Annotated in this window: 56 protein-coding genes, 5 tRNA genes and 1 pseudogene (2 of these 62 cut by a window edge); 20 read left to right on the plus strand and 42 right to left on the minus strand. The window is 31.0% G+C overall.

The window, feature by feature from the left end; genetic code table 11:
• From rpoC to P8H50_RS01220, 23 genes are all read right to left on the minus strand, one after another.
• A protein-coding gene (gene rpoC / locus P8H50_RS01110; RefSeq protein ID WP_300204654.1) for a DNA-directed RNA polymerase subunit beta' crosses the window boundary here: on the minus strand, positions 1-810 show its 5' portion. The gene continues 3,492 nt to the left of window position 1, outside the view; only the first 810 of its 4,302 coding nucleotides appear in the window; its start codon is at positions 808-810; the stop codon falls past the left edge of the window.
• Between the two features lie 72 nt (positions 811-882).
• Positions 883-4,695: a DNA-directed RNA polymerase subunit beta gene (gene rpoB / locus P8H50_RS01115; RefSeq protein WP_300204658.1), complete on the minus strand. Its 3,813-nt coding sequence runs from the start codon at positions 4,693-4,695 to the stop codon at positions 883-885.
• Between the two features lie 124 nt (positions 4,696-4,819).
• Complete coding sequence (gene rplL / locus P8H50_RS01120) at positions 4,820-5,194, minus strand: 50S ribosomal protein L7/L12 (protein WP_300204661.1); 375 nt, start codon at positions 5,192-5,194, stop codon at positions 4,820-4,822.
• A gap of 56 nt (positions 5,195-5,250) precedes the next feature.
• Positions 5,251-5,772 (minus strand): 50S ribosomal protein L10, encoded by a 522-nt coding sequence (rplJ, locus tag P8H50_RS01125; RefSeq protein ID WP_300204665.1) that lies wholly within the window; start codon positions 5,770-5,772, stop codon positions 5,251-5,253.
• A gap of 19 nt (positions 5,773-5,791) precedes the next feature.
• Positions 5,792-6,481 (minus strand): 50S ribosomal protein L1, encoded by a 690-nt coding sequence (gene rplA / locus P8H50_RS01130; RefSeq protein ID WP_300204668.1) that lies wholly within the window; start codon positions 6,479-6,481, stop codon positions 5,792-5,794.
• 18 nt (positions 6,482-6,499) lie between these two features.
• Entirely contained in the window at positions 6,500-6,940 is a 441-nt protein-coding gene (gene rplK / locus P8H50_RS01135) for a 50S ribosomal protein L11 (RefSeq protein ID WP_013870447.1), read from the minus strand.
• Between the two features lie 71 nt (positions 6,941-7,011).
• Positions 7,012-7,566 carry a transcription termination/antitermination protein NusG gene (gene nusG, locus P8H50_RS01140; protein ID WP_300204674.1) on the minus strand — a complete coding sequence of 185 codons (555 nt, stop codon included), beginning with the start codon at positions 7,564-7,566 and terminating at the stop codon, positions 7,012-7,014.
• A 10-nt stretch (positions 7,567-7,576) separates the two neighbouring features.
• Positions 7,577-7,771: a preprotein translocase subunit SecE gene (gene secE / locus P8H50_RS01145; protein WP_300204678.1), complete on the minus strand. Its 195-nt coding sequence runs from the start codon at positions 7,769-7,771 to the stop codon at positions 7,577-7,579.
• An 86-nt stretch (positions 7,772-7,857) separates the two neighbouring features.
• Positions 7,858-7,930 (minus strand) — tRNA-Trp (locus tag P8H50_RS01150).
• A gap of 63 nt (positions 7,931-7,993) precedes the next feature.
• Positions 7,994-9,181: an elongation factor Tu gene (tuf, locus tag P8H50_RS01155; RefSeq protein ID WP_300204684.1), complete on the minus strand. Its 1,188-nt coding sequence runs from the start codon at positions 9,179-9,181 to the stop codon at positions 7,994-7,996.
• 66 nt (positions 9,182-9,247) lie between these two features.
• A tRNA-Thr gene (locus P8H50_RS01160) sits at positions 9,248-9,319 on the minus strand.
• 9 nt (positions 9,320-9,328) lie between these two features.
• Positions 9,329-9,401, minus strand: a tRNA-Gly gene (locus tag P8H50_RS01165).
• Between the two features lie 30 nt (positions 9,402-9,431).
• Positions 9,432-9,513 (minus strand) — tRNA-Tyr (locus tag P8H50_RS01170).
• A gap of 61 nt (positions 9,514-9,574) precedes the next feature.
• Positions 9,575-9,648: transfer RNA gene (locus P8H50_RS01175), tRNA-Thr, on the minus strand.
• A 101-nt stretch (positions 9,649-9,749) separates the two neighbouring features.
• Positions 9,750-10,052, minus strand: a complete 303-nt coding sequence (gene raiA, locus P8H50_RS01180; RefSeq protein WP_300204848.1) for a ribosome-associated translation inhibitor RaiA — start codon at positions 10,050-10,052, stop codon at positions 9,750-9,752.
• 29 nt (positions 10,053-10,081) lie between these two features.
• Positions 10,082-10,972 carry a tyrosine-type recombinase/integrase gene (locus tag P8H50_RS01185; RefSeq protein ID WP_300204689.1) on the minus strand — a complete coding sequence of 297 codons (891 nt, stop codon included), beginning with the start codon at positions 10,970-10,972 and terminating at the stop codon, positions 10,082-10,084.
• Positions 10,973-10,999: 27 nt separating this feature from the next.
• Complete coding sequence (locus P8H50_RS01190; protein ID WP_300204693.1) at positions 11,000-12,415, minus strand: carboxypeptidase-like regulatory domain-containing protein; 1,416 nt, start codon at positions 12,413-12,415, stop codon at positions 11,000-11,002.
• 168 nt (positions 12,416-12,583) lie between these two features.
• Positions 12,584-13,756 carry an acyl-CoA dehydrogenase family protein gene (locus tag P8H50_RS01195; protein WP_300204698.1) on the minus strand — a complete coding sequence of 391 codons (1,173 nt, stop codon included), beginning with the start codon at positions 13,754-13,756 and terminating at the stop codon, positions 12,584-12,586.
• A gap of 11 nt (positions 13,757-13,767) precedes the next feature.
• Positions 13,768-14,646, minus strand: coding sequence for a helix-hairpin-helix domain-containing protein (locus P8H50_RS01200; RefSeq protein ID WP_300204701.1), 879 nt, complete (start codon positions 14,644-14,646; stop codon positions 13,768-13,770).
• A gap of 11 nt (positions 14,647-14,657) precedes the next feature.
• On the minus strand, positions 14,658-16,274 hold the full coding sequence (locus tag P8H50_RS01205; RefSeq protein ID WP_300204704.1) for an alanine/glycine:cation symporter family protein: 1,617 nt from the start codon (positions 16,272-16,274) through the stop codon (positions 14,658-14,660).
• A gap of 93 nt (positions 16,275-16,367) precedes the next feature.
• Complete coding sequence (locus P8H50_RS01210) at positions 16,368-17,393, minus strand: TrkA family potassium uptake protein (RefSeq protein WP_300204708.1); 1,026 nt, start codon at positions 17,391-17,393, stop codon at positions 16,368-16,370.
• A gap of 2 nt (positions 17,394-17,395) precedes the next feature.
• Entirely contained in the window at positions 17,396-17,623 is a 228-nt protein-coding gene (locus P8H50_RS01215; protein ID WP_300204711.1) for a PspC domain-containing protein, read from the minus strand.
• Positions 17,624-17,676: 53 nt separating this feature from the next.
• Complete coding sequence (locus P8H50_RS01220; protein ID WP_300204714.1) at positions 17,677-18,945, minus strand: DUF2851 family protein; 1,269 nt, start codon at positions 18,943-18,945, stop codon at positions 17,677-17,679.
• Between the two features lie 485 nt (positions 18,946-19,430).
• Here P8H50_RS01220 and P8H50_RS01225 point away from each other — a divergent pair, with 485 nt between their 5' ends.
• The gene (locus P8H50_RS01225; protein ID WP_300204717.1) at positions 19,431-20,318 is read left to right on the plus strand and encodes a hypothetical protein; all 888 of its coding nucleotides are present in this window, start codon (positions 19,431-19,433) and stop codon (positions 20,316-20,318) included.
• 349 nt (positions 20,319-20,667) lie between these two features.
• Positions 20,668-20,988 (plus strand): hypothetical protein, encoded by a 321-nt coding sequence (locus P8H50_RS01230; RefSeq protein ID WP_300204722.1) that lies wholly within the window; start codon positions 20,668-20,670, stop codon positions 20,986-20,988.
• Positions 20,989-21,175: 187 nt separating this feature from the next.
• On the opposite strand, the gene P8H50_RS01235 is transcribed toward P8H50_RS01230, so the two are convergent.
• A complete protein-coding gene (locus P8H50_RS01235) occupies positions 21,176-22,156 on the minus strand; it encodes a cysteine synthase family protein (protein WP_300204725.1) in 981 nt (326 codons plus the stop codon).
• Between the two features lie 259 nt (positions 22,157-22,415).
• Entirely contained in the window at positions 22,416-23,654 is a 1,239-nt protein-coding gene (locus tag P8H50_RS01240; protein ID WP_300204729.1) for an FtsX-like permease family protein, read from the minus strand.
• A 5-nt stretch (positions 23,655-23,659) separates the two neighbouring features.
• Between P8H50_RS01240 and P8H50_RS01245 the strand changes: the two genes are divergently transcribed.
• A complete protein-coding gene (locus P8H50_RS01245; protein WP_300204732.1) occupies positions 23,660-24,949 on the plus strand; it encodes a DUF1343 domain-containing protein in 1,290 nt (429 codons plus the stop codon).
• Positions 24,950-24,974: 25 nt separating this feature from the next.
• Here the strand turns inward: P8H50_RS01245 and P8H50_RS01250 are convergent, their stop codons facing one another.
• Positions 24,975-25,802: a sterol desaturase family protein gene (locus P8H50_RS01250; RefSeq protein ID WP_300204735.1), complete on the minus strand. Its 828-nt coding sequence runs from the start codon at positions 25,800-25,802 to the stop codon at positions 24,975-24,977.
• A 40-nt stretch (positions 25,803-25,842) separates the two neighbouring features.
• Positions 25,843-26,334, minus strand: a complete 492-nt coding sequence (locus P8H50_RS01255) for a YkgJ family cysteine cluster protein (protein ID WP_300204738.1) — start codon at positions 26,332-26,334, stop codon at positions 25,843-25,845.
• A 76-nt stretch (positions 26,335-26,410) separates the two neighbouring features.
• Here P8H50_RS01255 and P8H50_RS01260 point away from each other — a divergent pair, with 76 nt between their 5' ends.
• The gene (locus tag P8H50_RS01260; protein ID WP_300204741.1) at positions 26,411-27,109 is read left to right on the plus strand and encodes a methyltransferase domain-containing protein; all 699 of its coding nucleotides are present in this window, start codon (positions 26,411-26,413) and stop codon (positions 27,107-27,109) included.
• 46 nt (positions 27,110-27,155) lie between these two features.
• On the opposite strand, the gene P8H50_RS01265 is transcribed toward P8H50_RS01260, so the two are convergent.
• The 4 genes from P8H50_RS01265 to P8H50_RS01280 form a co-directional block, all read right to left on the minus strand.
• Complete coding sequence (locus tag P8H50_RS01265; RefSeq protein ID WP_300204744.1) at positions 27,156-27,683, minus strand: DUF2059 domain-containing protein; 528 nt, start codon at positions 27,681-27,683, stop codon at positions 27,156-27,158.
• Between the two features lie 33 nt (positions 27,684-27,716).
• Positions 27,717-29,339 (minus strand): amidohydrolase, encoded by a 1,623-nt coding sequence (locus tag P8H50_RS01270; RefSeq protein WP_300204748.1) that lies wholly within the window; start codon positions 29,337-29,339, stop codon positions 27,717-27,719.
• Positions 29,340-29,472: 133 nt separating this feature from the next.
• Complete coding sequence (locus P8H50_RS01275) at positions 29,473-31,194, minus strand: TonB-dependent receptor (protein ID WP_300204752.1); 1,722 nt, start codon at positions 31,192-31,194, stop codon at positions 29,473-29,475.
• 79 nt (positions 31,195-31,273) lie between these two features.
• The gene (locus P8H50_RS01280; RefSeq protein WP_300204755.1) at positions 31,274-34,294 is read right to left on the minus strand and encodes a tetratricopeptide repeat protein; all 3,021 of its coding nucleotides are present in this window, start codon (positions 34,292-34,294) and stop codon (positions 31,274-31,276) included.
• A 163-nt stretch (positions 34,295-34,457) separates the two neighbouring features.
• Between P8H50_RS01280 and P8H50_RS01285 the strand changes: the two genes are divergently transcribed.
• The 3 genes from P8H50_RS01285 to P8H50_RS01295 are packed head-to-tail and all read left to right on the plus strand — an operon-like array spanning position 34,458 to position 37,218.
• Positions 34,458-35,192, plus strand: a complete 735-nt coding sequence (locus P8H50_RS01285; protein ID WP_300204759.1) for a glycosyltransferase — start codon at positions 34,458-34,460, stop codon at positions 35,190-35,192.
• Positions 35,185-36,528, plus strand: coding sequence for a hypothetical protein (locus P8H50_RS01290; protein WP_300204761.1), 1,344 nt, complete (start codon positions 35,185-35,187; stop codon positions 36,526-36,528). The genes P8H50_RS01285 and P8H50_RS01290 overlap by 8 nt, the downstream gene beginning before the upstream one ends.
• Positions 36,529-36,534: 6 nt before the next feature.
• Positions 36,535-37,218, plus strand: a complete 684-nt coding sequence (locus tag P8H50_RS01295) for an ATP-binding cassette domain-containing protein (RefSeq protein WP_300204765.1) — start codon at positions 36,535-36,537, stop codon at positions 37,216-37,218.
• On the opposite strand, the gene P8H50_RS01300 is transcribed toward P8H50_RS01295, so the two are convergent.
• Positions 37,215-38,033 (minus strand): 2OG-Fe(II) oxygenase, encoded by an 819-nt coding sequence (locus tag P8H50_RS01300; protein ID WP_300204768.1) that lies wholly within the window; start codon positions 38,031-38,033, stop codon positions 37,215-37,217. The genes P8H50_RS01295 and P8H50_RS01300 overlap by 4 nt on opposite strands.
• A gap of 77 nt (positions 38,034-38,110) precedes the next feature.
• On the opposite strand from P8H50_RS01300, the gene P8H50_RS01305 reads away from it, so the two are divergent.
• The gene (locus P8H50_RS01305) at positions 38,111-39,001 is read left to right on the plus strand and encodes a glycosyltransferase family 2 protein (protein ID WP_300204771.1); all 891 of its coding nucleotides are present in this window, start codon (positions 38,111-38,113) and stop codon (positions 38,999-39,001) included.
• Here P8H50_RS01305 and P8H50_RS01310 read toward each other — a convergent pair.
• Both P8H50_RS01310 and P8H50_RS01315 read right to left on the minus strand, forming a co-directional pair.
• Positions 38,994-39,407 carry an FdtA/QdtA family cupin domain-containing protein gene (locus tag P8H50_RS01310; RefSeq protein WP_300204774.1) on the minus strand — a complete coding sequence of 138 codons (414 nt, stop codon included), beginning with the start codon at positions 39,405-39,407 and terminating at the stop codon, positions 38,994-38,996. The two genes, P8H50_RS01305 and P8H50_RS01310, sit on opposite strands and share 8 nt — an antisense overlap.
• A gap of 2 nt (positions 39,408-39,409) precedes the next feature.
• Positions 39,410-40,249 carry a glycosyltransferase family A protein gene (locus tag P8H50_RS01315; RefSeq protein ID WP_300204777.1) on the minus strand — a complete coding sequence of 280 codons (840 nt, stop codon included), beginning with the start codon at positions 40,247-40,249 and terminating at the stop codon, positions 39,410-39,412.
• Between the two features lie 34 nt (positions 40,250-40,283).
• Here P8H50_RS01315 and P8H50_RS01320 point away from each other — a divergent pair, with 34 nt between their 5' ends.
• Complete coding sequence (locus P8H50_RS01320; protein ID WP_300204780.1) at positions 40,284-41,423, plus strand: glycosyltransferase; 1,140 nt, start codon at positions 40,284-40,286, stop codon at positions 41,421-41,423.
• Here the strand turns inward: P8H50_RS01320 and P8H50_RS01325 are convergent.
• The 5 genes from P8H50_RS01325 to typA all read right to left on the minus strand — a co-directional run bounded on the left by P8H50_RS01325 (position 41,416) and on the right by typA (position 47,077).
• Entirely contained in the window at positions 41,416-42,708 is a 1,293-nt protein-coding gene (locus P8H50_RS01325) for an O-antigen translocase (protein ID WP_300204784.1), read from the minus strand. The genes P8H50_RS01320 and P8H50_RS01325 overlap by 8 nt on opposite strands.
• Complete coding sequence (locus tag P8H50_RS01330) at positions 42,705-43,808, minus strand: DegT/DnrJ/EryC1/StrS family aminotransferase (RefSeq protein WP_300204788.1); 1,104 nt, start codon at positions 43,806-43,808, stop codon at positions 42,705-42,707. The genes P8H50_RS01325 and P8H50_RS01330 overlap by 4 nt, the downstream gene beginning before the upstream one ends.
• Positions 43,805-44,677 carry a GNAT family N-acetyltransferase gene (locus tag P8H50_RS01335; protein ID WP_300204792.1) on the minus strand — a complete coding sequence of 291 codons (873 nt, stop codon included), beginning with the start codon at positions 44,675-44,677 and terminating at the stop codon, positions 43,805-43,807. Before P8H50_RS01335 ends, P8H50_RS01330 begins: the two co-directional genes overlap by 4 nt.
• 207 nt (positions 44,678-44,884) lie before the next feature.
• On the minus strand, positions 44,885-45,136 hold the full coding sequence (locus P8H50_RS01340; RefSeq protein WP_300204795.1) for a uroporphyrinogen decarboxylase: 252 nt from the start codon (positions 45,134-45,136) through the stop codon (positions 44,885-44,887).
• Positions 45,137-45,277: 141 nt separating this feature from the next.
• A complete protein-coding gene (gene typA / locus P8H50_RS01345) occupies positions 45,278-47,077 on the minus strand; it encodes a translational GTPase TypA (protein ID WP_300204798.1) in 1,800 nt (599 codons plus the stop codon).
• A gap of 305 nt (positions 47,078-47,382) precedes the next feature.
• Between typA and kdsA the strand changes: the two genes are divergently transcribed.
• On the plus strand, positions 47,383-48,201 hold the full coding sequence (kdsA, locus tag P8H50_RS01350) for a 3-deoxy-8-phosphooctulonate synthase (protein ID WP_300204800.1): 819 nt from the start codon (positions 47,383-47,385) through the stop codon (positions 48,199-48,201).
• A 10-nt stretch (positions 48,202-48,211) separates the two neighbouring features.
• Positions 48,212-48,451: a CDGSH iron-sulfur domain-containing protein gene (locus P8H50_RS01355; protein ID WP_300204803.1), complete on the plus strand. Its 240-nt coding sequence runs from the start codon at positions 48,212-48,214 to the stop codon at positions 48,449-48,451.
• Positions 48,452-48,482: 31 nt separating this feature from the next.
• Here P8H50_RS01355 and P8H50_RS01360 read toward each other — a convergent pair whose 3' ends face one another.
• Positions 48,483-48,851, minus strand: coding sequence for a DUF1801 domain-containing protein (locus tag P8H50_RS01360; RefSeq protein ID WP_300204805.1), 369 nt, complete (start codon positions 48,849-48,851; stop codon positions 48,483-48,485).
• Positions 48,852-48,951: 100 nt separating this feature from the next.
• On the opposite strand from P8H50_RS01360, the pseudogene P8H50_RS01365 reads away from it, so the two are divergent.
• From P8H50_RS01365 to P8H50_RS01380, 4 genes and pseudogenes are all read left to right on the plus strand, one after another.
• Positions 48,952-49,556 (plus strand): annotated as a pseudogene (locus P8H50_RS01365) (hypothetical protein).
• Positions 49,553-49,882: a hypothetical protein gene (locus P8H50_RS01370; protein WP_300204807.1), complete on the plus strand. Its 330-nt coding sequence runs from the start codon at positions 49,553-49,555 to the stop codon at positions 49,880-49,882. Before P8H50_RS01365 ends, P8H50_RS01370 begins: the two are co-directional and overlap by 4 nt.
• A 32-nt stretch (positions 49,883-49,914) precedes the next feature.
• Positions 49,915-50,208, plus strand: a complete 294-nt coding sequence (locus tag P8H50_RS01375; protein WP_300204810.1) for a transcriptional regulator — start codon at positions 49,915-49,917, stop codon at positions 50,206-50,208.
• A gap of 67 nt (positions 50,209-50,275) precedes the next feature.
• A complete protein-coding gene (locus tag P8H50_RS01380) occupies positions 50,276-50,821 on the plus strand; it encodes an inner membrane CreD family protein (protein WP_300204812.1) in 546 nt (181 codons plus the stop codon).
• On the opposite strand, the gene P8H50_RS01385 is transcribed toward P8H50_RS01380, so the two are convergent.
• Together P8H50_RS01385 and P8H50_RS01390 are read right to left on the minus strand one after the other, a co-directional pair.
• Complete coding sequence (locus P8H50_RS01385) at positions 50,763-51,875, minus strand: sugar transferase (protein ID WP_300204815.1); 1,113 nt, start codon at positions 51,873-51,875, stop codon at positions 50,763-50,765. The genes P8H50_RS01380 and P8H50_RS01385 overlap by 59 nt on opposite strands.
• A gap of 71 nt (positions 51,876-51,946) precedes the next feature.
• A complete protein-coding gene (locus tag P8H50_RS01390; protein ID WP_300204817.1) occupies positions 51,947-52,153 on the minus strand; it encodes a hypothetical protein in 207 nt (68 codons plus the stop codon).
• 105 nt (positions 52,154-52,258) lie between these two features.
• Between P8H50_RS01390 and P8H50_RS01395 the strand changes: the two genes are divergently transcribed.
• The 5 genes from P8H50_RS01395 to secA all read left to right on the plus strand — a co-directional run.
• Entirely contained in the window at positions 52,259-54,124 is a 1,866-nt protein-coding gene (locus tag P8H50_RS01395; RefSeq protein ID WP_300204820.1) for an ABC-F family ATP-binding cassette domain-containing protein, read from the plus strand.
• Between the two features lie 36 nt (positions 54,125-54,160).
• Positions 54,161-54,898, plus strand: a complete 738-nt coding sequence (locus P8H50_RS01400) for a class I SAM-dependent methyltransferase (RefSeq protein ID WP_300204822.1) — start codon at positions 54,161-54,163, stop codon at positions 54,896-54,898.
• A 345-nt stretch (positions 54,899-55,243) separates the two neighbouring features.
• The gene (locus P8H50_RS01405; RefSeq protein ID WP_300204851.1) at positions 55,244-55,816 is read left to right on the plus strand and encodes a cob(I)yrinic acid a,c-diamide adenosyltransferase; all 573 of its coding nucleotides are present in this window, start codon (positions 55,244-55,246) and stop codon (positions 55,814-55,816) included.
• 175 nt (positions 55,817-55,991) lie between these two features.
• Positions 55,992-56,213: a DUF2795 domain-containing protein gene (locus P8H50_RS01410; protein WP_034057512.1), complete on the plus strand. Its 222-nt coding sequence runs from the start codon at positions 55,992-55,994 to the stop codon at positions 56,211-56,213.
• Positions 56,214-56,445: 232 nt separating this feature from the next.
• Positions 56,446-57,671: the 5' end (the start) of a preprotein translocase subunit SecA gene (secA, locus tag P8H50_RS01415; protein ID WP_300204825.1), read on the plus strand. It continues 2,131 nt past the right edge of the window; the window shows 1,226 of its 3,357 coding nt (coding positions 1-1,226); it begins with the start codon at positions 56,446-56,448; its stop codon lies off the right edge, out of view.

Here is a 57,671-nt window from a genome sequence, read left to right on the forward strand (position 1 = left end):
CACTAATGGTCTTAATTCTGGCGGAATAATTGGCACAACTTTTAAAATCATCCATTCTGGACGGTTTTCTCTATTTAAATTAGACTCACGTAAAGCTTCTACAACTTGAAGACGTTTTAAAGCTTCCGTTTTACGCTGCTTAGACGTTTCTGTGTTGGCTTTGTGACGTAATTCGAAAGATAAACTATCTAAATCAATACGAGCTAATAGGTCTATAAGACACTCAGCTCCCATTTTAGCAATAAACTTATTTGGGTCTGTATCTTCTAAATAATTGTTATCTTGAGGAAGTACTTCTAAAATATTTAGATATTCTTCTTCAGTTAAGAAATCCATTTTTTGTAATGGTTCTCCTTCAGCATTTTTAGCATTACCAGGTTGTATTACTACATAACGTTCGTAGTAAATAATCATATCTAATTTCTTAGATGGTAAACCTAATAAATAACCTATTTTATTTGGTAACGAACGGAAATACCATATGTGAGCTACAGGAACAACAAGGTTAATGTGCCCTACGCGATCACGACGTACTTTCTTTTCTGTTACTTCTACACCACAACGGTCACAAACAATACCCTTGTAACGAATTCTTTTATATTTACCACAAGCACATTCATAGTCTTTTACAGGACCAAAAATACGCTCACAGAATAAACCATCTCTTTCTGGTTTATGTGTACGATAATTAATAGTTTCTGGCTTTAAAACTTCACCTCTAGACTCTGCTAAAATAGACTCTGGTGATGCTAAACCAATTGAGATTTTATTAAATCTCTGTACTGTATTCTTATCTTGCTTTCTTGCCATTTTTCTAGTATTCAGTACTCAGTATTCAGTCGGCAGTGCTTACTGCTGACTGATCACTGATTACTAGTTTTTTTATTCTTCTAATCTAATGTCTAATCCTAATCCTTTCAATTCGTGCATAAGTACGTTGAAAGATTCTGGTAATCCTGGATCTGGCATTGGTTCACCTTTTACGATTGCTTCGTAAGTTTTGGCTCTACCAACTACATCATCAGATTTTACTGTAAGGATTTCTCTAAGGGTTGCTGAAGCACCATAGGCTTCTAATGCCCATACTTCCATCTCACCAAAACGTTGCCCACCAAATTGTGCTTTACCACCTAATGGCTGTTGTGTAATTAATGAGTATGGTCCAATAGAACGTGCGTGCATCTTATCGTCTACCATATGCCCTAATTTAAGCATGTAGATTACACCAACCGTTGCAGGTTGATCGAAACGCTCACCTGTTCCACCATCGTATAAATAGGTATGACCATATCTTGGAATTCCAGCTTCATCTGTTAATTCATTAATTTGATCTATTGTAGCTCCATCGAAAATTGGTGTTGCATATGTGCGCCCTAAGTTTTGTCCAGCCCATCCTAATACAGTTTCGTATATTTGTCCAATATTCATACGCGATGGTACACCTAATGGGTTTAATACGATATCTACAGGAGTTCCATCTTCTAAGAAAGGCATATCTTCTTGACGTACAATACGTGCTACAATACCTTTGTTTCCATGACGTCCTGCCATTTTATCACCAACTTTAAGCTTACGTTTCTTAGCGATATAAACTTTAGCTAATTTAATAATACCTGCTGGCAACTCATCTCCTACAGAAATAGTAAACTTCTCACGACGTAATGAACCTTGTAAGTCGTTTTCTTTAATCTTGTAGTTGTGAATTAAATCTGCAATTAACTTATTAGTCTTGTCATCTGTTGTCCAAGTACCAGAAGTTAAATGCGTGTATTCATCTACAGCATTTAACATTTTTAAAGTAAACTTTTTACCTTTTGGTAAAACTTCTTCTCCTAAATCGTTAAAGATACCTTGTGATGTTTTTCCGTTTACAATTGTAAAAAGTTTTTCAACTAATACTGCTTGTAAAGCATCAAACTTAGCATTGTAGACACCTTCTAATTGAGCAATATCTTCTTTATCTTGAGCTCTTTTGCGTTTGTCTTTAATGGCACGAGCAAATAACTTTTTGTTAATTACTACACCATGTAATGATGGAGATGCTTTTAAAGATGCATCTTTTACATCACCAGCTTTGTCTCCAAAAATAGCACGTAATAATTTTTCTTCTGGTGTAGGATCGCTTTCACCTTTTGGAGTTATTTTTCCTATAAGAATGTCTCCTGGCTTTACTTCTGCACCAATACGAATCATTCCATGTTCGTCAAGGTCTTTTGTTGCCTCTTCTGAAACGTTAGGAATATCATTAGTTAGTTCTTCGTTACCTAATTTTGTATCTCTTACATCTAAAGAATATTCATCTATATGTATAGATGTGAATATATCTTCACGAACTACTTTTTCTGAAATTACAATTGCATCCTCAAAGTTATACCCTTTCCAAGGCATAAAGGCTACTTTCATGTTTCTTCCTAAAGCTAATTCTCCTTTTTGAGTTGCGTAACCTTCTGATAAAACTTGACCTTTTTTAACTTTATCACCTTTTTTAACGATAGGTTTTAAATTAATAGAAGTACCTTGGTTTGTTTTTCTGTATTTAACTAAAGGATAAGATTTAGTATCACTATCGAAACTCACCTTAGCTTCATCTTCAGTACGCTTGTATTTAATAATAATTTCGTTTGCATCTACATACTCAACAACACCTTCACCTTCAGCATTAATTAAAACACGAGAATCTGAAGCTACTTGTCTTTCTAGACCTGTTCCAACAATTGGTGATTGTGGCAGTAATAATGGTACAGCTTGACGCATCATGTTAGAACCCATTAATGCACGGTTGGCATCATCATGTTCTAAGAAAGGGATTAATGAAGCCGAAATAGATGAGATTTGGTTTGGAGCAACATCTGTGTAATGAATTTCTTTTGGATCCATTACAGGGAAATCGCCTTCCATACGAGCAATTACTTTGTCGTGTAGAATTTTACCATTATCATCAACTTTTACAGTTGCTTGAGCAATTAATTTCTCTTCTTCTTCTTCGGCACTTAAATAAATAGGTTCTCCTTTAATATCTACAACACCATTTGTTACTTTACGATATGGTGTTTCAATGAATCCCATAGAATTCACTTTTGCATATACAGATAAAGACGAAATTAATCCAATGTTCGGACCTTCAGGTGTTTCGATAGGACATAGTCTTCCGTAGTGGGTGTAATGAACATCACGAACCTCGAATCCTGCTCTTTCTCTAGATAAACCTCCAGGTCCTAAAGCTGATAATCGACGCTTATGCGTAATCTCTGCAAGAGGATTGGTTTGATCCATAAATTGAGATAATTGGTTTGTTCCAAAGAAAGAATTAATAACAGAAGATAAGGTCTTTGCATTAATTAAATCGATAGGTGTAAAGACTTCGTTATCACGAACGTTCATACGTTCACGAATAGTACGAGCCATACGTGCTAAACCTACACCAAATTGAGAAGATAATTGCTCACCAACTGTACGTACACGACGATTAGAAAGGTGATCGATATCATCAATCTCTGCTTTTGAGTTTATTAACTCAATTAAATATTTTATAATAGTTATAATATCTTCTTTGGTAAGCACTTGCTTATCCATACCAATATCTAACTGTAATTTCTTGTTCATTCTATAACGACCTACTTCTCCAAGAGAATAACGTTGGTCACTAAAGAATAATTTATCTATAATACCACGTGCTGTTTCCTCATCTGGTGGCTCAGCATTACGAAGTTGTCTGTAAATATGTTCTACTGCTTCTTTTTCTGAGTTAGTTGGATCTTTTTGAAGCGTATTATGTATAATAGCGTAATCTCCTTGTTGCGCACTTTCTTTGTGTAAAAGAATAGTTTTTACTCCTACTTCAAGGATTTCTTCAATATTATCTTTATCTAATTCTGTATCTCTGTCTAGAACAATTTCGTTACGCTCTATAGATACCACTTCTCCTGTATCTTCATCTACGAAATCTTCATGCCAGGTATTTAGTACACGAGCAGCAAGTTTACGTCCTAAAATTTTCTTTAAACCAGATTTTGAAACTTTTACCTCTTCGGCTAAGTCGAAAATCTCAAGAATATCTTTATCTCTTTCAAAACCAATAGCTCTGAATAAAGTTGTAACAGGTAATTTTTTCTTTCTATCAATGTAGGCATACATCACTTGGTTGATGTCCGTAGCGAACTCAATCCAAGACCCTTTGAAAGGAATAACTCTTGCTGAATATAATTTTGTTCCATTTGCATGGAAAGATTGTCCAAAAAACACACCTGGAGATCTATGTAATTGAGAAACGACTACACGTTCTGCACCATTGATACAAAAGGTACCAGAAGGTGTCATGTAAGGTATTGTTCCTAGATACACATCTTGAACAATGGTCTCGAAATCCTCATGTTCAGGGTCTGTACAGTAAAGTTTTAACCTTGCTTTTAATGGAACGCTATATGTAAGTCCTCTTTCTATACACTCTTCAATAGCATATCTTGGTGGATCGATAAAGTAATCTAAGAATTCTAATACGAATTGATTACGAGTATCTGTAATTGGAAAGTTTTCCATGAAGGTATTATATAAACCTTCATTACCTCTTTCTTCAGATTTTGTTTCAAGTTGGAAAAAATCCTGAAAGGATTTTATCTGTATATCCATAAAATCTGGATATTCAGTTCTATTAATAATAGACGAGAAATTTAATCTTTCAGCTTGTGTTACTAACATCAATGGACGAAATTTTGATTAAAAAAATATACTTGCATATAGGTGTTACCTATATACGACAAATGGTCTAGGTCTTAGAGCGCATGCTCTAGACCTAAACCTTTGTAAAAACTATTGGTATTGCTTACTTAAGCTCAACCTCTGCTCCTGCCTCTTCTAACTGAGTTTTAAGAGCTTCAGCTTCATCTTTAGAAACACCTTCTTTGATTGCACTTGGTGCATCATCAACTAAACCTTTTGCTTCTTTTAATCCTAAACCAGTTAATTCTTTAACTAATTTTACAACAGCTAGCTTAGCGCTTCCTGCTGCTTTTAAGATTACATCAAATTCTGTTTGAGCTTCAGCTTCGTCTCCGCCACCTGCAGCTGGTCCAGCCATTGCAACTGCAGCTGCAGCAGGCTCGATACCATATTCATCTTTTAATATAGTTGCTAACTCATTTACTTCTTTAACTGTAAGGTTAACTAATTGTTCTGCGAAATCTTTTAAATCTGCCATTTTTGATAATTTTTTTTAATTTTTAATATTTAAGTGTAAAGTGCGTACTTTTTATATTATCCCTCTTTTTGAGATAATGTTTTAAGAATTCCAGAAAGTTTTCCTCCACTTGATTTAAGTGCAGAAATAACATTCTTAGCAGGAGATTGTAATAATCCTACAATATCTCCAATTAATTCTTCTTTTGATTTAATATCAACTAGCATATCTAGCTGATTATCTCCTATGTAAACAGTTTCTTCAATAAAAGCACCTTTTAACAAAGGTTTTTCTGATTTCTTACGGAATGCTTTTATTACTTTTGCTGGAGCGTTACCAGTTTCAGAATACATTACAGATGTATTACCTTTAAGCGTTGATGGTAAGTTCCCAAAATCTCTTTCAGAGGCTTCCATTGCTTTTTCAAGTAATGTGTTTTTTACAACTGCTAATTTTATGTTTGCTTTAAAACAAGCACGACGTAAATCTGAAGTTGTACCTGCATTTAAGCCAGATATATCTGCTAAGTAAATGTTAGCATTATCGGCTAATTGAGCAGTTAATTCTACTATAACTTTTGATTTTTCTTCTCTTGTCATGATATAAGTTATTTAACTACTAACCGATTTTTGTATCAACTGCAATACTAGGACTCATAGTAGAAGACATAAAAATGCTCTTTACATAAACTCCTTTTGAAGCAGTTGGCTTCAGTTTCATTAAAGTTGTTAATAATTCGTTTGCGTTACCTTCAATTTTATCAGCACTAAAAGATGCTTTACCAATTGCAGCATGAACAATACCAGTTTTATCTACTTTAAAATCAATTTTACCAGCTTTTACTTCTGTTACTGCTTTAGCAACATCCATAGTTACTGTACCTGTTTTAGGGTTTGGCATTAATCCGCGAGGACCTAATACACGTCCTAAAGGACCTAATTTACCCATTACACTAGGCATAGTGATAATTACGTCAACGTCTGTCCAACCACCTTTAATTTTATCAAGGTATTCGTCTAAACCAACATAATCTGCACCAGCTTCTTTAGCTTCTGCTTCTTTATCTGGAGTTACTAATGCTAAGACTTTTACGTCTTTTCCTGTACCATGAGGAAGAGATACAACACCTCTTACCATTTGATTCGCTTTTCTAGGATCTACACCTAAACGTACTGCAATATCTACAGAAGCATCGAACTTTGCGTTAGATATTTCTTTGATTAAGGCAGAAGCTTCTTGTAGAGAATATACTTTATCTTTCTCAATTTTTGCGATTACCTCTTTACGTTTCTTTGTTAATTTTGCCATTTTAAAATCTTTTTTAGGTTAATTGGGTGCATCACCACCTTTAACAGTTATACCCATAGATCTTGCAGTTCCTGCGATCATTTTCATTGCTGAATCAATAGTAAATGCATTTAAATCTACCATTTTATCTTCTGCAATAGTTTTTATCTGATCCCAAGATACCTTAGCTACTTTACGTACATGAGGTTCACCTGATCCTTTTTTAACTTTGGCCGCTTCTAACAATTGTACAGCAGCTGGAGGAGTTTTGATTACAAAATCAAACGATTTGTCTTTGTAAACAGAAATCACAACTGGTAAAACTTTACCAGCTTTATCTTGAGTTCTAGCATTAAATTGCTTACAGAACTCCATGATATTAACACCAGCAGCACCTAAAGCGGGTCCAACCGGTGGCGACGGATTCGCTGCACCTCCCCTTACTTGTAATTTGACTACTTTGCCTAATTCTTTTGCCATTTTGAATAATTTAGTTTCGTATTGTATCTATTTTTGAAGCTGATACAACACTTTCTTTATTGTAACAATTATTAAATTTTTTCTACTTGCATGTAACTTAATTCTAACGGTGTTTTTCTTCCAAAAATCTTGACCATTACTTCTAACTTACGTTTTTCTTCGTTGATATTTTCAATAGTACCATCAAACCCATTAAAAGGCCCATCTATAACTTTTACAGTTTCTCCTTTTGTAAATGGTATTGCAACGCTAGCATCCATATCAACAGATAATTCATCAACTTTACCTAACATCCTATTAACTTCAGACTGTCTTAAAGGTAAAGGATCTCCTCCTTTTGTAGCTCCTAAGAAACCAATTACATTTGTTATTGATTTAATAATGTGAGGAACTTCTCCAGTAAGATTAGCTTTTATCATTATGTATCCACTAAAATAAACTTTTTCTTTGTTTATTTTTTTTCCGTTTCTAATTTGCACTACATTTTCTGTAGGCACTAAAACCTGCTCAACATAATCCTGTAAACCTAAGCGAGCAATTTCATTCTCGATGTAAGTTTTTATCTTATTTTCTTGACCACTTACTGCTCTAACTACGTACCACTTTTTTTCTCCAACTTCAGCCATAAACTTTATATTAACTAATTAATTTAAAGTATTCGCTAATTACTTTACTGAAAACAGTATCAACTCCCCAAATTGCTAGGGAAAATATGATTGAAAACACAGCAACTAAAATAGTCAACCTTTGCACTTCAGGCCAAGGTGTCCATGTCACGTTATTTTTCAGTTCACCAAATGATTCTTTTATATAATTTACTATTCCAGCCATTTTAATGTATAATTTAACGAAAAACATATTACTACATTTTCCTAATTTTATTAGGAACTAGGTTACAAAACCTTAATACCTATATGCACGGGTTGAGAGACTCGAACTCCCGACACCTGGTTTTGGAGACCAGTGCTCTACCAACTGAGCTAAACCCGTAAATATAAGTCAAGGTGTCACGAAAAACGAGACACCTTAACTCTATATTTGAAAGACTAAAAATTAGTCTAAAATCTCAGTTACCTGACCAGCACCAACTGTTCTTCCTCCTTCACGAATTGCGAAACGAAGACCAACATTCATTGCAATTGGTTGAATTAATTCAACATGAATTGTTAAGTTATCTCCTGGCATAACCATTTCAACTCCATCAGGAAGCGCAATATTTCCAGTTACATCAGTTGTACGCACATAAAACTGTGGACGGTAGTTATTGTGAAATGGTGTATGACGACCACCTTCTTCTTTTTTAAGAATATAAACCTCTGCTTTAAACTTAGCATGTGGTGTTACAGAACCTGGCTTACAAATAACCATACCTCTTGAAATTTGAGATTTCTCAATTCCTCTTAACAAGATACCAGCGTTATCACCAGCCTCACCTCTATCTAAAATTTGACGAAACATCTCAATACCTGTAATCGTAGATGTTAACTTCTCAGCACCCATACCAATGATTTCTACAGGATCTCCAGTGTTTGCAATACCAGTCTCAATACGACCAGTTGCTACTGTACCACGTCCAGTAATTGAAAATACATCTTCAATGGGCATTAAAAAAGGCTTGTCAACTTCTCTTAATGGCTCTTCAATCCAGTTGTCTACAGCTTCCATTAATTCTAAAACTGTATCCACCCACTTTTGCTCGCCATTAAGCGCACCTAAAGCAGATCCAGAAACTACAGGTCCATTATCACCATCATATTCATAAAATGATAATAATTCACGTACTTCCATGTCAACTAATTCTAATAACTCCTCATCATCAACCATATCCACTTTATTTAAGAATACTACAATTCTTGGGATTCCTACCTGACGACCTAATAAGATATGTTCACGTGTTTGTGGCATAGGACCATCTGTTGCAGCTACAACTAATATAGCACCATCCATTTGCGCAGCACCAGTAACCATGTTCTTTACATAATCGGCGTGACCAGGACAATCTACGTGTGCATAGTGACGATTTAAAGTTGCATATTCTACGTGTGAAGTATTAATTGTAATACCTCTTTCTTTCTCTTCTGGAGCGTTATCAATCTGATCGAATGATTTCGCTTCTGAATATCCTGCGTCAGCTAATACTTTAGTAATAGCAGCAGTTAAAGTTGTTTTACCGTGATCTACGTGTCCAATTGTACCAATGTTTAAGTGTGGTTTTGAACGATCGAAAGTTGCCTTTGCCATGTTTTAATAATTTAATCTTAGTTATATAATAATATTAGTGTTCTATTTTTTTATTTAAAAAATTTGAGCCAATGACGGGAATTGAACCCGTGACCTCTTCCTTACCAAGGAAACGCTCTACCTCTGAGCTACACCGGCTAAATATAGAGCGAGAGACCGGGTTCGAACCGGCGACATTCAGCTTGGAAGGATGACGCTCTACCAACTGAGCTACTCTCGCAATTATTTAAATCCTTAAACTTAAAATAAGTGGGGAGAGCAGGATTCGAACCTGCGAAGACGTAGTCAGCAGATTTACAGTCTGCCCTCGTTGGCCGCTTGAGTATCTCCCCAATTTTAAATTTATCAATCTTTTAAAGAACTTATAAAAAAGCTTTAACTTTTTTATTTAAGAGCCGATGGAGGGACTCGAACCCACGACCTGCTGATTACAAATCAGCTGCTCTAGCCAGCTGAGCTACATCGGCTTTTATCGCTTTTTTTACATGTAAAAAAAGCCCGCTATTTCTAACGGACTGCAAATGTATATATTTATTTAGTTATTCAAAAATATTTTAAGTAAATATTTTTATAAATGTGCTCTTAATTTTGCTTTTCTCTTTTTTAGTTGCCTTTCTAGTGATGCAACTGCGATATCTACACCTTCTTCAAACGTTTTACATTGCTTCTTGACAACGAAACTATCTCCTGGAACACTAATTCTTGCCTCAAAAATTTTATTTTCTTTGTCACTAGTATTTTCTACTTTCAAAAAAACATCTGATTTTATAATCTTATCGTAAAATGTATCTAATTTATTCATTTTCTGTTGAATAAAATCTAAAAGTTCTTGGTTCACATTGAAATTAACGGCTTGAGTATTTACTTTCATATGCATTACAATTAAATTAGGTTATACAATTACTTTTTACTTCTTGGATGTGCTTTTAAATACACTTTTTTTAACTCTGCAATACTATTGTGAGTATAAACTTGTGTTGCAGCCAAACTTGAATGCCCTAGGAGTTCTTTAACCGCATTTAAATCTGCTCCTTGATTTAATAAATGTGTTGCAAAAGAATGCCTTAGTATGTGTGGACTTTTTTTTACCTTATTAGATGCTAAACTAAAATACTCATTTATTATTCTGTAAACAAGTGTTTCGTAGATTTTAACGCCTTTATTAGTTAAAAATAGTGCTTGCTTATTTTTAATTTCTTTAAGCTGTTTCCTTTTTTCTATATACAATTCTAATGTTTGGATTACTGAATATAACAAAGGCACATAACGTTCTTTATTTCTTTTACCTAAAACTTTTAAAGTCTTATTTCCAAAATCTACATCTAATAACTTTAAATTAACTAATTCTATTCTTCTAATACCTGTAGAGTAAAATAGTTCTATGATTAATCTATCTCTAATACCTTTGTAACTATCTTCATAAGATAATTCATCTAAAGCTACAATTATTTCTGCCTCAGAAAAAGGTACTTGTATTTTTTTACTTGTTTTTAGAGCCTTATGCTTTACTAAAGGATTAACTTCTATGTCACCTATTTTTAATAGAAATTTATAATAGGAGTTTAATGCAGATACTTTACGGTTAATACTTCTATTAGAAATTTTAGCTTCTACTAGTTGTACTATCCAATTTCTGATTTGAGCGTAATTTACTTCGCTTAATTTAGTGTCGGCAAATTCTTTAGCTAAAAAAGATTGAAAAGAGTTAATGTCGTTTGTGTAAGCTTTTACTGTTAGTTGAGAATAATTCCTCTCCAACTCAAGATAATCTGTAAACGCTTTTAAAGACATAGTATTATTTTTATGTCAAGATAATTACTATTCTTTAAATAATGAAGCACGTTGAGATAAGTCGTCTATTAATTTCTCGTCATCTTCACTTTCTAATAACACATTATAGGTTTTCCAAAACTCTTTGTTATAAGGTTTAGGTGAAAAAATATCCATGTCCCAATTGTTTTGCAGTGCACTACTAATCTTAGCAGGATCTAAAACTATATCTGAAAACAATATTTCTTGTATAGTGTAATAATAGCGTTCTTCTTTATATTGTTCTGCAAGTTCTTCTTCTTGTTTGTTTTTGGGTTTAAAACCTACATTTACAAGTTTAGGCGTTTCGTAATAAATATAATTAGGGTACATTTTATCATTAAACTCTTTATAATTTATTACCAATTTATGATTAACTTGAGTATCGAACAAACGCTTGCTTCTACTTTTCTGCTCGTTTGATGCTGCAATTAATTCGTACTCTACTTTTTTAATAGCAAAATTATCATAATATATATACAGCCAACCATTGGCATGGTAACCTTCGTTATAAATGCCTTTAGTATCTAAACCAACATATTCTGCTCCTTTATTTATTTTAATTTTATATAACTTACGTTCATTATCAACTAAAATTGTATCTAATTCAAATTGATGTTTTTTTAAAATATCATCACCAAATAATGCTTTTTTACTATTTACATTTCTAAACATATTTAGTTTGCCTTGAAATATATTTTGCAAACCATTTACTCTATTGTCATTCCACTTAATCGCTTTGTTAAGTTCTGCTGTTTTAATTTGAACTCTTCTAAGGTTTTTAGGATTTGTTCTTGTTTTGTTATTTTGGTTTAAATAAGAAGCATAAGTAAATAAGCTATCTATATCTCTAAGATCGTAGCTCTTACGCATTTGGTCTACATTGATTTTTAAATGCGTATTTGCAGAGACATTATAACTAGAGTCGTAAACAGAAATCGCACTTTCTATAAGCCATTTAAATTCTTTTTTATTTCGCTCTTTATGTCTTAAAAACCCTTTTTGTATATAAGAAGAATCTGGCATTGTAAGTGGTAGTTTTTCAATGGCCTTTAATACAATCTCATTCCCTGTTTTGGGTCTTTCTTCTGCTTCTAACACCACTTCGTCTAATGATGCAACCTCTTCAACCAAATAAATGGGTTCTGAAGCGTCGAATTGATCTAATGGAATTTTTTCTGTTGAATACCCTATTGATGAAACTACTAAAGTATCTGTTGCATTCTCTCTTGGAATTCGAAGTGCAAACTTTCCATCTGCATTTGTAATGGTTCCTATTGCAGTAGTTTTAATATAAACACTTGCACTCTCAATAGGCTCATCTTTAAAAAAATCTAAAACTTTATTACTTATTTCTTGTTGTGCAAAAGTTATTGTACTGCACAAAAAAAATAGGATATATAGGATTTGATTTTGAAGTTTCATGGAAAAAAAGTTAATTAAGTTATAGTTTAAACGACGACCTTTCACCTTTTATTATGAAATCCCTTCTTTTGTAGGAATTCAGTGATTTACTTCAGGCATATGTTCTTTCTTATCAATTACCATTTTAGCAAAATTGAAAACAATTTTCGCTAAAACAATAATTTAATATTAATGATTAACTGCTGGTTTATATTCTTTCTTATCAATTACCATTTTAGCGATAATCTCTCTTAAGATTTCACTTGTACCTCCACCAATAGGTCCTAATCTACTATCTCGCAATAAACGTGCCATTGGATATTCTTCCATATAACCATAGCCTCCTAACATTTGTAAACATTGGTAAATAACATCATCTGCCATTTTTGTAGAGCGTAGTTTAGATATGGTTGCTTCTTTTACAACGTACTCATCTTTATTCAATCTTGCTGTTACAGAATAATTAAATTCTTTACACACTTCCATATCTGCGAAACAATCTGCCATTGTATGGCGTAATGCTTGAAATTTATCTATTGTTTTGCCAAAAGCTTGACGTTCTCCCATATACTTAACCGCATACTCTAAAGCAAACTCGGCTCTAGCATGTGCATTAACTCCCATTATTAAACGCTCTAAAGCAAAATGCTGCATAATGTATGGAAAACCTTTACCTTCTTCACCCATTAAATGACTTGAAGGTATAATTACATTATCGAAAGCTATTTCTCCTGTATCTGATGCTCTCCATCCTAGCTTATCTAATTTTGTTGCAGAAACACCTTTTGTATCTCTATCTACAATAAATATACTTATGCCTTTATTACCTAATTCAGGACTTGTTTTTGCAGCTACTACAATATAATCACTGTAAACTCCATTTGTAATAAAAGTCTTAGAACCATTTATAACATATGTATCTCCTTTTTTAACAGCAGTTGTTCTCATTCCTGCAACGTCGCTACCACCAAAAGGCTCTGTTACTGCCATTGCTCCAATACATTCTCCTATAATACTTTTTGTTAAATATTTTTGTTTAATTTCTTCACTGCCTTCAGCATTAACATGAGTCATTGCTAAGTAAGCATGTGCCCACATTGCTGCAGCAAAGCCACCTGAATTTATTTTTTGAAGTTCTTCAAGAAAAATAACAGTATAGAATAAATCTAAATCCATACCACCATATGCTTCAGGATAAGCAATCCCAAAAAAGCCCATTTCACCAAACTTTTCCCAGATAAAACGCTCTATATGTCCAGTTTCCTCCCACTTTTCTATATGTGGCACGACTTCTTTTTGTAAAAAATCTGCTAAACTTTGTCTAAATAAATTATGCTCTTCTGTAAAGTATCTGCTATCCATTTTATTATATTCTAATTTAGATGCAAATATAACTTAATTATCTCTATTTTTTTAACGGGAAAGTCTTTAACTTTTGTTAATTCGTCAAGTGATTTAAAGCCTTCATGAAGTGTTCTGTATTCAATAATATTATGAGCAATTTCATAATCTATAAATCTAATGGTTACTAACTCTGCCTTTGTAGCAAGATTTATATCAAGTCGATTTATCTTTTTTGGTGTTTTTAGACTAAATGACTTTTTTAACTCGGTAATTGTTTCTGGTTTTAAGCCATAAATTTCATCGAGTTCTACTATAGAAACAAATCCATTTTGCTTGGTACGATATTTTATAATGCGCTCTGCGAATGCTTCGCCTATACCATATACTTTTTGAAGTTGAATTGAAGTTGCAGTGTTTAAGTCTATTTTCTCTGCTTCAGATTTAGGGCTAGTTGTTTTATAAGATTTTGTGTATTGTTGTTTGGGCTTTGGGTTTGTAACCCAATCTGGAAATTTAAAATAAGGTGAAATCTTATTAAATACGGAATCTGAAACATTTGTGACTTGTTGAAACTGTTTAGCAGAATTTATCCATTGATCTTGGGCTCTAAATTTTAAAAGCCTATTAATTTCTTCAGAGGTCATTCCTAAAGTGTAACCTTTATAATCTGTTATAAAGTTAGGATTGAAAGGATAGATTTTTGGTTTGCGTTTTTCAATTTCTACCAATTTTAAAGAATCTATCTCATTTTGAAATAATTGTATTTCTTTTGAATCTACAGATATATCTTCAGAAGAAAAACTAACGAATACATAAAAGCATTGAAAAACTAAAATAAGTATTACCAATAAAAAAATCCCATTTCGTTGTTTCTGAGTGAACACAAAATGGGATTTTAAATTTTTCATTATTAAAACGTTTACATTTTATCTACTAAATCTGTAGCTCCATCTTCTAAAGCATCTTCTTTTTTGTTAATAGCATTCATGTATTTGGTTAATTCTTTCTTGATTACAGGAGATAAAATAATAACACCAATAATATTTGGTACTACCATTGCAAATATCATTGCATCAGAAAAATCGATAACTGCACCTAAACTAATAGATGCTCCAACAACTACAAATAATAAGAATAAAATTTTATATACTAAATCTGTAATTTTTCCTTTTCCGAATAAAAACACCCAACCTTGCATACCATAGTAAGACCAAGAAATCATGGTACTAAAAGCGAATAAAATAACAGCAATTGTTAAAACAATAGAGAAATGAGGGATTACAGTATCGAAAGCCGTTGCTGTAATTTCTACACCTTCTTTAATTTCTACTCCATACTCCATAAATCCACCATCAAAGTTTGTTATAACTATTACCAGAGCAGTCATTGTACAAATAATAACTGTATCGACAAATGGCTCTAGTAAGGCAACAATACCTTCACTTGCAGGATATTTTGTACGTACTGCAGAGTGTGCAATAGCTGCAGATCCAACACCAGCTTCGTTAGAAAAAGCACCACGTCTTATACCCTGAATCATCACACCAATAACACCACCTAAACCAGCTAATGGTGTAAAAGCACCATTAAATATAGCAGCAAAGGCATCATCAATTAGAGTAAAGTTTGCGAATAATATTATTAAAGCTGCTAGCACGTAAATACCAGCCATGAAAGGCACCACTTTTTCTGTTACAGAGGCAATACGCTTAATACCACCAATTATTACAACAGCTACTAAAACAGCCATTACAATACCAAAATACATTCCTGCATTTTCTCCTGTTAAATTGAATAGTTTTGTGAATTGTGCAGCAGCTTGGTTTGCTTGAAACATGTTTCCACCACCAAATGAACCACCAACAACGAAAATAGCGAAAAGAACTGCTAGGACTTTTCCGAAGCCTCCTGCTCCTTTTTCTTTTAGACCTTTAGTAAGGTAATACATTGGTCCACCATAAACGGTTCCGTCTTCTCCAACATCTCTATATTTAACTCCTAAAGTACATTCTGCAAATTTAGATGCCATACCTAATAGTCCTGCAACTATCATCCAGAATGTAGCTCCAGGACCTCCAATAGAAAGTGCTACTGCAACACCTGCAATATTACCGAGTCCTACCGTTGCAGATAAAGCAGCTGTTAACGCTTGAAAATGTGATACTTCTCCATCTGCACCTTCATTTTTAATAGTTTCAAACACATCTCCTCCTGGCGTTTGGTCGCCATATAGCGAATCTACTCCGTGTTTTTCAATATCTTCATATTTACCTTGTACAACTTTTATTGCTGTTCTAAAACCGGTAAAGTTGATAAACTTAAAATAAATTGTAAAGAACAATGCTCCTCCAATAAGCACTATTAAAACCCAAGGTATTCTTATTGTTTCGGTAAATGGTATTTCAGAAAAAATACCTTCTACAAACCAACCTGTATACTTTTTAAATACAGCGTCAATAGTATCTGCAGTACTGTCTTGAGCAAAACTTAGTAATGGCAATATTACTGTTAAAATTGAAAGAAGGTATTTCTTCATAATATATTTTTGTTAGTTAGTTATTTAATTAAGAATAGCAAGATGCAAAAAATTGCTGAATTTATAAAATGGTAGTTGTTAAAAAGCTTAAATTTAGTCTAAATCGTAAATAGAGTTTAGCTGTTGTATTTGTTCTGGTCGTCCTAAAACAATAACTTTGGAGTGTGGCACTAATTTAATTTCGGCTTCTGGATTCACAATGTATTCTCCATCGTTTCCTTTAAACCCTATTACTGTACATCCTGTTTTATTTCTTAAATCTAAATCTTTAATGGTTTGCACTTTATGCGATGTATTGTAAAGCTTATCTACGTCTATCTCTTCTATATTTACATTATGGTTTCCACCAATAGAAAGGTTGTCTATAAATTCTATTAAATCTGGAACAACTACTAAAGATGCCATGTGATCTCCTCCTATTCTATCTGGTAGAATTACATTATTAGCACCTGCTAGTTTTAATTTTTGATATGAGGTTTCTTGAGAAGCACGACTTATAATACAAGTGTCCTTGTTTATTTGTCTCGCAGAAAGCACTACAAATAAATTATCGGCATCGCTTGGTAATGCAGAAATAAGTGTACTTGCTCTTTCTATTCCTGCTTGAATTAGCACTTCGTCTTCATTAGCATTACCCAAAACCATAGGTATTAAATCGCTTTCATTTTTTTCTATAACCTCTTTATCTCTTTCTATAATTACAAACAACTTATTATAAGACATTAGTTTTTTTGCTGCTTGTTTTCCATTGCGTCCATAGCCACAAATAATGGTATGGTTTGTATATTTATCAATTTTCTTTTGCATGGTTTTCTTTTTAAGGTCTTCTAGATTGTTTCTACTTAAAATATATTCTGTTATAATGGAAAGCGCATAACCTACTATTACAACACTTGATAAAATTAAAAAAATGGTAAATATCTTCGAACTATCATCTAATGGAGTTACTTCTCCAAAACCAACTGTTGTTATTGTAATAACAGTCATGTAAACAGCATCTACCCAGGAATAACCAGATATAATTCTAAAGCCTAAAACACCTATTAATAATACAATTACTAGAAGCGTAATAGCCAAATATATTTTAGTTCTTAGAAATTTAAGCAGTGAATCTCTCATCTTTACAAATCGAAAACCGAAGATCTTTTAGTGTAAATTATATCTTTAATACGCATCCAGAAGGCTAAAAATAAATATAATGCGAAACCAAAACCAACCGTTACAAAAGTTAAATACATGAAAGAAGTGCGCACAATTTTTGCACGAATACCCATTCTATCTGCTATGCGCTGACAAACATGGTAGCCATGCTTTTGAAAAAACAATAATAAACTGTGAGCTGATTGCATAACTGCAATATAATAAAACCTTTGCTATTTAATTCTAAAAAAACAAACCATTATTACTTTAATAACGAATTTCCAACGACACATTTTAAACATTTGTTTTTATCGCAATATTCGTTTTTTAATTGAAGAAGAGCCTGAGATTCTAATGCAGAATGTGACACTTTTTTTAAGCCATTAAATTTATCTACAATACTATTTTTTTCTGAAGTAATTTGCTGAAGCATTCGTATAATTTCCTCGTCTATAGTCTTACCAAGCTGCTTAGCATAACTAAACTTTATTGGAATAATTGTATTAATTAGTAAAAGATCTACAAATGCTTTTGTTACTTTCTTTTTTGAAGCCTTAGACGCTTTATTAAAAGTGTAATGCGTTTCCCAAAAAGTAGAAGTCTCTACTGTAAAGAAAGTGTAAAACTCATTTAAAGTATTTGCTGCTATAATTTTAGAAAATAGATTTTGATGCAAATAATACATATTTGCTAGTTGAGACATCCTAATGGTTGGAAAATTAGGAGGACGTAATCTAAAAAATTGTAATGACGTAACATTTGTATTTGTTAAAGTAAACTTTTGTTTTAAAAACTGATATTCTTTAGCGAGCTCTAAAAAGTAAGCCTCTTGGCAATCGTCTTCTAGCAAACCTGCTTGACCAAATAACAAGGCTTCTAAACTTAATAGATTTGATTGTTGCTTTCTTATGATGGAGAAATCGAATGAATTTGCAATACTAGCAAAAGCATCTCCATTTACTTTTAGTCCAAAATTTTTAAATAGCATTTTAAACAGCACAGACTCCCAATTATTTATGTTTTCATGAAGCAAAGCTGTAATATCATTTGCTTTTCTTTCTAATCGTTCAAAATACAAACGTTCTAACCAATTAGACATTATAAACTCTGGAGTGCTAGCAAAATCGTTTTCGCAGTTTATCCATTTTCTATTATTATTAAATAACTTTTGATAGCCATTTAAAGCATCTTGTGGTACATAATGTTTTAATTCTAAGGTTGGAATTTTTGTATTGTCTTTTCTAAAAATTTCTGTATCGTGTTCCCAGACCACGTGCAAAATTACATTGTCGTAATTAACATCTGTTTCATGGTTATGTAAGTACCAATCGCTAGATTTTATATGTATTTCTAGATTTCCTGCCCACAATTGCTCTCCAATTTTTAATTGTGCGTTAAAAAAATCTGGTCCAGTATTGTGGTTATGTTCTCCAACGTTTATAATACTAACCAACTCTCCTTTAGTTGTTTTAAGGCTGTTGGCTATTATTTTTTTATGTTTCCATAAATAATGAAGGAAGTCTTCTTGCATGCTTTAAATGTACTAAATTGCTTAAATAAAAATTGTTAAGTAGATTTTATAAATGTAGCATTTTTAAAAAATAAACACTAATAAAATATGGGAACCTAAGAAAGATTTAATGCTTATAGTGTTAGAGCAAAGCAACTTAAACATGAAAAGTCCAAACGCTTTAAGAATATTCGTTTGGCTATAAAAGCGAGTAGCTTTCAATAAACAGTTTTAAAAAAGTAGATAATGAAAGCTTACAAATAATAAAGAAAGACATTAGAACAAAAGCGAATAAAAAGAAACGTATAAATAACCTAATTAAAAAGTTGTAGTGGTTTTCACACTTTGTTTTATTGTTTTTTTCATAATATATGTTAGTTATATTTAATATTGCCTTAGTTATTTTTTTCTATTAACTTCGTTGAAAGACCTATATAAAATATTGAAACGGTTTTTGATCAATCATAAAGTTACAGTTAATTAAAAAAAACACCATGGGTAAGTTAATGAAGATATTTAAAATATTAGAAAATATATTTCTTTCTGAACACACAAAAAAGCGTATTGAAAAAGTAATACTTTACGTTGCTCTTATTAGTTTTTTTATTCATCTAATCATAATAGGACTCTCAAAGTTTGATATTATTAGTTTATTCCCTAACTCTGAATTGCTTTTAAATCCAATATCAGCCATTTACACACCCTTTTCTTTTATTCTTATTTACGAGGTGTATCTTCTGATTTATTACCTCCCTAAATCTTTCACAATCTATATAACGAAACAATATGAAATTATTACTCTTATAATTATTAGAAAATTATTTAAGGATTTATCAATGCTAGAACTAACTTCAGATTGGTTTGATATTAAGGGAGATTTACAATTTACATATGACATTTTTGCTTCTCTTGTTTTGTTCTTTTTAATATTTCATTTTCAAAAACAAGGTAATCGAAAAACCGAAAAGAAAAATAAAATTGGACCTATGGTTGAACGATTCGTAAAAAGAAAAAAAATAATAGCAATTGTATTAGTTCCATTCTTTTTTGTTTTGGCTTTAAGCACTTTAATACAATGGAGCTCAGAAATTTCATTCTCGACAGAAGTAATGCCATCATTTGAAACTATTAACAATCTTTTTTTTGATGATTTTTTTACTGTATTAATTTTAGTCGATGTTATACTCTTACTAATTTCTTTCTTTTATACCGATAAATTTCATAAAATAATTAGAAACTCAGGGTTTATAGTATCGACTATTCTAATTCGACTATCTTTCGGTGTTAGCGGAATTGTAAGCACTATATTAATCATTGTAGCCGTTCTTTTTGGGTTATTAATTATTTTAATTCACAATGAATATGAAAAAAACAATACACTAAACAATACATAGATTTAACTTTACTAATTATTAGAAAAATGAAAACATGTGATATAAATAGTTATTCGTGTTTTCAACATCTATTTATTTTAAATTTAAATAAAATTTAATTTGGTATCTGTAATCTTAGAAGACATTTAAATATTATATAACGTTACTAAATGATGATTTCGTAAAGCTTAGCATTAGATTTAATACAAAAGTAAACCAACCCAAGAATGAATACATTAAACACTACAAGAATATTCGTTTGGCTATAGTAACCATTAGTTCTCAAAATAGTAGCTTTAACAAAGGAAATAATAAAACTTTAGATTGAAATTAGAAAAAGTAAGTTGATTAAAAAAAGTAAAATACAAATATGAAATTATCTATAAGTTTTAGAAGCGCATTACGCTTTTTTACCTACTACTATTTTAATAACACTCTTGGTTTTGTATCAGGAATTTCAAAATTAACTAGCAGAGATTATATTGAAGAAATGAATGAAATGCCTTCAAATGTAGAAATGATGTATACTATTTTTTCAAATAATATAGAGATGAATACTGAAGGTGAAGTTATTAATTTTAAACACGCTACTAAAAGAGCTGCAAAGTTTGTAGCTTCATGTTTATTTTATGAAGAAAACCAATACACTGTAGAACCTCCTTTTGAGGAATGGGAAACTGAATTGCATTGACTAATAAGAAATACGTTTTTAAATAGCTGATTTCTATACAGAATAATCGAACTTATGATTCCTTCAACGAAATCATGGTCAAGACCATTAATCAAACCTTTAAAATATTTTAACACAATAAAAAAAGCACAGTCTTTAAACTGTGCTTTTTGCTTTTCTATTAAGTGATTCCTGCTTTCGTAGCAATTTAATCTATATAGCCCATTTCACGCATCCAGTCGTCGTTATACATTTTCCCAACATAACGCGATCCATGATCATGGAATAATACTACAACAACATCGTCTTTTGTAAAATGCTCTTTTAATTGTAAAACACCTTTTATAGCTGCTCCTGCACTATTACCAAGAAACATACCTTCTTCTTTACTTAAACGCTGTGTGTAAACAGCTGCATCCTTGTCTGTTACTTTTGTAAAACCATCAATAACACTAAAGTTTACGTTTAATGGCAAAATATCTTCGCCAATACCTTCGGTTACATAAGGATAGATTTCGTTTTCATCAAAAATGCCTGTTTCGTGGTATTTTTTAAATACAGAACCGTAAGTATCGATTCCCCAAATTTTAATGTTTGGGTTTTTCATTTTTAAATAACTACCAACACCTGAGATTGTACCTCCTGTTCCTACTCCAACGACAAAATGTGTTATTTTACCATCGGTTTGTTCCCAAATTTCTGGTCCTGTACTTTTAAAATGAGCTTTACAATTGCTTGGGTTATCGTATTGGTTTACATACCAAGAGTTTGGTGTTTCTTCTGCTAAACGCTTAGACACAGAATAATACGATCTTGGATCTGTTGGTTCTACTGCTGTTGGGCAAACTTCAACCTCTGCTCCTACTGCTTTTAAAATGTCTACTTTTTCTTTAGACTGCTTATCTGCCATTACAAAAATACATTTGTAGCCTTTAATTATAGCTGCTAATGCTAATCCCATTCCTGTATTACCAGAGGTACCTTCTATAATGGTTCCTCCTGGTTTTAGTCTGCCATCTGCTTCGGCATCTTCAATCATTTGTAATGCCATACGGTCTTTTACCGAGTTTCCAGGATTAAAAGTTTCGTATTTAGAAAGCACCAAACATGGAAGCTCTGCTGTGAGTTTATTTATTTTTACTAATGGTGTGTTACCTATAGTTTCGAGAATGTTTTCTGCGTATTTCATGTTGCAAAAATAAGTTAAAAGTTAAAAGTTGAAAGTTAAAAGTTAAATTATTTAATGCATGAGACCATAGCTTTAAAAAAAACGCTTGTTTTTGAAGATAAAGAGAATTTAGTAAACATGCTTGTGTTAGCGATTACTCATCTATTTTAATTTGGAAAAAACCGTAACTACTTTGTACTTGATTCGGCATCCTTTTTTGCCACTAATTGCAAAAAGATATAGCGAAAAGCGTGACCTTTAAGGCAATGCTCTAATTATTCTACTCGAAACGCATAGCTTTTACTGGAGAAATTTTGGTGATGATGTAGGATGGCACTAATAGCATGATAAAACAGAGTATAAATGTACCTATATTTAGTAGTATAATATAATCGAGACTTATGTATACTGGAATAGTTTTCATGTAATACTGCTCTGGATTTGGGAAACTTAAAAAACCAAATATTTTTTGGCTAAATAATAAACCTAAACCTATTACATTTCCCCAAAACAAACCGATTATAATAAGATAGGTTGCGTTGAAAATAAATATTTTTCTAATGCCTGTGTTACTACTTCCTAAAGCCTTTAAAATACCAATCATTCGAGTACGTTCGAGTATTAAAACTAGTAATGCAGTAATCATATTTATACCTGCAACAAGAATCATTATAGCTATAATACCTACAATATTTTTATCGAAAATACCAATCCACTCGAAAATGGTTCCGAATTTTTTGGTCACAGAAATAGTGTTTAATTTAGATGGTGTGTTTTTATAAATCTCTATTGCTTTTTCATCTATTTCATTAAAATTATCAATAAAAACCTCAAAATTTCCAATTTGGTCTGGTTCCCATTTGTTTAGCCTCTGTATGTGTTTTATATCTCCAATTACAAATTGCTGATCGAATTCTTTAAAACCTGAGTTGTAAATTCCAACCACTTTATAAGGTATAATTCTTGGTGGTTTATTTAAATCTTCTCTTAAAAAATTGGCATTTACTCGATCTCCAACATTTAGGTTTAGTCTTTTTGCAAAGTATTCTGAAATTAAAAGGTCCTCGTTTATTTTTTGTGAGTAATCTGGTAAAACACCTGCTATTAAGTAATCTTTTAAATATTGCCAATCGTAATCTTTACCAACACCTTTTATTACTACAAACTCAAAATTATCTGGTTGTCTAAAAACAGCATATCTAGTAGCTACACCTTGCACATGTGTTACACCTTGTACACCTTCAAAATCTGGATAAAACTCTTGATTTATAGAAATTGGGTTTTCGCTTTCTTGTGAGTTGTTAGTATCATAATTACTAATGGTAACATGACCATTAAATGCCACTACTTTATCTCTTATTTTTTGTTGTAGACCAATTCCTGTTGCAATAGCAATCATCATAACAATAATGCCAAGCGCAATTGCAGTAATTCCAATTTTTATTATTGGTGCTGATATGCTACTTTTATACGCTTTACTATCGATAATGCGTTTAGCTATAAAGTATTCGAAATTCAAAAGTTATGAGTGTACAATTAATGTGGTGTAAAAATACAGTTTTATTATTTCTTTTTTTAGGTATTTCTTGTGGAAGTACTAATAAGTTAGAAGTGAAAAGTGAAAAGGCAAAAGTTGATTCTCTCGTTGATAATTCAAACAAGATTTTAAAACAAGTTCCAAATAACCACAGCATTATTGTTGGCGCAAACCAAACAGAAGCCTATTTACCCTTATTACAAGGAAAACGTGTTGGTGTTGTGGCTAACCAAACCAGTGTTATTTTTAAGGTGAATAGTGAAAAGTTAGAAGTTAAAAGTTTTACTCACATAGTAGATTCGTTATTTAGTTTAGAAATTGACCTAAAGAAAGTGTTTTCACCAGAACATGGTTTTAGAGGAACCGAAGATGCTGGAGCATTGGTTAAAGATGGTGTAGATAGTAAAACTGGCTTACCTATTTTTTCGTTACACGGAAAGCATAAAAAACCTTCAAAAGAACAGTTAAAAGATTTAGATGTTGTGGTTTTTGATATTCAAGATGTTGGTGTACGATTTTACACTTACATTTCTACATTACATTATGTTATGGAAGCTTGTGCAGAAAATAATATTTCTGTTATTGTTTTAGATAGACCAAATCCAAACGGAAATTATATAGATGGCCCAACTATGGAACCAGAACATACTAGCTTTTTAGGCATGCACACTATTCCTTTAGTTCATGGTTTAACTATTGGTGAATATGCAACTATGATTAATGGTGAAGGTTGGCTAAAAAACAAAGTAAAAAGTGATTTAACCATTATTAAAATGAAGCATTATACACATAACAAACCTTATAGTTTACCACAGCGTCCATCTCCTAATTTACCTAATGATCAATCTATAAAGCTTTATCCAAGTTTAGGTTTATTTGAAGGTACTACCATTAATGCTGGTCGTGGCACAGCGTTTCAGTTTCAACGTTATGGCGCACCTTTTTTAAATAGTAACACTTTTAATTTTACCTATACTCCAAAAGAAAACTTTGGTGCTAAATACCCAAAGCATAAAGATATATTGTGTTATGGTGAAGACCTCTCTCAAGTAGAAACCGAAGACAGTGTAACTCTACAATATATTATTAAAGCATATAATAACTGTAATAAAAAAGAAGCTTTTTTTAAAACCGAAGTTTTTACAAAACATGCAGGAACAAAAAGATTACAAGAACAAATTATTGCAGGATGGGATGAGAAAAAAATAAAAGCAACTTGGAAAACAGACTTAGATGCTTTTAGATTAATTAGAAGTAAATATTTGCTTTATAATTAAATAATAATTCAAAAAAAACTAATTATTATTCTGTTGTTGGCTTTCTGTATTCATGAAAAGGTTGTTTTAAAAGATGTTTTAAACTGGCATTTTCTTCAGCATTTGGAAAAGTATCCACACCATAGACCACTTGTGCTCTATCTAGATACATGTAAGTTCCCAAAACACGATCCCAAATAGAGAAAATATTACCATAATTAGAATCTGTATATGGTAATTTATAGTGATGGTGTATTTTATGCATATCTGGTGATATTATAACATAACTTAATAACTTATCTATTTGCTTTGGTATTTTAATATTGGCATGAGTAAATTGTGTGAAGACCAAAGACATCGATTGGTATAACATAACAATACCAATTGGTGCACCAATAATAAAAACACCAGCAAGCGTAAATACAAAACGAATGACACTCTCTAAAGGATGATGCCTATTTGCAGAGGTAGTATCGACCTCATGATCGCTATGGTGAACTAAATGCACCATCCACAATACACCAACTTTATGTTCTGTAAAATGGGCCAAATAAGCACCAATAAAATCTAAAAGCAAAACACCTAAAACAACATATAGCCACATTGGCATTTCTGGCAACCAATTAATAATCCCAAAGTTATTTGCTGTAACCCAATCTGCAGTACCTAACAATAGAAAGGCCAGAGCAAAATTAATAATGATAGTGGTTAGCGTAAAAAACAAATTAGGCACTGCATGTTTCCATTTATTATATTTAAAATTAAACAATGGCAGCATACCTTCTAGTAGCCAAAAAAATGTTATTCCACCTACTAAAAGTAGACTTCTATGTAATGTAGGAATGGTTTCGAAATAGTTAATTAGAGCCTCCAAATCTTTTTTTTTAGTTAAAGATACAAAAATGAATAAAATGTTATTTAATGCGTGCTTTCATTTGTTCTACAATATTAAAAGCCGCTGGGCAAATAGCCACATTTTTAATGGTAAGGTTAGAAATTTGTTGAAATTTCTTTCTATTAGTATGTGGGAATTCACTACACGCTTTAGGTCTTACATCGTAAATAGAACAGTAATTATCTGGACCTAAAAAAGTACAAGGTACACTTTGCAAAACATAATCGTTATCTTCGTCTATCTTTAAAAACTGCTCTACAAATTTTTGCGTTTTCATTTTAAAATACTTGGCAATTCTATCGACATCCTTATCTGTAAATAATGGTCCTGTGGTTTTACAACAATTTGCGCACTCTAGACAATTGGTTTTCTTAAATTCTTCTTCATGCAATTCCTGCATAATATAATCTAGCTGTTTTGGTGGCTTTTTTTTAAGCTTAGCAAAAAAGGTTTTATTTTCCTTATGCTTATCTTTGGCGAGCTTTGGGAGATTATTAATAATGTCTTGCATGTGGCAAAAATAAGCAAAGTTTTCAATACAATTTCGACAACTCGAAATCACTCAAACTGACAAAAATAAATATTCAATGAAAGACCTATTCGGAAAAGCTTTATTAGATTTTTACAACGGAAATGCTCCTGAAAATATTATTACATCTACTAATATTTCTGGCGAAGACATTTTACCTCTAGAGTATTTATTTAGAAGTTATGCAGAAATGCCTAAAATTGAACAACAGGCACTAGAGCTTGCTAAAGGAAGGATATTAGATGTTGGTTGTGGTGCTGGAAGTCATAGTCTATATCTTCAAGAAAAAAACTTAAAGATAAAAGCAATAGATGTTTCTAAAGGCGCTATTAAAGTTTGTAAAAAAAGAGGTCTTTTAAATGCTAAATTGCTTTCGCTTTTAGACGAAAAAGAAACCTATGATACTATATTTTTATTAATGAATGGTACTGGTATTTTTCAAACTTTACAAGACGTCCCAAAATATTTGAAGCATTTAAAAAGCTTATTAAATGAAAATGGACAAATTCTAATAGACTCTAGTGACATTAAATATATGTACGAAGATGAAGATGGTGGTTTTTGGCAAGATCTTAACTCTGGCTACTATGGTGAACTCGATTATTTTTTAAGCTATAAAGATGAAGAAGAAAAACCAATGAAGTGGTTATACCTCGATTTTAAAACTTTAGTTATTGCTTGCGCTACAGTGGGATTGCAGTGTGAGAAAATTATAGAAGGTGAACACTTTGATTATTTAGCGAAGTTGCATGTTTAAAATACAATGCTGTAATTATAAACCAATAAAACCTATATTATTAACTCTATAAATTATAACCTTTATCGGACAATTGAGCAATTACACCACGATACACATCACTACTCCACATTTCGGCTATTTTACTCATAGAAGCGTTCATAGAATCTTGAGAGCCTAAAATTTTCTGACCTGTTTCTGTTTCATAAAACTGGTTTAAAATAATTTTGTCTCCTTCAGACAATGCTTCATTTTTAAACATCGCTTTTCCTGCTTTAGAAGCATATAAGGTATTCATGTTTTTAACATCTTGATGCGTAAAATGACCTCTGTAAGCAGATACAATCATTTGTGCTAACTCTTTCATTGCTGTGGTTTTACCTTTTTTAACCTCTGTCCAAACGGTGTCTGGCACGTTTTCATCTGTAAACTGTACTTTAAGCATATCGTACATATCATCCATAACATTTTCATAATATGCCATTGTACCATTACTCTGTATACATTTTTTAACAGCTTCGCTATAATCATCTGTTTGCGCAATACTTGTAGATGCAAATGTTAAAAATAATAGTAGTGTAAAAATAGTTCTCATTGGTTATTGTTTTGTTTCGTTTTCTAAAATCAATTATTGTGCCACTCCATTAATATAGGTTTCTTGTACTTTTGTTAAAGGTATTTTTTCTTCTTCAACGTCCATAATATCTTGATTTAGGATTATAAAATCGGCATACTTCCCTATTTCAATACTTCCTTTTTCTTGGTCTTCGAAGTTAGAGTATGCTGCCCAAATAGTCATTCCTTTTAATGCTTCTACTCGAGACAAACCATTCTCTTTTTGAAACCCTTGTTCCGGAAATCCTTTTAAATCTTTCCTTGCCACTGCAGCGTAAAATGTTAAAAACGGATTGACTTGCTCTACTGGAAAATCTGTACCTAATGCAACACGTCCACTTTTATCTAGTAACGTTTTGTAGGCATAAGCGCCTTTTATTCTGTCTGTGCCTACTCTATCTTCTGCCCAATACATATCGCTAGTAGCATGTGTTGGTTGTATAGAAGGTATTATATTTTCGCTTTTAAAATAGTCGAAATCATTATCTGTAATTACTTGAGCATGTTCTACTCTCCAACGTCTGTTTGTTTGGTTTGCTAATGTTTTTTCATATGTTTTTAAAACAAAGCGATTTGCAGAATCTCCAATAGCATGCGTATTCATTTGGTAACCTGCTTTATCTATTCTAAGTGCTAAATTCTTATAATCTTCTGCGCCAATTACCATCGCTCCAAAATGGTTGTGCTCATCGCTGTATGGCTGCTTTAAAGCTGCACCGCGAGAACCTAAAGCTCCATCTGCATAAACTTTTACAGATTGTACATTTAGTTTTTCGGTTTTAATTTTTCCTTTATTTAAGTAATAATCAAGGTTTTCTTTTTTATTACTTATCATGGCATACACTCGCATTTGTAGTGTATTCGCTTTTTGTAAACTGTCTATTAATTCTATGACTTGCCTGTCTAATCCTGCATCACTAACGGTTGTTAAACCTAAGTTTGTACAAAATTTTTGTGCATCTAGTAGCGCTTCTATTTGTTGCTTTTTTGTTGGTTCTGGAAAAATGGCTTCTACTAATTCCATAGGATTATCTATTAGAATTCCGGTAAGTTTACCTTTTTCGGTTTTAATTTCTCCACCAAAAACGTTTGTGTCTATAGTTATGTTTGCCAAATCTAAAGCGGCTTGATTACATAGCATCGCATGACCATCTATTCTTGTTAATACGACTGGAAGGTCTGGATATAATTCACCTAAAAGTGCTTTATTTGGATAGGTTTTATCTTGCCAATCGTTTTGGTCCCAACCTCTACCAATAATAAATTTTGGCTGTTTTTCATTTTGAAAAGCAATAATGCGTTTCATAACCTCATCAAAACTAGACGTTCCAACCAAATCTACTGTTTGAAAGTTTAAACCCAAGTTATAAAAATGACAATGCGCATCTATTAATCCTGGAACAATAGTTTGGCCTTTAGCATCAATAACCTCTGTAGCAGAGTAATGTTGTTGTATGTCTTTAGTGCTTCCTGTTGCAACAAATTTACCATCCTTAATGGCAAAAGCTTCTGTTCTATTAAAATTCGCATCAACTGTATACACATTTGCATTTATAATTATAGCGTCTACTTCATTTTTATCGTTTTTACAACTAAAAACAAAAAGTACAATTAGGCTTAAAAAAAGGTTTTTCATGTTACTATTATTTTTGGTGGATAAATATAGTAATAAAAAAAACGTCCTCTATTAGAAAGGACGTTTTTGGTTTTGTAATTTATTTTAAGAATATTTAAAAGATTTCTTTTTTTATAAAATGATAAAAATGCATTTAAAAATCAAACTTATAAGTTGCACCTCCTAGAAACTGAATGCCTTGCACAGGTGTGTTTTGCCATTTATTATAACTTCCTGCAACTAGATTATTTCCTTTTAAAAATACTGAAATACGATCGTTTACATGGTAACCTACGTGAGCATTAACATCTACATAACCATCAAGATTAACTGTTGTTGTTGCAGGAATGATTGTAGTTAAATCTAAAAAAACATCTTTTCGTTCTCCAATAAAAAATAAGTTTCCTCCTGTAAACCAATGTTCGTTAATTTGATAATCCATAAAAACGGTTCCTTTTATGTTTGGTAGATTCCATGCCTCAGCTTCATTTTTTGTATTGTAAACAAAATACTCGCCTTTAATTCCCATGGTGAAATTTCTATTAATATCTACACTTAGCTCACCTGCAATTCCTAGAGTTGTAACATCGTCGTAAATAATACCAAAAGAATTACCATAAGTATAATCTTGTGTAGTTGCTGTAATAGGATTGTTAACAAATAAGGCTTTGCTTTTTTCTGAGGTATAACTTCCGCTAACCGAATAACCAATGGTATTAGACAGTTTCCCTTTTAAACCTGCGTAAGCATTATATTGTTGGTCTGTAGGCGTAATAAATAATGTTGGTGAAACAAACGGATTTTCTGTGGCAAAATCGTAATAAGAATTCTGTATTAATCCACCATTTACACCTCCAAAGGCAATAACAATCTCGTTAACTAAACGATAACTTGCACTAATATTTGGATAAATAAAGAAACTGCTTTTACTCGCTTCGGTATCATTTAAATAAGTTAATGTAACACCAAGATTCACGGTTAAATCGTCTTGTTTTAATTGGTATGTTGGTGCTAAACCTAATTGGAAGTTTCCGTAATTAATTTTGGTTGTATTAAAATAATCGTTTTCAAAACTTCCGCCTAAGTAGTCTATACTTACAACTGTTTCAACAATTTCTTCTTTAATAGGAATAGCTGCTGTACCACTTAATTTAAGTCTATTTTCTCCAGACCCTAAATTATCACCAAAACGTCTAAACAAAACATCTGCTCCTTTAAAAACACCTTCATTAAGGTTTAATTCTCCTAAAATATTAGCATTTGTAAAATTATGACTTACATCTAAAGCATCTGCATCTATTTGTGTGAATATTGGCTGCTTTAAACCATACCAATTAAAAGTTTGCATGCCAAAACCTCCAGAGATTGCGCAATCTAAATCTTGAGTTAATTGACTGTAGGTTAGATTGATTTTAGAATCTAAAAAGTTATCGTCTGTTAACACACCATCTATGCCTCCTCCAGAAGAGTGATGTCCAATATGTGCACTTATATTTTCGCCACTATTTAATTCGTGATTTAAATACACTTCACCCAAAATAGTTGTGTACGTTCCAACACCTAGAGTCGCATAATTATCGAACAGCTTAACTTTTTTAGCCTTATCTACAACTGCTGCTTTTCCTTTTGCTGGAGTAAATGTTGAAGCTACTGGAAATGAAAAAATATTATACTTAACTTCCTTTTTTATGCCAGTTTCTGCATCGTCCAAAGATGGTATTTCTTTTACTTTAAAGGCATCAGAAATTGATGGTGTATATGGTTTTATTACATTAATCACTTCTGGTTTTAATGTATCTTGGTCACGTTCTTGAGCAAATAGTACTGTTGAAGTTACTATTGTTATGAGTAATAAGAATTGCTTTTTTTGAAACATATATTCTTTTTGTTTTTATTTTTTCTGTCATTCCTCCTTTTTTAGGAATGATAACATCGTTTATTTATATTCAGAAAGACTAATCCTCAGTTTCTATAGAAGCATTAGTTTTTGCTTGTTCTGTTTTAATGGTATTTAATTCGGTTTGTGCTTCTGCAACTATATCTGGAAAATCTTTAAAATTCTTAATCACACTTTCTAAAATATAAGTTGCTTGAAAGGCATCCTTTAAAGCATATTGATTTTTAGCCATAACAATTAAACTTTTTGCTGCATATAATTTATAACCAGAATACTCTTTTACTATACGCTGAACGACAGTATTGGAAGCTACAAAACTACCTTCTTTGTTTTTAAAATAAGCGTTATAATACAACGCTTCTGCTGCTGTTTCTCCTGTTGCAGTTTGTTCTACATTTGCATAAGCAGATTTAGCCTTGGCCTCGTCGTTAGTTTGCATTGCAGATCGCGCTATAATTACATAAGCATCACTTTTTACTTTATTATCTAAATTTGGATTACCAAGCACTTTTTCGGCATAAATAACAGCATCTACAAAGTCTTTTAATTGGTATTTGGCTTGCATAATATTAGATTGTGCAAACAAACTATTTTGAGGAAAGTTAGCTTCGGCTTCTAAACGTTTTAAAGTTGGAATGGCTTCTGCCCAATTTTTCTGTTCTAAGGTAATTTGGGAGAGACGTAATAAAGCCTCTTCTGTATACTCGCTTTGAGAAGCTTCTACAACTGCCTTATAATGTGGCTTAGCGTTTTCTTTCAAATCTTTTTTGAAATACAACTGTGCCAAATAAAAATGAGATTGATTAGCGTGTAATCCGCTTTTAAAATCGTTTAAATAACGATTAAAAAGTTTTATTGCTTGGTTTGTATTACCATCTAAATATTGCTTTTCTGCAGATTGGTAAGTAGCATTATCTAAATCTCCATCTGTAACTTCTACATAATCTAAGGTTTGTATCCACGTTGCGTAATCCTCTACACGACCCAAATCTATGTATATTAATCGAGCAGTAGCAACAGCTTGATTGGCTTCTTGACTTGCTGGATATTCTCCTGCGATTTTTTTAAACTTGGTTAAAGCCTTTTCATTTTCGTTTTTATTATAAAACACTAAACCTTGACTTAGTAATGCCTTTGAAATAAAAGGACTTTCACTATACTCTGTAATTAAACTATTGTATAAAGCTAGACCTTTATCTGTATTTCCAGACTTTACATAAGCATTACCTAAAGTGTACATGGCATCGTCTCTTAATTTAGAATTTAGATAGTTAGAAATAAAGGTTTCTAACTCAGATATTTTTTGATCTGTATTTCCCATATAACCAGAGCTCATCGCTTTTTGAAAAAACGCATAATCCATTTCTATTTTATTAACATTAAGCGCTTCGTTGTACATGGCAATTGCATTTTCATAATTACTAGTTACAAAATAACTGTCTGCCAAACGCAAGTACGCATCGTTTAACCTAATTTTATTGTCTTTATTATTACTTACAAAACTTTTAAAATATAGAATAGCTTGTACATAGTCTTTCTTCTTAAAATAGGTGTAGGCTAGATTATAATCTAAATTTTTATACTCTGGTGTTTGGCTTGCATTTGTTTGCTGTTGAAACTGTTTAAAACCTATTAAAGCATCATCATAATTTGTTAGGTTATAATCTGTTTCTGCTTTCCAAAATGTTGCTCTAGCAGTGTACTTTATATCTTGAGATTCGCCTAACGAAGCATCGAATAGTTTTTCTGCTTCTACATAATTACTCTCGTTAAAAAGCTCTATACCTCTGTAGTAGGTTACTTTCTGATAAGCGACTTTGTTTTCGAAACTTTTTTTCCCTTTTAATAATACTAAAGCTTCTTTGTAGTTTTTTGATGTGATATAAGAATCGATAAGTAACGTTTCTAATTCTTCTTTGTAATTAGTATCTGGATACTTGTCTAGATAACTCGCTAAAACTTGTGGTACAGATTGGTAAGGATTACCAATCTCGTAACTAATTTTTGCATAGTTAAGCCAAGCATCTTCTTGAATTTTTAAATCAAAATCCATTTGCGAAGCATTTCTAAACGCATTTAAAGCCTCTTGTTTCTTATTTAAATTAATATAACTTTCTCCCAAATGGTAGTATGCATTTTGCGCAACACTATTGTTTCCATCAATAATTTTATTAAACTCTGAAGTGGCCTTTTCAAAATCTTTTTGCTTGTAATACGCGTAACCTAATTGGTAATAATCTGTGTTATTCCATTTTCCTTTTTTACCTTCATAATTATTCAAATACGAAATGGCATCTGCATATTTTTCTAGGTTAAAATAACTTTCACCTACAATCTTATTTAATTCTGAAACTTCGCTTTTATCGTTGCTTTTTTCTAATTGTTCTTTAGCAAGTGTAATAGCTTTATCAAATTTTCCTAGTTTAAAATTTAAATCTGCCTGATAGTAACTTAACTTTTCTTTGTATTTCTCATTATCTCCAACTTGTTCAAAGTAAGCATTCGCTTTAGTGTAATCATCACCTTCGTAGGCCATAAAACCAATATAGTACTTTGCTTGAGAGCCATATTCTTGAGAATTTTCAACACGAGATAAGTGCTTTTTCGCTTCATTGTAATTTTTAGAAACAAAGGCAGTATAGCCTCTATTAAAATTAAATTTCTCTTGCTCTTTTTTTGAAAGCGAATTTTCGTTTACTTTATCATACCATTTATCTGCGTATGCAAACTTTCTGTTTTCAAAGTAGTAATCTGCCACATCTACAAATGCAGAATTCTTTTTTGTACTTGTAGGATAATCTTCTACAAACGCTTCTATTAAAGTATCTGCATTTTTTTGGTTTAAACGTACTGCACAATTTGCAATATAATAGGTGCAATCAGACTCTAAAGCAACAGAATTTGCTGTTTCTCTAACAGTCTTAAAAGCTGCTTGAGCTGCTAAATATTGTTGGTTATTGTAAAGAGATAATGCTTTTTGGTAAGCTACAAAATCGTTAGTATACGTTGCAGATTGTTGCCCATAAGTAACAAATGCTAAACTGAAAACGACGAAGAATAAAAGATGCTTTTTAGTCATTAACTATGTGTTTTAAATTCGAAAAATCAAATATAAATTAATCCTAATATGTTAACGTTAGAATTTTGTTATAATTATAAACCAACTTATTAAAAATTGAAGCTATACCTTTTGTGCTTATACTTTTAAATGATACTTTTACAAAGCAAATTATTATTAATTTATGACAGATTCGTGTATTATTATCCCTTGTTATAATGAAGCGAATAGGCTTAATATTGAAGCCTATAAAACGTTTCAAAAACAAAACAAGTCATTCGATTTATTGTTTGTAAACGATGGAAGCACTGATAACACTCTATCTGTAATTAATAATTTAAAAGCTGAATTGCCAAACACATCCATTTTAAATTTTAAAAAAAACAGTGGTAAAGCCGAAGCTATAAGGCAATCTGTTTTATCTTTAGAGTACAATTATAAGTACATTGGCTACCTTGATGCAGACTTATCTACTCCGCTTTCTGAAATCTTAAGACTTTTAAATATTGCTAAAACCGAAAATAAGCGTTTTGTTTTAGGCTCAAGAATTAAGGTGTTAGACGCTTCTATAAAACGTAAAGTATATAGGCACTTTTTTGGTAGATTAGTGGCAACATTTATTGACAGTTTAGTTTTAAAATTAGAAATTTACGACACGCAATGTGGTGCAAAAATTATAAACAGAGAATTAGCAGCTTCAATTTTTAAAGAAGAATTTAAAACCAAATGGCTTTTTGATGTAGAATTATTAGCTCGAACTAAAAAAGGGTTTGGTATAGCTTATTGCAAAAACAATATTTTAGAAGTACCGCTAAACCAATGGCACGATACAGAAGATACAAGAATTTTATTTATAGATTTTTTAAAAACACCTTTTGTTTTGATTAAACTTTATTATTACTACAAACAGAATGATTAAAATAATTTACAATTTTATTACTCAAAATAGTATTAAGGCCTTAATTTTTTATGCCATTTTAATACGTTTTTTCATTTTTATATTTTACCAAGATGTAACCATTTATCCAGATAGTGAAAACTATATAGATTTAGCAACATATATATCTCATTTTAGTCTTGAAAATTATCCAGGAAATAGAACGCCAGGTTATCCATTATTAATCGCTTTAGCCAATAATAGTTTAATATTAACTGTAGTGTATCAAGTTATTTTAGGCTTATTAACAACTGTTTTGTTATTTAATTTTTCTAAACGAAGAACTAAAAGTATTACAACAGCATTTTGGGTTACATTTCTTACAAGCACATTTATCCATTTTTTGTTTTACGAGTTTGTAATTTTAACAGAAACACTTTCTTTATTTTTAGTTGTATTAAGTTTTTGGATTATTGAAAAATACCAACTTTTAAATCATCAAGCTCATAAAAAATATTATTTCTTACTTTCCTTAGTTTTAGCATGGCTTTATCTTACAAAACCTTTATTTATATATTTTAGTTTAGGTTTTTCTATTTTCTATTTTGTTAAACATTTAAAGACAAATTTTTATAATACTTTTACAAAAAGTATTATAGTTTTACTTATTCCATTTTTAGCTTATTATTCATGGAATTCGCTTAATAAAAACAATATTGGTTACTTTACAAATACTTACTACTTTGGTATAAATTTAGCACAGACTGCTACTTCTTTTTTTGAAAAAGCACCAGAAGAAGATGCTCTAATTCGAGACATATTCGTTAGAAAAAGAGATTCTATTACAAAATTTGCACCAACAAGGTATCCAATGAGTGTTTGGTTTGCATATGATGAACTTATTGAAAAAACTGGTCTTTCGCCCCAAGATCTTTCGGCAGAACTTGGGCGCATTTCAAAAAATTTATTTAAAGAACATCCAGAATTATATGCTAAACAAGTATTTAATTCTTTTTATCTTTTTTTTGGAAATGATGATAGTATAAAATGGAGTAAAAAATTTAAAAACAAGTATTTTCAATATGGATTAACACTTATTTGGAAACACTTTCAACAGTATTTTCTTGTTCTTATTAATATTTTGTTTTTAATATTTTCTTTTAAAGAAATACTATTCTTTTTTAAATCTAAATGTAAAATTTTCAACACGAACTTATTTATTGTTTGTATTGTCCTTTCTGGTGCTTTAGCACAAGCTCTTGTTGCATTTGGTTCTAATAGTCGTTTTGCATTTCCGTTTTTACCTTTAATTGTTTATTTTGTTGTTATTAATGTTTTAAATTTGAAGTGTAAATATTTCAGTGTAAAAAAACTATAAAATTATATGTCTCAAACTGTTTTAGAATTTAAAGAAGCTTCCATTTTTCAAGGCGATAGCTTAGTATTATCTAATGTTAATGTTGAAATAAACAAAGGTGATTTTGTATATTTAATAGGGAAAACAGGTTCTGGAAAAAGTAGTTTCATGAAAACTTTATATGCAGATATTCCATTAAAAAAAGGTGAAGGAAGCATAGTAGATTTTAATTTAAAAACACTTAAAGAAAAAGACATTCCTTTTTTAAGACGCAAACTTGGTGTTGTTTTTCAAGATTTTAAATTATTAACAGATAGAACAGTAAATGCTAATTTAGAGTTTGTTTTAAAAGCAACTGGTTGGAAAGACAAAGCAGAAATGGCTACAAGAATGGAAGAAGTTCTAAATAAAGTAGGCATGAAAACTACAGGTTTTAAATTCCCTTACGAACTTTCTGGTGGCGAACAACAGCGCGTTGCAATTGCTCGTGCTTTACTTAATAATCCTGAACTTATTCTAGCAGATGAACCAACAGGAAACCTTGATCCGCAAACTAGTATCGAGATTATGGAAGTTTTACAAGAAATAAACAAAAATGGTAACACTATTTTAATGGCTACTCACGATTATGCTCTGCTTTTAAAATACCCAAGTAAAACTTTAAAGTGTGATGAGAATCAAGTGTTTGAAGTTGTTCAACGTCGTGTTTAATTATCTCTTTTATAAATATGTGGATTTTTACGCACACCTTTTTTAAATAGTTTTCTAACCAACATTCTTAAATTAGAATCAAAGTCTAAAAAGATATTAGTGAGCGTTTGGTTTGGTCTACCCCTAAATTTTGTAACATGAAATTTATCGGTTTCTCGCAACGCATTATCACTAAAATAATAATTAGAAATACAACAACGATAACCGTTTACTGTAACTTTGTTTACTGCGTGCCATGAGCTAGAATGTGTAGCCATTACAATTAATCTATTAAATTTACTTTGTATTTCTAAAGGATTGTTTTTTGGTCCATTTGGCCATAATTCTAAGTGTCCACCATTTTCTTTTTTCCAATTTGGTGTAACATAATACAAAACATTTAAAACACGCCAACGCTCGCGTTCTGCATCGTGAGAATTATCTAAATGCGGATTTAAAAAATTATCTTTTGCCATTAAAGATAAACCACCAGCATACAAAGAATCGTCTGGATATAAAAGCGGAATATTACAAATTTCACCTATTAGTTTGACTACTTTTATATTTTGAAAAGCATAAATAACTGCTTCTAAAAGCTGGTGATGTTTATTCATTTGTGCAGAAACATGCTTATATTCTTTAATAGATTTAAGCAGTCTCATATCTTCTGGCTTAGGAAAAACCTGAGAGCATTCTATTGCGAGTTGTTCTGGTAAAACATTATCGATATAGAAATAACCAATTTTGCTTTCGGTAGAAGAAAACTGCTCTATTAAAGACTGTTTGTGGTCTAAAATATGATTATAAATCAGCTCTGAAATAGCGTGCTTATCCAAAAGGAAATATTAAATTATTTTAATGCAATTTACTATTTTTTATAGAATTAAGCCGTATTTTTAAGCACAATAAAAACATGCTTTCAGTCTTAATCCCAACATACAACTATGACATCTCCAAGTTAGTTGCAGCAATACATGCGCAATTAACAAATTGCGCTATTGCTTTCGAAATTATTATTCTTGAAGATGGAAGTACACTTAAATTAAATTCAAGTCATAACCTTGATTATACTAAGGTTATTAAAAACACACAAAACATAGGACGCGTTAAAGCAAGACAAGATTTAGCTCTAAAAGCGAAATACGATTGGCTTTTATTTTTAGATGCAGATGTTTTTCCAAAATCTAAACAATTTATTTACAATTATATTAAGGCAATGAGTCATGATTACGAAGCTTTTTTTGGAGGTTTTGCTTACCATGATGACAAACCAGAACAAAGCTTTATTTTACGTTGGAAGTATGGACAAACTAAGGAACAAATTCCAGCCTCAACAAGAAATAAATCGCCATATAAAGTTATTATCTCAGCAAATTATTTAATAAAAAAAGAAGTTTTTAGTGCTGTCAATACAAAAATTGAAGACACTAAAGGTTACGGTTTTGATAATTATTTTGGTGCTTTACTTCAAGATAATAATGCTAAAGTTTGGCATATAGATAATGAAGTTTATCATCTTGGAATAGAAAAAAGCGAAAGCTATTTACAAAAAAAAGAACAAGCTGCGTTAACCTTAATTCATTTTTATAAAACCGAAGGTTTTAATAACCATAGTAACGATTTACTTAGGTTATTTAGAAAGTTAAATAACTTTAAATTGGCTTGGCTTTTTAGTTTGTTTTACAAATTTTTTAATAGTAATATGAAGAAAAACTTGCTAAGCAATTCGCCTTCAGTTAAAATATTACAGTTGTATAGAATTAGTTTTATGTGTTATGCATATAAAAATAAAATGATTACTTAGATTCTAAAAAACTAGCATATTCTCGAATATAATCTTCTTCATTATATTTTTCTGAAGCTAAAACCAAACACACAGCACCAGACGAAAAATTATCGAGTTCTCGCCAGATTCCATCTACAATTAACAAACCTTTATCTGGTTTATTAAGCGTTACGGTTTTAGTGTTTTTTCCATCTTTAACAATAACATCAAAACTACCACTAATTGCAACTAAAAACTCGTGACATGCAATATGAGAATGTCCACCTCTACTAGCATCGCTTGGCACATCAAACAAATAATATACACGTTCTACTTTATAAGGTAAAACCTTGTTTTCTATCACACATAAATTTCCTCTTCTTTGGCTATCTATAATTTTTGGAATATCTAATATGCTTACGTTTTTTATTGTAGTTGTTTTCATTTCTATTGTTTTTCTTGTCCAGATTTTACAAGTTTTTTGTAAGTTGAAATACCTTGAAATCCAATTTTAAACTTCTTAAAAAAATGTTTATTGGTAATAAATCCTTTTTGTTTAATTAAAAAAAGGTAATGTATTAATTTTAAATAACCTTTAAAACCATGATACTTGTAGAAAACTGCACTTCTAGCAAATATTATTTTGTCGTCTCCTTCCTTTCTTCCAGAACTATTAAAATTGTGAGATAATAAATATTTTGATTCGAACCAAAGTTTTAAATCAGTTTTTAAACAATCTCTTAAAAATATATACTCATCGGCAGTTTCAAAAGTAGAACCCAAACCAAAATTAGGATTAAATTGTACATTTGATGCTTTAATTTTTTCTAATTTAAAAGCTACAGTTACAGAGTTTACTTGCTTTAAAGACTTTAAATCGTGCCATTTACTATTCTCATAGGTCTTAAAATCCTTACCTTCAAGGTCTTTCATTTTAAACGTAATAACATCTGCTTCAGTATGCGTATCAAAGCTTTTAATTATAATATCATCAAAATTTGGATGATAAATCACATCATCATCAGCTATCAAACAAATTGAGCCTTTTGCATTTTCTAAAGCTAAGTTTCTGCTGTTTGTTAGTCCTTTGGCAAATGAATTTATAACGCGAACATTAGCATATTTAGAGACTAACACACATGTTTTTGTTGTTTGGTTTATAATGAGTAAATTAAAATTTTTAAAGCTGCTATTTGGAAATAGCTTTTCCAAAAAATCTAAAGAATTCCTATTGATTGTCGAAATCAGAATTTCTAATCTTAAATTAGTTTTGGTAGCAATACTCATTAAATTATCTTTGAAACAAATGTATAAAATATAAATGAAGATTTTATTACTTGGAGAATACAGTAGGCTACACAGTTCTTTAAAAGAAGGCTTGGTGAAACTTGGTCATGAAGTAACTATTGTAAGTTCTGGTGATGGTATGAAACAATTTAAAACAGATATTAATTTCAATTCTAAAATTAAAGCTAATTTTATACTAAATAAACTTAATAGCCTGTGTATTAGGTTTTTTAACATAGACTGTATTAAATTAGAAAATGCCCATAGATTTAAAAAACTTTTACCTAATTTAAAAGGCTTTGATGTAGTGCAACTTATAAATGAAGACGCTTTATTTATTAAACCAAACAAACAAATTAACCTATTAAAACAGCTTATTTCTCAAAATAAAAAACTTTATGTTTTATGCTGTGGAGACGATTTTACAACGGTGAATTATTATTTAAATGAAAAGGTTAAATATTCTATATTAACACCATATTTAAAAGACAAATCTTTAAAAGATCGGTTTGTGTTTTCTTTAAAATACACGACAGAGCCTTATAAAAAACTACATGAATTCGTTAAATCTAAGAGTTATGGAACCATAGCTTCAGACCTAGATTACCATCTTCCAATGCTAGAAGAACCTGAATATTTAGGTTTAATACCAAATCCTATTAATATTGATAAAATTAATTTTGTTGAACTAAAAACAGGCACTAAAATAAACATCTTTTTAGGTATAAATACACACTCAAAAATAAAGAAAGGCGTGATTTTTTTTGAAAAAGCTTTAAGTATTATTCAAGATAAATATCCTGAGAAAGTAACCATAAAAATTACCGAGAACTTACCATATAGTGATTATATAAAAATATACAACGAAGCACATATTCTGTTAGATCAAGTGTACGCTTACGATCAAGGTTATAATGCTTTAGAAGCTATGGCAAAAGGAAAAGTAGTATTTACTGGAGCCGAACAAGAATGGTTAGATTACTATAATTTAAAAGAAGATACCATTGCTATTAATGCATTACCAGATGTAGATTATTTGGTAAAAAAGTTAGAATGGCTCATTTTAAATCCTGAAGAAATTAATAATATTTCTAAAAATGCTAGAGTATTTATTGAACGTGAGCATGATTATAAAACATCTGCAAAAAAATATCTTGACGTTTGGACTAATTAATTTTCTTCATTTTAAAAGAATACCATATAATAATTAACACCATGAAAAAGTAAGCTATATATCTAAAAAAATGAGCCATAACGACACCTTCTGTGCCATATATGTTTACCAAAAACATAGATAAACCATAGAATAATGCTAACGAAATTAATTCGGTAGCGACAAAACTAATCAACATTTTTTTTGCTAAAAACTGATGTGCAATCACTAAAGAAACAAGTTTAATAAAATCGCCTAATAATTGCCATTTAAAGAGTAGTTCCATAGAATCAAAACCTGGATAAATAACATTTATTATTATATTTCTAAACAAGTAAATAATTATCATACCTATACCAAAAAGAGGTATTAATGTTTTATAAATATGTAAAACTTCACTTTTAAATTCTCTTCCGTTATGTATTCTAGCAAACTTTGGTATAACATAAAGTGTAAATAAACCAGAAGAGAACACCATATAATTTTTAGAAAGAAAAAGCATTGCTGTCCAATTTCCAGCTTCATTTTCATTAATTCTGTTAGAAATCTGTGTTCTAATATCTATTTCTACAAAATTTAATAATACTGTTGACACTAAAGACATTATCATAAAAACTAATAACCCTCTTGAATAAGGATTATTTAATTTAATATCTTTAATTTTTATGTATTTCTTTAGAGTTTTCCCAAAAACAAATACAATAACTAATAATTGTAAAACTGGTATTATTGCTATCGCAATTAATACGCCTTCTAGATTAAATTTTATTAAAAAAGAAACCAATAAAACACTAGATAACAAATAAGAAAAAAGTTCTATTTTTGCATACTTTTTATATGCTGAAAGTCCATTTAAAACACCGCTAAAAACTCTATTTATAGCAATTGCAGGAACAATAATTGCTAATAATTTTATAATAAAAACATAATCATTATTACCAAATAAATAGTTTCCAATTGTATTAGAAAAAAAAAGTAAAATTAAACAACTAAGGCATGAACCAATAATAATGAAAAGGAAAGTGGTTGAAAACATTTTATTCAATAATGCTTTATCTTCTTTTAATTCGGAAGTGTATTTTACAACACCATTAAAAACACCTAATGAGGCTGTACTTGTTAAAATCCCTAATAAATTTCTAATCTGTCCAACTTTTGCCAAACCTGAAGCTCCAATTGTTTCTGCTAATAGGTTCTGAATAAATACCGAAACTATTAATCGAATTCCAATAACAATAGAATTAAGAGTTGTTATCTTTAATAAAGTATGTTGTTTAAAAGAAGATAGTAGCTTATTAAAATTCATAAATAAGCATTTACAATTTTAATAATTTTATCGCGTTCTTCATGCGTTAAAACAGGATTTATAGGCAAACTCACACAGTTTTTATGAATATATTCTGTAATTGGCAATTGTAATGTTGAAAACTCCTGCAATGCTTTTTGCTTGTGTGGAGGTTTAGGATAATGTATTGAAGCTTGTATACCATTTTTATGCAAATAGTCTATAAATACTTTTCGGTTTTCAACTATAACCACAAACAAATGAAAATTATGATTATTTGTCCCATCATAAAACGGAAGCGTTATTTTATCATTTTTAATATTAGAAAGATACTGTTTAGCTATAGCTCGACGACTATCATTATCTGCATCTAAATGTTGTAATTTAATATTTAAAAAACGTGCTTGAATTTCATCAATTCTATTATTAACACCAATTCTTACATTCTCATATTTTTTTTCAGAACCATAGTTTCTTAATGCTGTAACAACTTTTGCTAACGCGCCATCATTTGTAGTCACTGCTCCTGCTTCACCTAAAGCACCTAAATTTTTAGTGGGATAAAAACTAAAAGCAGCTGCATGGCTTAAATTTCCTGCACGTTTACCAAAACTATTTTCTGAACCATGTGCTTGAGCTGCATCTTCAATTAATAGTAAATTATGGTCTTGTGCTAAATTTAAAATCGCTTCGCTATCTGCTAACTGTCCATATAAATGTACCGTTAATATGGCTTTAGTTTTATTTGAAATATGTTTTTTAATTGTTGCTGCTTCCCAATTAAAAGTAGCTTTGTTTGGCTCTACAAAAACTGGTTTTAAACCAGCTTCCATAATAGACAAAACTGACGCGATATATGTGTTTGCTGGCACTAAAACTTCGTCTCCTTTATTAAGTTTTCCCAATTGAATGTATGCTTTAAATATTAAAATTAAAGCGTCCAAACCAGTACTAACACCAATACAATGGGTTGTGCCACAATATTTCGCATAATTAGTTTCGAAAGTTGTTGTGCCTTCTCCTAAAACGTAATAACCAGAATCTAAAAACTGTTGGAACTCTACTTTAAATTGAGCATCAAAACGCATATTCATTTTATGTAAATCTAGAAACTTAATCATAACATTACTTTGTTTAGTTTTGTATAACTATTTGTTTCAAAAGTGTAAAAATCTTGTACAATTGTTCTAGCTCCAAAGCCTTCTTTCCAATATTGCAAACCTTGGTTTACATTTCTTCCTTTATTTTCGTTAGAAATTCCAAAATCAAAATAATTTTTATTTACAAAAATTTCATCTAACAAATTCGTATGCAAAAAATCTAAACTTCCTAGAGAATTCTTATTTTCGTTCCCTGAAATATATTGAGAATGTGCAACATTTTTAGTTTCAAAAATTGTTGTTCCAGCTACAATCTCTTTATTTTTATAAACATTAAATTGTCTTATGTTTTTAGGAAACTTACTTTTAAGCATTGTTATTTCGGCTAGGCTATGCACAGGATTTGTGTTGTGCTTATTAGATAAATTAGGGATTAAAATAGTGTTCCAAAACTCTACAAAATCTTCAACTTCTTTTATAACTAAATTATTTTTAATTCCACGTTTTGAACCTTCAATTCTATCTTTAGAATATTTTATACCTGCATTCATATTAACAACTGCAAGTGCATCTCTTCTACTTAATTTAGCATCTAATAAAAAAGCAAGATATTGTAACTCGTCATTAGGTATTACTCCATAAATAGATGGCAATAGTTTTATTCGAATTTCTTTAATTTTAGAATCATTTAAATGTTTTAAAACCGATTGAAAAACTAACAAAACCTCTTTAAATTTTAGTTTTTCCTGAAACACTAAACCGCCGTAACTTAAACCTTGATGCGAAAATAACTTATTGCCTTTTCTATTTGCAGGCAATACTGCAACAAGCTTTTCATTTTTAAAAACCATAAGTGAAAAATCTTCAAAGCGATCACTATGGTACTCCATAAACTCTCGCTGAAACAAAAATGTTGCGTTTTTTGCTTTAGAAACAAAATCGTTCCAAAGCTGAAGTTTTTTAGACGTGTATTTTTCTACAGTATAAATTGTAAAAGGGACTGTTTAGGTTAATAACAGCAAAATACAATAATTTTAAATTTCTAAACAAAAAGAGCGACTAAATAGTCGCTCTTTTAAATAGTATTGAAATTTAAGTTAGGCTTCAATTTGTGCTTTCTTTATAAAAGAGTAGTAAAAATTAACACAAAAAATAGCCACATTAGTAACAATTATTGGTAATCCTATTCGAAGTGTTGGCATTAAAAAACCATAAAGTACAAACAGTAAACAACCTATCATGTTCACTGTTCTTAATTTTTTTACATCTTTCATTGTAAATGAAATGAGCACCATAATTGAAGCTGAATAACCTACGTATTCTGTTAGCGTAATTCCGAATAATTCCATAGTATTATCTTAATTTTATTAGTCTCGACATTAGTTAAGATTGAATGCAATCAAAAAAAACACAACCCAACAAGTCCTTTCACAAAAAAGAGAAATACTTCTCAGTATTTCTCTTTTTAAAATTATAAATCAAAATTGTTATTAAGCAATTTTATTTCTCTTTCTATCTACTTCTTTTAACCAGATTTTACGCAAACGTAAGTGGCTAGGCGTAACCTCTACATATTCATCTTTTTGTATGTATTCTAAAGCTTCTTCTAAACTAAATTTAATTGCAGGTACAATTTTAGCTTTATCATCTGCTCCAGAAGAACGAACATTACTTTGCTTTTTAGCTTTTGTTATGTTAATATTCATATCGTCCTGACGAGAGTTTTCACCAATAACTTGACCTTCGTAAATATTTTCACCTGGCTCAACAAAGAATTTACCACGATCTTGTAATTTATCTATAGAATATGGAATTGCTGTTCCATTTTCCATAGACACTAAAGATCCAGAAATACGTCCAGGAATATCACCTTTTAAAGGTTGGTATTCTTTAAAACGGTGTGCCATGATTGCTTCACCAGCAGTTGCTGTTAATAATTGATTACGTAAACCAATAATACCACGAGAAGGTATAAGGAATTCACAAATCATACGATCGCCTTTAGCTTCCATACTTAGCATTTCTCCTTTACGCATTGTTACAAACTCTACTGCTCTACCAGAAACAGTTTCAGGAAGATCGATAGTTAACTCTTCTATTGGCTCACATTTAACACCATCAATTTCTTTAATGATTACTTGTGGTTGTCCAATTTGAAGTTCGTAACCTTCACGACGCATCGTTTCTATTAAAACCGATAAGTGTAATACACCACGACCAAAAACCATAAATTTATCTGCACTTCCAGTTTCACCTAAACGTAGTGCTAAGTTTTTCTCTAATTCTTTTTCTAAACGGTCTTTTATATGACGAGAAGTTACATATTTTCCGTCTTTTCCAAAGAAAGGAGAATCGTTAATTGTAAATAACATACTCATTGTTGGCTCATCTATAGCAATAGATTTTAAACCTTCAGGATTTTCTAGATCAGAAACTGTATCTCCAATTTCAAAACCTTCTACACCAACTAGAGCACAAATATCTCCAGTTTGAACGCTCTCTACATTCTTACGTCCTAAGCCTTCAAAAATAAATACTTCTTTAATTCTACTTTTTATAACAGAACCATTTCTTTTTACCAAAGCGATTTGTTGTCCTTCTACAATGTTTCCTCTTTGCACTCTACCAATGGCAATACGACCAGTAAAAGAAGAAAAATCTAAAGATGTAATTAACATTTGTGTTGTTCCTACTTCAAAAACTGGTGTTGAAACATGTTCTACAATCATGTCTAATAATGGTTCAATATTATCCGTTTCATTTTGCCAATCGTCACTCATCCAGTTGTTCTTGGCAGAACCATAAACTGTTGGGAAATCTAATTGCCATTCTTCTGCACCCAATTCAAACATTAAATCAAACACTTTTTCGTGAACGATATCTGGAGTACAGTTTTCTTTATCTACTTTATTAATAACAACACAAGGTTTTAAACCTAAATCAATCGCTTTTTGTAATACAAAACGCGTTTGTGGCATTGGTCCTTCAAAAGCATCAACTAATAATACTACACCATCAGCCATGTTTAACACACGCTCTACTTCTCCTCCAAAATCGGCGTGACCTGGTGTATCTATAATGTTAATTTTTGTATCTTTATAGACTACCGAAACGTTTTTAGACGTAATAGTAATACCACGCTCACGCTCTAAATCGTTATTATCTAGAATTAAATCTCCAGTGTTTTCATTCTCACGAAACAATTGACAGTGGTACATAATTTTATCTACCAATGTTGTTTTCCCGTGATCTACGTGCGCAATAATTGCGACATTTTTAATATTAGCCATAATGTGCCTTGTTTTAAGCGTGCAAAAGTACTTAATTTTTATTGATTTACACGTTTTTTATTTTTATTTGGGCATTACGCTTTGTTGTAAGTATATTTTTTGCAAATATTTAATGTAAGTAACTGAGCAACAAACCGTCGCGATTGACTCTTCGTTTTTATTTTAGTAAGAAATCGTGACTAAAATTTTTTCACTACTCGCTCTCTAAGAGGAGCTCAAACATGCCGTTCAATCCCTAATGCATACATAACTTTAAAATCAGTTTTTAATACTATATTTGTGACTTGATTTAATACTACAATTTTATGCAACTGCAAGACATACCAAAACTAAAACACATCAACTCTAATAATTTCTTTCTTTTATGTGGACCATGTGCCATTGAAGGAGAAGATATGGCATACAGAATTGCAGAAAAAGTAATTTCTATAACAGATAAGTTAGAAATTCCTTATATTTTTAAAGGCAGTTTTAAAAAGGCAAATAGAAGTAGAATAGATAGTTTTACAGGTATTGGAGATGAAAAGGCACTAGAGATCCTTGCTAAAGTTTCAGAAAAATTTAATATCCCAACAGTAACAGATATTCACGAAGTTAGTGATGCTGCAAAAGCCGCACAATATGTTGATGTTTTACAAATTCCTGCTTTTTTAGTACGCCAAACAGATTTAGTGGTTGCAGCCGCAAAAACAGGAAAAGTAGTGAACTTAAAGAAAGGACAATTTATGAGTCCTGAAGCTATGAAACACGCTGTACAAAAAGTAAAAGATGCAGGAAGTGATAAAGCATGGATTACAGATCGTGGAACCATGTTTGGTTACCAAGACATGATTGTAGATTTTAGAGGCATTCCTACCATGCGACAATACGCACCTACTGTTCTAGATGTGACGCATTCTTTACAACAACCCAACCAAAGCGTTGGAGTAACTGGAGGACGACCAGATATGATAGAAACCATTGCACGAGCAGGCATTGTTAATAATGTTGATGGTTTATTTATTGAAACTCATTTTGATCCTGCCAATGCAAAAAGTGATGGTGCAAATATGTTACATTTAGATAATTTAGAAGGCTTAATGACTAATTTAGTAGCTATCAGAAAATTGGTGAATACTTTTTAAAAAAATAATTATGAAAGAAAATAATATAAGAGGTGGAGATGCTCCAATTAAATGCGAATTAGAAGCTGGTAAAAATTATTCTTGGTGTACTTGTGGTCATGGAGATACACAACCATTTTGTAATGGATCACACAGAAAAATAGGCGCTACACCTTCTTTAAAGTTTTCTGTAGAACAGGATAAAACAGCTTATTTATGTACTTGCAAATTAACTAACAATCCACCGTATTGCGATGGATCTCATAATTAATAGTTATTATTATTTGGTAGTATTCGCTAAACTAATTCTTATAAAAACCTTCTTCTTTATTACTATTTACTTGATTTAAAACAGCTATTAAAACTGTATCGTTAACATCTTCTAAAGTTTTATAACGCAAAGATTTAACTACTTTCCTATTTTCATCAACCAAATGCTCTGTATATTTAGTGATGTAGCTAGAATGCCAAAATGCAACATCTACAAAATGGTTTTTATGGCTTGCATTTAAATAACAAATAGGTCGTTTACCAACATAAAAATACGGTATTTTCCATTTGTATTTTAATTCTGCTTCTGGAATAGTATGTTCTATAATTACTTGCACATGAATTAATATAGAACGATAGGGCTCTGGCTGATTGAGAATATAAGCTTCTGCTGGATTCATTTTAAACAAGATTTCGATTTAAATTTAATAAAATTAGGAAACTTTTAACTTGCGCAATTCAATTAATTTAATTTACTTTGTTTTTCAAAGTACTTTTATTATGAGCAACGAAGATTATTTAAAAGATATAAGCGAGATTAAAAATCTCATGAACAAAAGTTCACGCTTTATATCGCTTAGTGGTTTATCTGGAATTTTAGCTGGTATCTATGCACTAATTGGTGCAGCAGTAGCATACTACATTGTTACAAATTCTACAAGAGGCTACTTAATTTTAGATGGTATTATTTTTAAAATATGCGCAGCCATTTTATTAAGCGTTGCTGCCTTAAGCATTATAACTGGCATATATTTAACAACTCGAAAAGCGAAAAAAAATGGTGAGAAAATATGGGATAGTTCTTCTAAACGATTAATTATTAATTTTTTAATTCCATTAGTGGTTGGCGGATTGTATATTTTGACTATTTTAAACCAAGAACGTTATGGTCATACTGCTGCTTTAATGTTAATTTTTTATGGTCTTGCTTTAGTAAATGCCTCTAAATATAGTATTGGTGACATTAGATACTTAGGGATAACCCAAATCTAGGATTGATGTGTGCTTTTATGCCAAGTTATGGCTTTTGGTTTTGGGTCCTTGGTTTCGGAGTAATGCATATTATTTATGGCTCCATAATGCATTTTAAATACGATATAAAATGAATAGAACACTAAAAATTGGATTGATTGCAACATTAATAGTTTACGGTTGTGGTATGCTATACACCTACTATTCTAATATTAAATTTGAAGAACGTGTTACTTTTTTTGACAAAAACCAAAATGGATTAATTGATAACAATGAAATAACAAAGGATTCTAGAGAGATAGTTACCCAAATGTCTAAGCGTAAAACAACAAATCAAGCGTTAATTATGCTAATACCTGTATCCATAATATTAGGATTGTTTTGTGGAGGAATGGCTTATCTTTTTAGAAAAATAAAAAGCATTAATGATAATGAGATAAATTATCAAAACAGAAGGTAATTAATCACGACTCCTGTATTATCAGGATAATTATGAGCATAATAACTAACATAAATAAACTATTCGACCACAGAATTAGATTAGGCATCATGTTTATTTTAATGGTAAATGAGTATGCAGATTTTAATATGCTAAAGGAACTATTAGGCGCAACAGATGGCAACTTAGCAAGCCATACAAAAGCTTTAGAAAAAGCAGAATATATTGCTGTAGAAAAACAATTTATTGGCAAAAAACCCAATACGCGTTACAGCACTACCAAGCTTGGTAAAGCCGAATTTAAAAAACATATTATTGCACTCGAAAAACTAATACATAAACAATAACAACTATTTTTTTATAAATTCACTTTGAAAAACAAAGTACTTTTAAATACTCTTAAATTATTTTACTATGGAACAGACACACGAACAAAACAACATCTCACCGCAAAACACTAACAACAACAAGTTTGGGAACTGGCTTAAAACCTCAATTACTGCACGATTAGCTATGGTTGGTTTTTTAACTTTAATTCTTCTTATTCCGTTATTTTTTATTCAAAGTTTAATAGATGAGCGCTCTAGACGTCAAGAAGATGTTGTGCAAGAAATTAATGATAAATGGGGAAACGAAGTACTACTTTACGGACCAATGCTAAAAATTCCTTACAAAATATTTACTGAGAAAACCTTAACAAATCAAGACACTAAAAAAACATTTACTGAAACGATAGAAAGTATAGGCTACGCCTATTTCTTTCCTTCAGATTTAAATATTTTGGCTACAGTAGATCCTGAAACAAAAGAGCGTGGTATTTTTAAAACTGCTGTTTACGATAGCCAAATGACTTTAAGTGGTTCTTATAATCTACCAGACTTTAATATGGGCGAAATAAATCCTAAATATATTCTCTGGAAAAAAGCCTTGTTGTTCTTAAAAAGCGACCAAAGGTTGTAACTCTAGAGTCATTTTTTTTAGCCCAAACTGCGCCATTTGATTCAGCATTTGTGACCATACTTCTAAATTTATAAATCTTAAAAGATTTTCCATTTTTTCCAATACGATCTTGAGAATATAACAATGGACCTTTATTGCCTATAGCGTTTCCAATAGCTATAAATGGTAAAACGAGTAATGCACATAAAATTCCTAAAACAGAAAGCAAAATGTCAAAAATACGTATGTAGGCTAAATAGAGTTTATTTTTATTGTTTCTACTAAATGGAAAATATTTGTAAAAGTCTTTGCCTACAAATTGAACAGGTATTTTATAAGACATCTCTTCATAAACTTGAGTGTATTCTCTTATTGGATAACCTCTTTCTAAAAGCGTTATTAAATCTACATAAATAGAAGGTGAAATAGTTTCTGAATTATAACTTGCAACTACAATTTCTGAAATATTTTCCTTTGCAATAATTTCGTGAATTTGATTGGCTTTAAACTCTATTAATCCATTATACTTAATAGCATCTTCTTGTTCTGCTTCACAATTAATAAACCCAATAATTTGATAATTTGGATCTGCAACTTTAAAAGCTTCCACAATAGATTCTACGCTTGAAGTTTCACCTACCAAGAGCGCTCTTTTATAAAACCTTGGTGAAGCAATAAAAGTAATATAAGCTATTCTCCATAATAATAATGGTATTAAAATCGCTAGAAAGAAGTATAAAATTTGAATACGGTTTTCTTGTAGTTCTGGAGTAAAAAATGGTGTTAGTAAATAAACTAACACAGTTACAGAGGCTGTTAAAATTATAGAACTTGAAACAGTTTCAATTTTACTAGATTTTTTTAAATCGTAAAGCTCAAAAATGGTTCCAAAACCGTAGATATATATTGTTAAAACAACTAACCAAGTCCAGTTATTAACATCTATTTTAAAATAATCAAATCCTGTAAAATAGCTTAATCCATATAAGGCAAAACCAACAACCAAAATATCGAAAAGGCTAAGCAAAATCTTTCGCTCTGATATTTCAAAATGAATATTGGACTGTTTAGACATGGGTTATAAGGCTAGTAAATTGTAAAGATAAAAAGTAATAGATGGTATGCAGGTTGAAAAATAGCTAGTAACTATGTAATTTCTTTGTTTGTAGATTTAATATTAATACTAAGAATATCATTAATTTGAACACGATAAGGTTTTCCCATTTCTTTAAGCAATAAAGAATCGTTAACAACCGTACCTTTGTCTTGTAGATAAACTACATCTTTATTAGTGATACATGAAGAGCATAATACACTGAATAGTATAGCAATGGCTACTATAAGTTTATTCATTTTTGGGCGCTTTGGTTTATCACAAATATAGCCTTTCGTCGTGAATAACAAAACTCTTATCGGATTTTTTGGTTTTTTATCCGTTATTTGTAAAAAAATCCCACTTTGAATTATTTAACAGTTGAAAATATATCGAAATCTTATGGAGAGCTCACACTTTTCGAAAATATTTCGTTCAGTATCCATAAAGATCAAAAAGTAGCGTTTGTTGCTAAAAATGGTACTGGCAAAACCTCCATTCTAAATATTCTTGAAAAAAACGACGAACCAGATACTGGTAATGTTATTTTTAGAAAAGATATTAAAGTCTCTTTTTTACCTCAGGAGCCTTATTTAAATAGCGAACTTACTGTTGAAGACACTATATTTAATAGCGACAATCCTATTCTTGATATTATTAAAAATTATGAAAAAGCCCTTTTAAATCCTGAAGATGAAGATGCTTATCAAGCTGCGTTCGAGCAAATGGATATTCAAAATGCTTGGGATTTTGAAACACAATACAAACAAATACTCTTTAAACTAAAGCTTGACAACTTACAACAAAAGGTAAGCAGTATGTCTGGAGGACAAAAAAAACGCCTCTCTTTAGCCAATGCTTTAATTAACAAACCAGACCTTTTAGTACTAGATGAGCCAACCAATCATTTAGACTTAGAAATGATTGAATGGCTGGAAGATTTTTTTGCCAAAGAAAACATCACTTTATTTATGGTCACGCACGATCGTTATTTTCTAGAACGTGTGTGTAATGAAATTATAGAACTCGATCATGGCGAACTATTTTCGTACAAAGGCAATTACTCTTATTACCTAGAAAAGAAAGAAGCCAGAATAGAACAACAAAATGTTGAATCAGGAAAGGCTAAACAGCTGTATAAAAAAGAGTTAACCTGGATGCGTCGTCAACCTAAAGCACGTACAACCAAGTCTAAGTCTAGAATAGACGATTTTACCGAAATTAAACATAAAGCTAGCCAACGTAGAAAAGACCATGAAATTCAATTAGAATTAAACATGGAACGCTTAGGCAGTAAGATTGTGGAATTAAAAAAAGTTTCAAAATCTTACAAAGACAAAGTTATTTTACAAGACTTTAATTATATGTTTCAAAAAGGTGAGCGTGTTGGTATTATTGGTAAAAACGGAACCGGTAAATCTACCTTTTTAAATATTTTAACACAAACTGCACAACCAGACACCGGAAAAATAATTATTGGTGAGACTGTTAAATTTGGATATTATACACAAAGCGGAATTACACCAAAACCCAACCAAAAAGTAATAGACATTGTACGCGAATTTGGTGATTATATTCCTTTAAAAAAAGGAAAACAAATTAGCGCACAGCAATTATTAGAACGTTTTTTATTCGATAGAAAAAAACAATACGATTTTGTAGAAAAACTTAGTGGTGGAGAACGAAAACGCTTGTATTTGTGTACCGTTTTAATACAAAATCCTAATTTTTTAATTCTTGATGAACCTACTAATGATTTAGATATTGTTACCTTAAATGTATTAGAAAGTTTTTTGTTAGATTTTCCTGGTTGCCTGTTAGTAGTGTCTCACGATCGCTATTTTATGGATAAAATAGTCGATCATTTATTTATTTTTAGAGGCGAAGGTGTTGTTGAAGATTTTCCTGGTAATTATAGCGATTTTAGAGCTTACGACGATAGCAAACTTGTAATTACAGAAACACTTGAAGACGATAAAAAAGAAAAGAAAAACTGGAAAAAAGATAGTAACGTAAAACTATCTTATAACGAGCAAAAAGAGTATAAAAACCTAGAAAGCAAGATAAAATCTTTAGAATTTGATAAATTGGAGATGGAGAAAAAATTCTTAAATCCAGACCTATCTCCAGATGAAATAAATAAACTTTCTAGCACACTACAAGTTATAATTAATAGTATTGAAGAAAAAGAAATGCGTTGGTTAGAGCTTACAGAAAAAATGGAAGGCTAAATGCTTCACAGTATAGTATCATATCTAAAATTTTTAATGCGTTCCACAAACCAACATGGAGTGCATTCTCCATTTGTATATAATTTAATTACTGCATGCTTTTACGATAAAACAAACTATAATTCTTATCGATTAATAAGCACATTTCGAAAACATTTAAAAACAAATAAGCAAGCATTAGAAGTTAAAGATTTAGGCTCTGGTAGTCGTGTTTTTAATTCTAATAAACGTTCTGTTTCTAAAATGGCTAAAAATGTTGGTTCAACTCAAAAAGAAACTAAACTCTTATATCGCTTAGTTAACTATTTTCAATCTCAAACTATCCTCGAGTTAGGCACTTCTTTAGGTATTGCTACACATGCCTTGCATCTTGGAAATCTAGAAGCTAAAATTACAACCATAGAAGGCTGTACTAATATTTCTAATTTTACAAAAGGAACGTTTAAGCAATTTAACTTAAAAAATATTGAAATATTAACTGGTGATTTTAAAGATATTATTAAACCACTAACCTCAAATAATTACGATTTAATTTACTTTGATGGCAATCACCAAAAACAAGCTACAATTGACTATTTTAAAACCTTACTTCCAACTGCAACAAACGATTCGGTTTTTATATTTGATGACATTTACTGGTCTAAAGACATGACCGAAGCTTGGAACATTATTAAAAACCATCCACAAGTTACAGTAACCATAGACACTTTTTTTTGGGGCATCATTTTTTTTCGAAAAGAACAAGCAAAAGAGCATTTTACAATAAGAATCTAATATGATTTCAATTTTAATAGTTTTACTGTATTCATAATTGTTTTTGCAAGTATTCCAAGAAAAAAGGAAATCTTCCTTTTAAAGAGAGTTATAAAAAAGGAAAAAAGACAATAAACATTAATATTACCTTGGCTTATTATTGCAATTATTATTGGTTTTAATTAATAATAAAAGTTTAAACGATAATTTGTAAATTATAATTCATCTAATATTAAGTTAAAACTTTTAACTTTCAACAGATAACTTTTAACTTCGTTTCGCGAAACTTCCATAAAGCAAGCTTTAAATTAAAAAAATGAATAAATGGAAGCAGCTGCTTACCAACAAAAAAAACAAAAAAGGCGCATGAAAATATATACAAAAACAGGAGACAATGGTACAACAGCTTTATTTGGTGGCACACGTGTACCAAAACACCATATTCGTATAGATAGCTATGGTACTGTAGATGAATTAAACTCGCATATTGGACTTATTCGCGACCAAAATATAAATCAGCAATACAAAAACATTTTAATAAGTATACAAAACAAACTTTTTACTGTTGGTGCTATTTTAGCAACAGACCCAGAAAAAATGATTTTGAAAAATGGAAAAGAGCGTTTAAACATTAATAAAATTTCTAACGAAGATATTAAGATTCTAGAACGAGAGATGGATACCATGAACGAAGCCTTACCACCAATGACTCATTTTGTATTACCAGGAGGACATCAAACGGTGTCATTCTGTCACATAGCACGTTGTGTGTGCAGAAGAGCAGAGCGTTTAGCGAGTGCATTAAACGAATTAGAGCCTTTTTTACCAGAAGCTCTAATCTATTTAAACCGTCTATCTGACTACCTTTTTGTATTGGCACGAAAGTTGTCTCATGACTTACAAGCAGACGAAGTAAAATGGATACCTGAAAAGCATTAAAGCTATACAGGAAAACATTTTTGAGTCTAGCGATTTAATAACACTGCAAAAGATTTAGGCTCAAATAGTTTCAGTGAAAAACGACGTTCTTTTTTATTACTGAAAAATAATTCACTTTTTTCTTGACTATTAAAACTAAAAAATTATTTTTGCAAAAAAATAAACACATTAAGAAATGTATTGGACATTAGAATTAGCATCTCATTTAAGTGATGCACCTTGGCCAGCGACTAAAGACGAACTAATAGATTATGCTATTAGAACAGGAGCGCCTTTAGAAGTTACTGAAAATTTACAAGCAATTGAAGACGAAGGAGATTCTTACGATTCTATCGAAGAAATCTGGCCAGATTACCCAACAGACGAAGACTACCTTTGGAACGAGGATGAGTATTAACACAAACGTTGTTTTAACGTTTGAATAAAAAACAAAGAAAAAAGTCTCTATTCGAGGCTTTTTTTGTGCTTCAAAATTTAGAAAAGCACAACAACAAAACGTATATTTAAGCCCTTTTTAAAAAGGCTAAAAATAGGTTGTTCTGAGCACAGCGAAGAATTTCAATAAAAAATAAAATAAAGTCGCATTTAGCTGTATCTAAATGTAACAACCAAAATATAAACATAAAATTATGAGTTTTTTAGATTCCATACTAAAAGTATTTGTTGGAGACAAATCCAAACAAGATGTACAAGCCATCTCACCTTTAGTAGATAAAATTAAAACTTTTGAAGCTGCACTTGAGTCTTTATCTCATGATGAGTTAAGAGCCAAAACAGCAGAATTCAAAGCCATTATTGCAGAAACACGTAAACCTTTTAACGAGCGAAAAGACAAATTAAAAGAAGAAGCAGAGGCTACCGAAGATATAGACAGACGTGAAGATATTTACCAAGAAATTGATAAAATTGAAGACGAATCTTACGAAGCTGTCGAGCAAACACTAAACGACATTTTACCAGAAGCCTTTGCTGTAGTAAAAGAAACAGCAAAACGTTTTACAAATAATACAGAAATTACAGTAACTGCAAGTCCTTTTGATAGAGAAGTTTCTGGAATGGGAGATTATGTAACATTAGATGGAGATCAAGCCACATGGTCCAATTCTTGGGATGCCGTAGGTAAACCAATTACTTGGGACATGATCCATTACGATGTGCAACTTATTGGTGGTATTGCAATGCACCAAGGTAAAATTGCCGAAATGCAAACTGGTGAAGGTAAAACCTTAGTAGCTACCTTACCTGTTTACTTAAATGCTTTAGCTGAAAAAGGTGTGCATTTAGTAACCGTAAACGATTACCTAGCAAAACGAGATATGGCATGGATGGCTCCAATTTTCCAATTCCATGGTATGACTATAGATTGTATTGACTACCATAAACCAAACAGTGATGGCAGAAGAAAAGCTTACAACTCTGATATTACCTATGGTACAAATAACGAATTTGGTTTTGACTACCTACGTGATAATATGGCAAATTCGCCAGACGATTTAGTACAACGTCGCCACCACTTTGCCATTGTAGATGAAGTAGATTCTGTTCTTGTTGATGATGCTAGAACACCATTAATAATTTCTGGTCCAATACCAAAAGGAAACGAGCATGAATTTGATGCTTTAAAACCTAAAGTAGAAGATATTGTTTCTGTACAACGTAAGCAGTTAACACAAACTTTAGTAGAAGCTAAAAAACTAATAGCAGCAGGAGACACTAAAGAAGGTGGTTTTCAGCTATTAAGAGTGTATAGAGGTATTCCTAAAAACAAAGCTTTAATAAAGTTTTTAAGTGAAGAAGGCGTAAAACAAATCCTTCAAAAAACCGAAAACCAATACATGGCAGACAACAATCGTGA

The organism is Lacinutrix sp. (genome assembly GCF_029238095.1).
GTDB lineage: Bacteria > Bacteroidota > Bacteroidia > Flavobacteriales > Flavobacteriaceae > Lacinutrix.

Coding starts and splice junctions, on each gene's coding strand:
- P8H50_RS01295 (WP_300204765.1), top strand. CDS start 36,535: ATGTCTCAAACTGTTTTAGAATTTAAAGAAGCTTCCATTTTTCAAGGC.
- P8H50_RS01245 (WP_300204732.1), top strand. CDS start 23,660: ATGAGTGTACAATTAATGTGGTGTAAAAATACAGTTTTATTATTTCTT.
- P8H50_RS01285 (WP_300204759.1), top strand. CDS start 34,458: ATGACAGATTCGTGTATTATTATCCCTTGTTATAATGAAGCGAATAGG.
- P8H50_RS01355 (WP_300204803.1), top strand. CDS start 48,212: ATGAAAGAAAATAATATAAGAGGTGGAGATGCTCCAATTAAATGCGAA.
- P8H50_RS01400 (WP_300204822.1), top strand. CDS start 54,161: ATGCGTTCCACAAACCAACATGGAGTGCATTCTCCATTTGTATATAAT.
- P8H50_RS01305 (WP_300204771.1), top strand. CDS start 38,111: ATGCTTTCAGTCTTAATCCCAACATACAACTATGACATCTCCAAGTTA.
- P8H50_RS01215 (WP_300204711.1), bottom strand. CDS start 17,623: ATGCAATCAGCTCACAGTTTATTATTGTTTTTTCAAAAGCATGGCTAC.
- P8H50_RS01205 (WP_300204704.1), bottom strand. CDS start 16,274: ATGAAGAAATACCTTCTTTCAATTTTAACAGTAATATTGCCATTACTA.
- raiA (WP_300204848.1), bottom strand. CDS start 10,052: ATGAAAGTAAATACTCAAGCCGTTAATTTCAATGTGAACCAAGAACTT.
- nusG (WP_300204674.1), bottom strand. CDS start 7,566: ATGGCTGAAGTTGGAGAAAAAAAGTGGTACGTAGTTAGAGCAGTAAGT.
- P8H50_RS01405 (WP_300204851.1), top strand. CDS start 55,244: ATGAAAATATATACAAAAACAGGAGACAATGGTACAACAGCTTTATTT.
- P8H50_RS01385 (WP_300204815.1), bottom strand. CDS start 51,875: ATGTCTAAACAGTCCAATATTCATTTTGAAATATCAGAGCGAAAGATT.
- P8H50_RS01265 (WP_300204744.1), bottom strand. CDS start 27,683: ATGAGAACTATTTTTACACTACTATTATTTTTAACATTTGCATCTACA.
- rplJ (WP_300204665.1), bottom strand. CDS start 5,772: ATGACAAGAGAAGAAAAATCAAAAGTTATAGTAGAATTAACTGCTCAA.
- P8H50_RS01380 (WP_300204812.1), top strand. CDS start 50,276: ATGGAACAGACACACGAACAAAACAACATCTCACCGCAAAACACTAAC.
- P8H50_RS01230 (WP_300204722.1), top strand. CDS start 20,668: ATGAAATTATCTATAAGTTTTAGAAGCGCATTACGCTTTTTTACCTAC.
- P8H50_RS01410 (WP_034057512.1), top strand. CDS start 55,992: ATGTATTGGACATTAGAATTAGCATCTCATTTAAGTGATGCACCTTGG.
- rplL (WP_300204661.1), bottom strand. CDS start 5,194: ATGGCAGATTTAAAAGATTTCGCAGAACAATTAGTTAACCTTACAGTT.
- P8H50_RS01185 (WP_300204689.1), bottom strand. CDS start 10,972: ATGTCTTTAAAAGCGTTTACAGATTATCTTGAGTTGGAGAGGAATTAT.
- P8H50_RS01275 (WP_300204752.1), bottom strand. CDS start 31,194: ATGTTTCAAAAAAAGCAATTCTTATTACTCATAACAATAGTAACTTCA.
- P8H50_RS01255 (WP_300204738.1), bottom strand. CDS start 26,334: ATGCAAGACATTATTAATAATCTCCCAAAGCTCGCCAAAGATAAGCAT.
- P8H50_RS01280 (WP_300204755.1), bottom strand. CDS start 34,294: ATGACTAAAAAGCATCTTTTATTCTTCGTCGTTTTCAGTTTAGCATTT.
- P8H50_RS01225 (WP_300204717.1), top strand. CDS start 19,431: ATGAAGATATTTAAAATATTAGAAAATATATTTCTTTCTGAACACACA.
- tuf (WP_300204684.1), bottom strand. CDS start 9,181: ATGGCAAAGGCAACTTTCGATCGTTCAAAACCACACTTAAACATTGGT.
- P8H50_RS01375 (WP_300204810.1), top strand. CDS start 49,915: ATGAGCATAATAACTAACATAAATAAACTATTCGACCACAGAATTAGA.
- P8H50_RS01290 (WP_300204761.1), top strand. CDS start 35,185: ATGATTAAAATAATTTACAATTTTATTACTCAAAATAGTATTAAGGCC.
- P8H50_RS01360 (WP_300204805.1), bottom strand. CDS start 48,851: ATGAATCCAGCAGAAGCTTATATTCTCAATCAGCCAGAGCCCTATCGT.
- P8H50_RS01330 (WP_300204788.1), bottom strand. CDS start 43,808: ATGATTAAGTTTCTAGATTTACATAAAATGAATATGCGTTTTGATGCT.
- P8H50_RS01220 (WP_300204714.1), bottom strand. CDS start 18,945: ATGCAAGAAGACTTCCTTCATTATTTATGGAAACATAAAAAAATAATA.
- P8H50_RS01195 (WP_300204698.1), bottom strand. CDS start 13,756: ATGGATAGCAGATACTTTACAGAAGAGCATAATTTATTTAGACAAAGT.
- rpoB (WP_300204658.1), bottom strand. CDS start 4,695: ATGTTAGTAACACAAGCTGAAAGATTAAATTTCTCGTCTATTATTAAT.
- P8H50_RS01270 (WP_300204748.1), bottom strand. CDS start 29,339: ATGAAAAACCTTTTTTTAAGCCTAATTGTACTTTTTGTTTTTAGTTGT.
- P8H50_RS01200 (WP_300204701.1), bottom strand. CDS start 14,646: ATGAAAAATTTAAAATCCCATTTTGTGTTCACTCAGAAACAACGAAAT.
- P8H50_RS01325 (WP_300204784.1), bottom strand. CDS start 42,708: ATGAATTTTAATAAGCTACTATCTTCTTTTAAACAACATACTTTATTA.
- P8H50_RS01235 (WP_300204725.1), bottom strand. CDS start 22,156: ATGAAATACGCAGAAAACATTCTCGAAACTATAGGTAACACACCATTA.
- kdsA (WP_300204800.1), top strand. CDS start 47,383: ATGCAACTGCAAGACATACCAAAACTAAAACACATCAACTCTAATAAT.
- P8H50_RS01335 (WP_300204792.1), bottom strand. CDS start 44,677: ATGGAGTACCATAGTGATCGCTTTGAAGATTTTTCACTTATGGTTTTT.
- P8H50_RS01390 (WP_300204817.1), bottom strand. CDS start 52,153: ATGAATAAACTTATAGTAGCCATTGCTATACTATTCAGTGTATTATGC.
- rplA (WP_300204668.1), bottom strand. CDS start 6,481: ATGGCAAAATTAACAAAGAAACGTAAAGAGGTAATCGCAAAAATTGAG.
- P8H50_RS01210 (WP_300204708.1), bottom strand. CDS start 17,393: ATGAGAGATTCACTGCTTAAATTTCTAAGAACTAAAATATATTTGGCT.
- secE (WP_300204678.1), bottom strand. CDS start 7,771: ATGGCTGGAATAGTAAATTATATAAAAGAATCATTTGGTGAACTGAAA.
- typA (WP_300204798.1), bottom strand. CDS start 47,077: ATGGCTAATATTAAAAATGTCGCAATTATTGCGCACGTAGATCACGGG.
- P8H50_RS01310 (WP_300204774.1), bottom strand. CDS start 39,407: ATGAAAACAACTACAATAAAAAACGTAAGCATATTAGATATTCCAAAA.
- P8H50_RS01260 (WP_300204741.1), top strand. CDS start 26,411: ATGAAAGACCTATTCGGAAAAGCTTTATTAGATTTTTACAACGGAAAT.
- P8H50_RS01190 (WP_300204693.1), bottom strand. CDS start 12,415: ATGAAACTTCAAAATCAAATCCTATATATCCTATTTTTTTTGTGCAGT.
- P8H50_RS01315 (WP_300204777.1), bottom strand. CDS start 40,249: ATGAGTATTGCTACCAAAACTAATTTAAGATTAGAAATTCTGATTTCG.
- P8H50_RS01340 (WP_300204795.1), bottom strand. CDS start 45,136: ATGGAATTATTCGGAATTACGCTAACAGAATACGTAGGTTATTCAGCT.
- rplK (WP_013870447.1), bottom strand. CDS start 6,940: ATGGCAAAAGAATTAGGCAAAGTAGTCAAATTACAAGTAAGGGGAGGT.
- P8H50_RS01320 (WP_300204780.1), top strand. CDS start 40,284: ATGAAGATTTTATTACTTGGAGAATACAGTAGGCTACACAGTTCTTTA.
- P8H50_RS01370 (WP_300204807.1), top strand. CDS start 49,553: ATGAATAGAACACTAAAAATTGGATTGATTGCAACATTAATAGTTTAC.